Source organism: Cellulomonas sp. P4_D11 (genome assembly GCF_056401915.1).
Map to the genome: position 1 here is coordinate 112,875 of NZ_JBFUIK010000004.1, position 57,671 is coordinate 170,545.

The window sequence follows — 57,671 nt, forward strand, 5'->3', positions numbered from 1 at the left end:
CTCGGCGGCGATCCGGGCGTTCTCGGCCACCTGCCACGCGGTCTGCGCGTCGACGGCGGCCTTCTCGGGCGCGGCGACGCCGGCCACCAGCGAGCGCAGGGACGCCAGGCTCACGTTCGGGGCGGCGAGCGCGGTGCTGACGGCGCCGCTCGAGGCGGCGAGGGCCGCGCGGGGGGCGTMGCCGGCGTTCGGGACGGCGGCGAGGGTCGCGTTGGCGTGGTCGACGGTCGACTGGGCGGTCGCCCCCGCCGCCGCGCGGACGGCGGCGTAGGTGGCTGGCGCGACGATGAGGTCGGTCGTACGCTCGGCGGCGGCGTCGCGGGCCGCGGCGAGCGACGCCTGGTCCACGCGGACGTGCGCCTCGAGGGCGGCGTCGCGAGCCGTCTGGGCCTTCTGGTCGGCGGCGTACACACCGCTGCCGGCGGCCACGGCGAGCGCCATGCCCGCGGCGAGACCGACCCAGACGGACCGGCGGATCGCCGCGGAGCGGGCCGGGGTCGGCTCGGCCTGAGCCTCGACGAGCGGGGACGGCGCGGGGTTCGGGTGTGGCACCTCGCCGACGAGCGGGGTGGGTGCACTGATGACCGACGGTCGCTGGCTCGGCACAAGGTCGAGCCGCTTCTTGGTGTCCTTGTCCACGTCGCCTCCTTCGCTGGACCCCTGCGTGTCTGGCGTGAGAAATGGGGCTTCTAGTCATCTCGGCATCTGCGGCGTCCGCCTTGAGGCAAAGTGCCGCATTTCCGAATCACCCGTTTGGCGTAGTGCGTGCAGGGTGGCACGTCTCGCGGGAGAACACCAAACACGGCGTCCACCGCGATGATGGGGGGCGTGACCGACGACTCCGGGCTCGACGCCCTCGACACCGCGATCCTGCGGGTGCTCGCGCTTGACGCGCGGGCGACGTTTGCCCAGGTGGGAGAGCAGGTCTCGCTCTCGGCGCCGGCGGTGAAGCGGCGCGTGGACCGGCTGCGCGAGCGGGGCGTGATCCGCGGTTTCACCGTCCGGCTCGATCCGGCGGCGATGGGCTGGCAGACCGAGGCGTTCGTCGAGCTGTTCTGCAACGGGTCCACCAGCCCGGCCACGATGCGCGCGGCCGTCGAGCACTACCCCGAGGTGGTCGCGGCGAGCACCGTCACGGGTGACGTCGACCTGGTGGTGCAGGTGCGCGCGCGGGACATGCGGCACCTCGAGCGGGTCGTCGAGAAGCTGGCCGCGGAGCCGTTCGTGGCCCGCACGCGCTCGACCGTGGTGCTCTCCGCGCTGGTCCGGCGCCCCGACGTCCCGCCGGCGCCGGAGGGCTAGCCGGCGACGGCCTCCGCGGTCGCGCACCGGTTGGTGACGACCATGACCGGGCAGTCCGAGTGGTGCAGCACGGCCTGGCTGGTGGAGCCGAGCAGGAGCCCGGTGAATCCGCCGCGGCCCCGGGAGCCGACGACGATGAGGTCCGTCGCCACCGAGAACTCCGTCAGCAGCTCCGCGCCCGTGCCGTCGAGGGCGATCCGCCGGACGGTGGTGCCGGGGTGGTCCACGAGGGCGCGGTCGACGACGACGTTCAGCCCCTCGGCCACGTCCCGCAGCACCTGCTCGTGGTCCACGGCGGCGGGCAGCCACGCGAGCACCCCCGACATCGAGCCCACCGGCACGCCCGCGACGGCGGTCAGCTCGGCGCCCCACGCCTCGGCCTCGCCGATCGCGTACTTCAGGGCGTGCTCAGCCTGGGGGGACCCGTCGACGCCGACGACGATCCGCTTCACGGGCCGCGGCGCGGGGATCGGGGCGTCGTCGGGAAGCGTCTTGCCCGCCTCCCGCAGCGGGACGACGACCGTCGGGCAGTACGCGTGCGCGGGCAGGGCCGACGAGACCGTGCCCAGCAGCCGGTCCGCGAACCCGCCGCGCCCGCGCGTGCCGACGACGGCCAGCCGGACCGCGTGCGACATCTCGACCAGCACGCCCGCCGCGTCGCCCGTGAGCACCTTCGCCGTCACCGGCACGCCCATCGACGACACCCGGTCGGTCGCCTCGGCCAGCACGGCCTTGGCGCCCTCCTGGATCGCGGTGTCGTCCAGCGCGGCGTACCCGCCGTCGAGGGAGGCGGCGGTGAACGACGGGAGCGAGTAGCTGCAGACCAGCCGGACGCCCCACCCGTGGGCCCGCGCCTGCGCGGCGGCCCAGTCGAGCGCGTGCAGGCTCGCGGCCGATCCGTCCACCCCGACGAGGACCACATCGTCGCGCGTCATCCGGAGCCTCCGTGCTCGTCACGAGCCCGCCGTGCACTCGTCCCAGTGTCCTCCTCGGGCGCACCGTTGCACCCGTGGGTACCGGAATGTTGCCATACGTTGGCGCAACGTTGACGTTCGGCCGAACGATGGGACGTGGAGCGCCCTCAGGCCACCACGTACTGGGACCAGAGCGGCTCCGCCCGGACGGACGTGGTGCCGAACGCGACCGACCAGCGCGGCGCCCGCGGCACGAACGACAGCTCCCAGCCGATCTCGTGCAGCAACCGGTCGGCCTTGCGGTGGTTGCAGCGCACGCAGGCGGCGACGACGTTGGTCCACTCGTGCCGGCCGCCGCGCGAGCGCGGGTGCACGTGGTCCACGGTGTCGGCCCCAGCGCCGCAGTAGGCGCACCGGTGGTTGTCCCGCTGGAGCACCGTGCGGCGCGTGGGCGGCACCGGGCGGCGGACGGGGACGTGCACGTAGCGCGTCAGGCACAGGACGACGGGCAGCGGCACCGCGACGTGCTCGGAGTGCAGCAGGCGACCGTCGGTCTCGAGCACGGTCGCCTTGCCGGTCATCACGAGCACCACGGCACGCCGCAGGCTCACGATGCACAGGGGTTCCATGCTGGCGTTGAGCAGCAGGGTGCGTGCTCCGGACGCGATCAGCCCTGGCGAGCCGACCTCGGTGGCAGTCTCACCGACGGCCTCGGTGGACAGCTTCGACGCATTCATGAGCACGGCGTTCTCCCGACCTCGGGGGTCGGACCGGCTGGCTGCCGGCCCGGCGAAGCGAAGCAACAGCGTGGTGCACGGCCAGAGTACGCGACGGCCCATCCGAGACGGGGCGACGGGCCGGTGAACGGGCGAGGCCCCGACGACAGCGATGTCGTCGGGGCCTCGTCGGTCGGGGCGGCTGGTGTCAGCCGATCCGGATGAAGACGGGAGCGCTCTGCCAGATGGCGCGGAACTGGATCGTCTTGCCCGGGCGGGGCGAGTCGATCTGGTCGTTGCCGCCGGCGTAGATCGAGATGTGTCCGGGGCTCCAGATGAGGTCACCCGGCTGGGCATCCGCCCGGGAGATGACCGTGCCGGCCGCCTTGATGCCGCTGGACGTCCGCGGGAGCGAGACACCGAGCTGCGCGTAGACGTACGACACGAAGCCCGAGCAGTCGAAGCCGCTGGGGTCCGAGCCGCCGGAGACGTAGGGCGTGCCGACGTAGCGGGCGGCGATCTCGAGGACCGCGTTGCCGGCGACGGACTGCGGCACGGCGGCCGACGGGGCGGCGGTCGTGGCGACGGCGGCGCGGGCGGTGCTGCGCGAGGCAGCGGCCTTGACCTTGACCGGCGGCGGGGGCGGCGGGGGCGTCTCGGCCGTGACGACCGGGACGTCGATGGTCCACGCGGCGTCGGCCGGGGCGGTGACGACGGGGGCCGTGTTGAGCACGGCTCGGGCCGACGCGGTCAGCGCAGCGGTGTCCACCGCGGGCAGGGCCCCGGTGTCACCCTGCGGTGCGGCGCTGGCCGGCGAGCCGAGCATCGAGACGACGAGTCCCGACGATGCGGCGACGACAGCAGTTCGGCGTCCGACGGTTCCCATCTGGCCCGAGGCGGCTGCAGCAAGCTCGGTCAGTGGCGTCGAAGGACGGCGCGCCGCACGATGGCGGGCGCGAGTAGTGCTCACGGTCACGCGTTGCCTCTCCTGATGCCTACGAGGTCAGCTGTCGGGTTCGGGTGGGAGAACACCCGGCCGTGTCCCCGATCGAGATCGGTTCTCCGGCTTCACCCCAAGGACACCGAACTTCCGGTGCCCGCAATTGGGTCCCCCGCCCCTGCCGGCGGATAGTGCGAACCTCGTGACGGCGGCAGGGTTAGGCGTTCCGCTCGAGGGCTTCCCTGGAGGAGGGTTCCGGAGAAGCAGGTCGAACGTACAGGACACCCGCAGCGATTGTCACGTTCCGGTCACGGGAATCTTCGAACGTGTTGGACGCACGTCCTGCAGGGTCGGCACCGCGTCTGGCGTGACCTGCAAAGACGCCGATCACGGGCGTGGGAGCGCGCGCATACCTCACCCGCAGGGGTCCGACGGAAGATAACGAAGGATTCGGACGTAATCCCCTCAGGGGGCTCCCAGGAGCCTCACAGGCCACTCGGAGGCGTCAGCGGGTCCCGACGAAGATGTGCCGTGCGACGTCCTCAGGCAGGTCGAGCAGAGTCTCGGAGCCGGGCGTCGAGACCGTCACGACGCCGTCGGCCCGCTCGATCGCGATCTCCTTGTGGGGCAGCACGCCGGCCTCGGACAGGCGCGACAGCAGCTCGACATCCACCTGCAGCGGCTCCGCGATGCGGGCCACGATCGCCCGCTCGACGCCGTCGGCACCCGCCGTCCCGCGGTACGTGACCAGGGAGGTGACGCCGTCGAGGAAGCTCTCCCGCGTCGTCTCCTCGCCGATCTCCCCCAGGCCCGGGATCGGGTTGCCGTAGGGGTCGAAGTGCGGGTGGTCGAGCAGGGACGCCAGACGCTTCTCGACGCGCTCGCTCATGACGTGCTCCCAGCGGCAGGCCTCCTCGTGCACGTACGGCCACTCGAGGCCGATGACGTCGGTGAGGAGCCGCTCGGCCAGCCGGTGCTTGCGCATGACGCGCACCGCCTTGCCGTGGCCCAGCTCGGTCAGCTCGAGGTGGCGGTCGCCGGTGACGACGACGAGGCCGTCCCGCTCCATGCGGGCGACGGTCTGCGAGACCGTGGGGCCGGAGTGGCCGAGCCGCTCGGCGATGCGGGCGCGCAGGGGGGTGATGCCTTCCTCGGTGAGCTCGTAGACCGTCTTGAGGTACATCTCCGTCGTGTCGATCAGGTCGCTCACTGCATGGCCTCCCGCGTCGCGTCATCGTCGCGCGGCACCCACCCACCGGCAGGCCGGCCGCGCTGGTGCACAGATTAGTTGGTCGAGCCGACGGCCGTGGGCCGCGACCGCCTATCCTCGGGCACGTGCCCGACGCCCACGACATCACGATCCCCGCGCACCTCCTGCCCACGGACGGCCGGTTCGGCTCCGGGCCGTCCAAGATCCGGCGGGCGCAGGTGGACGCGCTGGCGGGCCCGGCGGCGTCGCTTCTCGGCACGTCCCACCGGCAGGCACCCGTCCGTGCGCTCGTCGGCCGCGTCCGCGCGGGGCTGGCGGCCCTGCTCGAGCTGCCCGACGGCTACGAGATCGTGCTGGGCAACGGCGGCTCGACCCTGTTCTGGGACGTCGCGACCCTGTGCCTGATCGAGGACCGGGCGGCGTTCGGCACCTTCGGCGAGTTCGGGGCCAAGTTCGCGTCGGCCGCGACCCGTGCCCCGTTCGTCGGCGAGCCCGTCCTCAGCAGCGCGGCGCCCGGCGGGGTGGCGGTGCCGGCGTTCGCCGACGGCGTCGACACGTACGCGTGGCCGCAGAACGAGACCTCGACCGGCGTCGTCGCGCCCGTGCGCCGCGTGGCCGGCTCGCGCGAGCAGGGCGCGCTCGTCGTCATCGACGGCACGTCCGCGGCGGGCGGGCTCGCCGTCGACGTCGCGCAGACCGACGTCTACTACTTCGCGCCGCAGAAGTCGTTCGCCTCCGACGGCGGGCTCTGGCTGGCCGCCGCCTCCCCCGCGGCGATCGAGCGCGCCGCCTCCCTCGAGGCGAGCGGCCGATGGATCCCCGAGTCCCTGTCGTTCACCGCGGCGGTCACCAACTCGCGCCTCGACCAGACGCTCAACACGCCGGCCATCGCGACGCTCGTGCTCCTGGCCGAGCAGCTCGACTGGATCCTCGGCAACGGCGGTATGGCCTGGGCCGCGCAGCGCACCGCGACGTCGGCCGCGCACCTGTACAGCTGGGCGGAGTCGCGCGACTGGGCCACGCCCTTCGTCACCGACCCCGCGCTGCGCTCGAGCGTCGTCGGCACCATCGACCTCGACGCCGAGATCGAGGCTGCCACGGTCGCACGTGTCCTGCGGGCCCACGGCGTGGTCGACGTCGAGCCCTACCGCAAGCTTGGCCGCAACCAGCTGCGGGTCGCCATGTACCCGGCGGTGGAGCCGGACGACGTGCTGGCCCTCACGGCGTGCGTCGACGCGGTCGTGGACCAGCTGGGCTGAGCCCGGACAGACGGACGCCCGCCCCCCGTGGTCAGCACGGGGGGCGGGCGCCTGTCGCCGGAGTATCCGCTCAGTAGGACGTGCGGCGGCGGCGGGCGATCGCCACCATCGCGACGACCAGAGCACCGACGACAACGAGTCCGGCACCCAGCATGACCAGCGGGCCGGCGTCAGTCCCGGTGGCCGAGAGAACGGCGGTCTGCGGGTTGTCCGCGAGAACCTCGCTCTCGTCGCCCGGCGGGTTGGTGTTGCAGCTCGGCGTCGACGGCGGGTACGCCACCGTCATGGTCGCCTCGGGGTTGACCTGGAAGAGCACGTTCACGTTCGGGCGGACCCAGTCGAACTGGTCGCCCTCGACCCACGTGCCGTCGGACAGCTGGGTCCAGCCCGGCCAGTCGATGCCCTTGCCATCGGGGCCCTCGACCGCACCCGGCCAGTTGACCGTGCCCTCGAGCGGCAGGTCGGCGTACACGACGTCGTCACCGCCCGGGTTGATCCAGGTGATGGTCACCTTGTCGTTCGGGCTGCCGACGGCGATGACCTTGTAGCGGAGCTTCGGGACGTCGTTGTCGCAGACCGGCGTGAGGATCTTGACGTCGAGCTCGCAGACCTGGTGCACGCCGTAGCTGTCGAGCGGCTGCAGGCAGCCGAAGACCTGCGCGGACGGGCTGACCGAAGGGCTCGGCTCGGCTGCTGCGTTCGACGGCAGGGCGCCCCCGAGGCCCACGAGGACCGCGATGAGCGCGACGAGCGCGCCGCGGATGATTCTGGCCATGATGGGATCGCCCCCGTCTAGGAATCGGACATTTCGGATTCATTGTGGACTGCGGGGAGCGGAATCCGAGCCGTCTCAACGGGTGATTTAGTCCGTTCTGTCCGATTCACCCGATGGTGCGGGTGTCAGCACCCGGCGGTGACGAAGCCGGGGCTGGTGAGGGTCGGCGTGGTCCAGACCGACACCTCGCCGTCCCGCACGGGGACCGTCACGCGGTACGTCTCGTGGGCGCCAGGCGTGAGCATCGAGGTCACCACCTGCACGTCGCGGCCGGCCACGCTGGCGGTCGTCCCGGACACGAATCCGTCGTCCCGGCCGAGGGCCTGCAGGGCCGCTCCCACGGGGGCGTACACCGTGATGTTGGTGGCCAGGTTGCCCGCCACGATGCCCCCGTTGACGGTCCCGGTGACGTAGGAGGGCAGCGCGGCGACGTCGGCCGGCGGCTGGTAGTCGAGGTCGAGGCGGACCGTCGCGGTCGGGTTCGCGCCCGTGCACTGCAGGTCCTCGACCGTCACCTTCGTCTTGAGGTAATAGTCGAGCTTGCCGGTGGTCCCGTCGTTGAGGAACACCCCGGTGGCGTCGCCGAAGCTCCCGGTGAGGAACGCGGCGCCGACGGTGGTCTCAGCCAGCGTCTCCTGCTCCTTCGGGTCCGCCGACCAGATGCGGATGCGGCCCTCGGTGCCGGCCCGGGCCAGCGCGGTGAGCAGGCCGTGCGGGTCGCCCTGACCCGCGCCGACCGCCCGGAAGATGGAGGCCGCGACGCCGGCGTAGAACCCGTCGGCGTCGGCGGGGTCGTCGTACTTGCGGTACGAGTCGCGCAGCAGCACCTGCAGCACGTCGGAGGCGTCGATCTTGGTGCCGCCGGGCTCGGTCACGGGGCCGGTCGCCTTGAGGACGTACCGGGCGCCGACGGGGTCGGCCGCGATCACGCCGTCCACCTTCTGGCCCATGTCCCGTTCCCAGCGGGCCGCGAGCAGCTGCGCGCTGCGCGGGAAGTCGGGGGTGATCACCGCGTCCTGCACCCACCGGCCCAGCCGGTCGGTGTCGACGGCGAGCTCCTCGGCCGTCAGCGGCAGGATCGGGGTGTCGATGCCCTGCAGGTCGATGGTCGAGCGCTGGTCGGTCAGCGTGACGGCGCCGTCCTCGGCGTGCAGCACCGCGAACGCGCCGACGATGCCGCCGGCGCTCCGCAGCTCCGCCGAGTTGAGCGAGACCAGGAGGTAGGTGCGGGGGCCGTCCGCGCCGAGCATCGGCGGGAGCAGCGTGGCCACCTGCGCGCCGGCGTCGAGAGCGCCCGTCACCTCGCCGAGCCCGTCCTTCAGCTCCCCGATCGGACCGGCGAGCGGACCCGCCAGCTGGTCGACGTCGATCTCCGCCACGGCCGCCTGGGCCGTGTGCGCGCTGTTCGCCGCGGCGATGACCGACGGGCCGGCGGCGGCGAAGGGCGCCAGGTCGATGCGGCCGTCGGCGGCCCGCACGTTCGGGGCCGCGAGCACCTCGTTCAGCTTGACCACCGCGGGCAGCGCGTCGCGCGTGACGTCGTCGAGCGACACCGAGACCACGCGGATCGCGGTGAGGTTCGGGCCGAGACCGGGGACGATCTCGGCGACCCGCCAGACCGGGTCGCTGGTCGCGCGGCGCGCGGTCGCCAGGTCCTCCTGCACCTGCGGGAGCTTCGCCTCGATCTGCGTGGTGTTGCCCGCGTCCAGCTGCGTCTTGAGGTCGGTGAACACGCTCTTCGCCGACATCAACGACTCCTCCGCCTGCAGGCCGCGGTAGACCAGCCAGCAGGCGGCGACGAAGAGGACCGCCAGGACGATGAGGATGCCGCCGACGATCCGCTTCGCGGTGCGGTGCGACCGGCGAACGGGCCGCGCCTCGGGCTCGAGGTCGGCGCCGTCGTCGTCGTGGCTCGCGTGAGGCGTCGCCGGTTCGTCGATGGTCGCGCTCACCCGGCGATCGTGACATGTCGGACATAGCGCCCGACATGGTTGTGGGCGCTATTCACCCTCATGCAGCGGTCTGGCGGTCCGCGGCTTCCTGGGCTCCGAGGCGGGCGGCGGTCTCGACGCGGCGGTCGGGCAGCGTCGGGAAGACGACCTCGAGGTGGGGCCGCGAGCGCACGTGGTAGCGCACGGTGACGTCCCACTTCTTCCAGGCCCAGAGGGCTGCGCCGGTCGCGACGAGCAACGCGCTGATCGACCCGATGCCGATCGCCCAGCGGGGGCCGTAGGTCTGACCGATCCAGCCGACGATGGGCGAGCCGATGGGCGTCGCGCCCAGGAACACCATCATGTACAGGGCCATCACGCGCCCACGTACCGCGGGGTCGGTGCTCATCTGGATGGTCGCGTTCGCCGCGGTCATCATGGTCAGCGACGCCAGCCCGACGGGGATGCAGGCGATCGCGAACGACACGTAGGTGGGCATGAGCGCCATGACGCCCGTGGCGATGCCGAACCCGAACGCCGCCCCGATGACGAGGCGGACGCGCGGCCGCTCACGCCGCGCGGCCAGCAGGGCGCCGGTCAGCGAGCCGATGGCCAGCACCGACCCGAGGATCCCGTACTCCCCCGCGCCGCGCCCGAACTCGGTGCGCGCCATCATCGCGCTGGTCAGCTGGAAGTTGAGGCCGAACGTGGAGACGACGCCGACGACCACCATGATCACGAGGATGTCGCTGCGCCCGCGGACGTAGGCGATGCCCTCGCGCAGCTGGCCCTTCGCGCGCGTCGTCGTCGGCATGGGGCTGAGCTCGGACCTGCGCATGCGGGTCAGCGAGAAGATCGTCGCGCCGAACGTCACCGCGTTGATGATGAACACCCAGCCGGTGCCGACGGCCGCGATGAGCAGCCCCGCCACACCCGGGCCGATCAGGCGCGCGGCGTTGAAGCTCGCGCTGTTGAGGCCGACGGCGTTCGACAGCTTGGCGGCGGGCACCAGCTCCGCGACGAACGTCTGGCGCACCGGCCCGTCGATCGCGGTCACGCAGCCGAGCGCCAGCGCGAACAGGTACACCTGCCACAGCTGCGCGTGCCCGGACAGGACGAGGACGCCGAGCCCGCCGGCGAGGATCCCCTGCCCCACCTGCGTGGCCATCAGCAGCTTGCGGCGGTCCACACGGTCCGCGAGCAACCCGGCGTACGGCGAGAGCAGGAGCACCGGCGCGAACTGCAGCGCCGTGGTGATCCCGACGGCGACGCCGGACTCGTCGGTCAGCTCGGTCAGGACCAGCCAGTCCTGCGCCACCCGCTGCATCCAGGTACCGACGTTCGCCACGAGCGCCCCAGCGAACCAGAGCCGGTAGTTCCGGAACTTCAGCGAGGAGAACGTGGGACTCATGAACTGGCGATCCTCCGCAGGAGCTCGGCGGCGTGGACGAGCTGCGTGCGCTCGTCCGGGGTGAGGATGGCCAGGCGGCCGGCCAGCCACGCGTCGCGGCGCCGGCGGGTCTCCTGGACCTCCGCGATGCCCGCGTCCGTGAGGCTGACGACGACCTGCCGTCCGTCTGTCGGGTGCTCCGACTTGGCGACGAGGCCCAGGTCCACCAGCGAGCTGACCGTGCGGGTCATGCTCGGCGGCTGGATCCGCTCGCGCTCGGCCAGCTGGCCGGGGGTCATCGGGCCCTGCTTGATGAGCCAGACGAGGACCGTGTACTGCGGGTCCGTCAGTCCGGCCGCGCCCCGCTCCGCGCGGATGCGGCGGGAGGCCTGGCCGATGGCAAGGCGGAGCTCACCGGCGAGGTCTCGGGCAGAGGGCATGTTGTTACTCTAGATCATTACCTTGCGTAATGAAAGTTTCGCTCGCGTACCCTGGCGCCATGGGAGCTCGGAAGCGGCTGGTGGTGGCGCTGCTCGTCGCCGCGGCGCTGGCGGCCGCCGTGCTCGTGCTCAACCCGTGGTCCCTGCAGGACAGCCTGATCGGGCAGGGCGCTCGAGCCCTGGGCACGGTGACCGACCACCTCCTGCCGCCCTCCCTCGACCTGCACGCCGCGGAGATGGCCGGGAACATCGCGCTCTTCGTGCCGCTCGGCTTCCTCGGCGCGCTGCTGGTCCCGCGGAGACGCTGGTGGACGGTGGTGCTGGTCCTCGTCGCCGTGTCCGTCGGCATCGAGACGGTCCAGGCGCTGGGGCTGCCGTACCGGACCGCGTCGGTCCGCGACGTCCTGAACAACTCGCTTGGCGCGAGCATCGGCGTCGCGCTCGCGGTCCTGCTCACGCGGCGAACGGCCGTCGCGTGGGACTGAGCCGGCGGTCGCGCCGGATCACGGTCGCGCTGCTCGTCGCCTATCTGGCGCTCGTCGCGCGCGTGACCCTCTGGCCGGAACCCGGACCCGACCGGACCTTCGACGTCGTCCGGGCCGTGATCGGCTGGCTCGACTCGCACGGGATCGCCGTGACCTACCTCGGGGTGGAGTTCGCCGCGAACATCGCGATGTTCGTACCCTTCGGCATTCTCGTCGGCCTGCTGGTCCCCCGTCGGCGCGCCTGGCTCGTCATCGTCCTCGGCGCAGCGACGTCGGTCGCGATCGAGCTGGCCCAGCTCGCGTTCCTGCCCACACGCGTGGCCGACGTCCGTGACGTCGTCGCCAACACCCTGGGCGCGGCCGCCGGGCTCGCGCTCCTCCTGCTCGTCACGAGATCACGCAGGCCGGCGCCGCTCACCGAGCCGGTCCCGACCCCCGTGCCCTAGCTACGGCCCGAGGAACACCTGCGAGCAGAGCATCTCGCCGTCGTCGAGCAGGCAGCCGATCCCGACCTGGTCGAGGTCGGGGTCCAGCAGGTTGGCGCGGTGCCCGGGCGAGTCGAGCCAGGCCTGCACCACGTCGTGCGGCGTCGCGGCGGCTCGTGCGAGGTTCTCGGCGGCGGTCGTCGACGGCGGGCACGCCTCGATCACCGGCGTCATGCTGGCGTGCTCCAGCTCCTTGCCGCCGGCGAGTGCCACCGCTCGGTCGTCGGCCTGGGCCGCGGCGCAGTCGGAGACCGTGAGAGCCGGCAGGTCCTCGTCGGCACGCGCGTCGTTGGTCTCGGCCACGAGCTGCGCGGCGTACTCCTCCGGGTCGGCACCGTCCGCCGACCACGGCTGACGCGACGGTCCGTCCGGCCGCAGGAGCAGGAGCACGGCGGCCACCGCGAGCACCGCTCCGACGGCAACGAGCACCCAGCCGACGGTCCCCCGACGGGCCACCGTCAGGGACGGCCCAGCGCGCGGTACGTCCAGCCCGCCGCCCGCCACACCGCAGGCTCGAGCACGTTGCGGCCGTCGAGGATCCGCTTGTGGGCGACCACCTTGGCCAGCGCGTCGGGGTCGATCTCTCGGTACTCGGCCCATTCCGTGGAGAGCAGGACCACGTCGGCGTCCTTGGCCGCCTCGAGCGCGGTGGCGGCGAAGTGCAGGTCGGGCCACTTCGCGGCGGCGTTCGCGACCGCCTGCGGGTCGGTGACCGTGACGTGCGCGCCCTGCAGCTGCATCTGGGCCGCGACGGAGAGGGCCGGCGAGTCGCGGACGTCGTCGGAGTCGGGCTTGAACGCCGCGCCGAGCACCGCGACCCGCTTGCCGACGATCGAGCCCTCGCACACCTCGCGCGCCAGGTCGACCATGCGGACGCGGCGACGCATGTTGATGGAGTCGACCTCCCGCAGGAAGGACAGCGCGTCGCTCACCCCCAGCTCGCCGGCGCGGGCCATGAACGCCCGGATGTCCTTGGGCAGGCATCCTCCACCGAAGCCGAGACCCGCATTGAGGAAGCGGCGACCGATGCGCGCGTCGTACCCGATCGCGTCCGCCAGGCGTGTGACGTCGGCGCCTGTCGCCTCGCAGAGCTCGGCCATCGCGTTGATGAACGAGATCTTCGTCGCCAGGAACGAGTTGGCCGCCACCTTCACCAGCTGGGCGGTGGCGTAGTCGGTCGTGACGAGCGGCGTGTGCTCGCTCAGAGGAGTCGCGTAGACCTCGTCGAGCACAGCCTTGGCCTTCGTCCCCTCCGCCGTCGGCTCGCCGTCGGCGTCCGTCGGCAGCCCGTAGACGAGTCGGTCCGGGTGCAGCGTGTCCTTCACCGCAAAGCCCTCGCGCAGGAACTCCGGGTTCCAGACGAGGATCGCGCCCGAGCCCTTCAACGCGTCCGCGATGGCCTCAGCCGTGCCCACCGGCACCGTCGACTTGCCGGCCACCACGTCACCGTCACGCAGGTGCGGGAGCAACGACTCGACCGCCGAGTTCACATAAGTGAGGTCGGCGCGGAACTCGCCGTGCACCTGCGGGGTGCCGACGCAGATGAAGTGCACGTCGCTACCCGCCGCGTCAGCCATGTCCGTGCTGAATGACAACCGCCCCGTCGCGCCCGCCTCCGTCAGCAGCTCAGGGAGTCCCGGCTCGTAGAACGGTGCCCGACCCGCGCGGAGCGCTTCGATCTTCTTCGCGTCGACGTCGATGCCGATGACGTCGTGGCCCAGCTGGGCCATGCTCGCGGCGTGGACGGCTCCGAGGTAGCCGCAACCGATGACAGAGAGGCGCACTTATCCGGCTCCTAGCGGTGTCTGGGAACCGCCGACTCTATCGGTCATCGAGGGGCTCCAGCCTGGGTCATTGCGGGTGATCTGGGCGATGCGGGTGACAAGCCCGTCAGCGCCGAGCGCCTGCGAGAAGTCGTCGTTCGGAGACGAGCGACGTCCGCCGCGGGGGCGCCGCGGCGTCGGCGACCTGTCGGTGCGCGCCACCGACGAACACGGCACCGAGCAGCACTCCGAACAGGAGCAGGGATCGCTCGTCGCCGTAGAAGTCGACCGCGTCCCCCATCCCGTGCAGAAAGACCCACAGCAGGGAGCCGCACAGCGCGACAGACCCCCAGCGGCTCCACGTCGCGCGGGCGAGCATCCCGACGCACTCGGCAACCACAACGAGCCAGAAGACCGCGAGCAAGGTCAGGCTGAGCAGCCCGCCGTTCGCCCAATAGACGATGAATGTGTTGTGCGGCGGAAGCCGCGAAGCAAGCTGGTCACCGATCCGGCTGGCGAAGGCTTCGGTCCATCCACCGAATCCGAGGCCGAGAACCGGAGATGCGCCGAAAAGCTCGCGCGCTACCGACCAGATGAGCGTCCGGCTCCCGATCGACTCCGTGGAGTCGGAGCGGAACGCTGACGGCAGCAGTTCGAGCATCCGCGTGACCGCCATGTAGAGCGGGAACGCCATCAACCCGAGAACCGCCACGCCGGCGAACTGGTATCGCGCTGACAGGCGCTGCAGGACGAAGGCGACGGCCGCGACGGCCACGAGGAGCACAACTCCAGTCTTCGATCCGGTGAAAGGGACCGCGATGAACGCGACGACGGCTGCGACGGCATGCAGCCTGCGGCGCCACACGACGAAGGCCCAGACGAAGGCCCAGGCGGCCGCGCCAAGAAACATCGAAGCCGTGTTGGCGTTGAGCCACAGCCCGCCCGCCTTGTCGAGCGACATCGCGTTGTCGCGATACTGACCGAAGAAGCCCTCCAAGCGTTGGCCGCCGATAAGGAGAACGGCAAGGGGTGAGCGGTAGAAGTGGTCTTCAATCGTCGGCTGGACACGGAAGATCACGACGAGCGCCGACTCGACGAGGACCCAGCCTGCGACGATCGACATCACGGTCGACAAGCCCCGCGGGCTCTCGACCTGGACCGCTCGCGCGTAAGCGCTCACGATGGCGACGCACAGGATGCTCACCATCGCGAACAGGGCTGCTTGTGGTTGCGGGGACCAGAACGCCGCTACTCCGCATGCGAGCACGAGGCATGCGAGCACGCGCTCGACCGGCGTCAACCGTCTCCTCATGTCGACCAGCGCGGCGACGCCGATCAGTACGACCCAGATCTTGAAAGCGCTCAGCGATTGCGGCAGCCCTGGCAGGTACACCTGCGGGACCGCTAGGAGCGCCGCGATCGCCAGGCGGAGGCGAATCGAGGACGTCATGACAAGGACACCCATGGGTAGGGCCACCACGGCGAGAACCAGGAAGGTCATGATGTTGCCGCCTCAGTCGCGCGCCCGGTCATCTCAAGCCCTTCGCGACGAAGAGGTCGACCATCTTGGCCGCCTGGGCGTGGACGTCGAAGTTCGCCTCCACGTGGCTGCGGGCGGCCTCGCCGAGCGACTGTGCGAGCGGATCGGACTGGAGCAGCTCTACCAGCGCTCCCGAGAGTTCCGGCACCGAGCGCTCGCTCACCAGACGCCCGGTCACCCCGTCGAGGACTCCGTCGACGATTCCGCCGTGTCGGGTCGCCACCGTCGGCCGGCCCAACGCCCCCGCCTCGAGCAAGACCTGCCCGAGCCCCTCGGCGTCGCCGGATCGCGCCTCGACGCTCGGCAGGCAGAGCACGCGCGCAGCCTCAATCTCATCGAGGACCACGGCATGGGGCTGCATCCCCGCGAACGTGACCGAGCTCGCTAGGCCCAGGTCGTTGACGAGATCCTCGAGCTCCGCGCGGAGCGGCCCGTCGCCGATGATCCGCAGCCGAGCATCCGGAACGGCAGCCACCACGTCGACCATCGCGCGGATGAGGTAGCTCGTGCCCTTCTTCTCGACCAGGCGCGCCACGTGCACGACGACGGGCGCTGCCGGAACCGGGCTCGGGCTCAGCGCGCGGGTGTCGACGCCGATCCCGATGACATGCGTTGAACGTTCGGGAGCACCAAGTGCGATCGCCTGGCTGCGGATGTGCTCCGACACACAGACCAGTTCGCTGCCGGACCGGAGGAACCGCGATCGCATCGCGGCGTACCGAAGCCACGCAGGCCTTCCCGAGCGCGCGAGTGCACCGGAACTCATCGTCACGTCGAAGCCGTGAAGGGTCGTGACGTGCGGTAGGCCCAGGCGACGCGCGGCTTCGAGGGAGTACATCCCCTCGACGCCGAAGTGCGCATGGACAAGGCCGACGTCCAAGTCGCGAAGGGTCGCTGCGAGGGGGCGCCAGTCACGAAAGAGCGTGTGCCGCACGCGGGCATCGCGGCGACCGTCGCCTAGAAGATGAACTTCCGGGTCGGACGGCGTCGACCCTGTCGAGTCCCGACCGACGAGCACGAAAGGGATACCGAGGGCGCTTGCCTGGTCGCGGATGAAAACCTCGGACGGCAACATGTGAGAGTGCCGGAATACCGCCACTGCGCGAGTCCGGCTCATCGGGCATCACTTCCAACCGATGCAAGTTCTTGCGCCCGGCGCGACTGTTTGAAGCTGTGCATGCCGTCGTGCAAAACGGCACGCGTCGACCGCGAGGTCGCGGCATTGATGCCGAACACCACCAGCACCGTCACGACACCGGCGAACCACGGAACACCAAGCCCGACGCTCAAGTAGCCCGCAGCGATCGTCGGGAGCCAGCGGCCGAGGACCCTCAGGGTCGGACGGCCCAACCCGAGCGCACGCGCGAGGCCGAACGTCAGGACGAGGCCGTACGCGGAGACGCCGAGACCGATTGCGACACCCCCGACGATCGGGACGCCGAGACCCTGTACCAGCGCTTGCGCGACGATGGCCACGAGGCTCCACACCAGCACTGGTCGGGTGTCGCCCCTGCCGGTGACTGCCCTCGCCATCGTGTAGCTGAGCACCTGGAGGACTAGCCCTGCGGAGAGCCCCGCAAGAACGTCCGAGGTCAGCGAGGCAGCGTTCCCGCCGAACCGGCCACGCGTGTAGAGCAGGTCGACGACCGGGCGAGCGGCAAGCATCAAGACCATCGAGACGGGGATCACGCTCAGGCAGACAAATTCGGTCATCCGCGTCAGGATGCGATGCGACTCGGTGTCGCGGACCTTCGGAAGCTGGGTCAGACCAAGGATCCCTAGCGGCACCGCGATGGTGGACATGACCGAGTCCGAAATTGTGCGCGCGTAGTCGATCGACGCGACGAGCCCGTCGGTGCCGTAGGACGCGAAGACCCTCTCCAACACGATCGAGGCCTGCAGTGCGACGGACAGGATGATCAGCGGGACGATCCCGCGCACACCCTCCAGCACCATCCGCCCCCCATCCAGGAAAGCCGATCCTCCTGTGAAGGTGAGGCGATTGCGCAGCAGAAAGAGACCGCGCGCGGCGTAGAGCACCCACGCACCGAGGAAGCCCCAGGCGAGCCAGCTCACGGAGCCCAGCCACACGGCCAGCACCGTGCCGACGAGCAGACCTGCGCTCTGCACCATCGGCCGGATCGCGTTCTGCGCGTAGGAGCCCCCTGCCGACAATGCATACGACGTGATCGTCGAGATCCCGTAGAGCGGGATCACCCAGGCCAAGATGGCGAGCAGTCCGCTCGCTCCGGCCCGGATGCCCGGCGCCGCACCGGGGACGATGATTCCAACGAGTTCGGACCGCGTCAGGAAGACGGTGACCGAGACCAGGCCGAGCACGCTCGTTACCCACAGCAGGTATGCCACGAGCAGCGAGTTTGCGCGCCGGGCGTCAGACGCCGACAGCTTCGCGTAGTTCGGGGCGAACGCGGCAGAGATCAGATCGCCTGAGACCAAGTTCGCGGGCACGACGGACGCGGTCTGTGCGACGCGGAATCCGGTGGCGGTCGCGCCCGTGCCGAACGCCGCCGCGAACACGACCTCCCGCAGCAGCGCCACGATCTTGCCGATGACCCCGCCCGCTGCGAGGACCAGGAATCCCCGCCTCATGCGGCCACCCGGACCTGGCGCCCGGCGCTGATCTTCTGGGCGATGTGCAGGTAGCTCGTGGTAGTGCTCTCCCAGCTCATCCCTGCGACCGAGTGACGGATCTTGACCTGGTCCTGCGCCTGGAGAGCGTCCGTGATCGCCTTGGCGATGTCCTCCGGATCGTGGGACGTGACCTCGCCGTTCGTCCCACTGACGATGAGCTGGTGCGCGGGGCACTGCGGTGTCAGGACGACGGGGACGCCGGCCGCCAACGCCTCCAGTGCGACGAGCGGCATCGTCTCGTAGTGGCTGGGCAGGCAGAAGACGTCCGCGACACCGAGCAGCGGCCGAATGTCGTCCACACGCCCTAGAAAGATGATGCGCGATGCCGCGCCGACGCGTTCAGCGATCTGCAGGAACGGCGCGCGGTCCTCCGCGGCTCCGCCCGCCACGACGAGGACGGAATCGGCAGGGAGGTGCTCGAGAGCCGCGATGAGCTCTCGAAGACCCTTCCGCCCGAACTCGTGGCCCACGAAGAGGAGGACGTTGCCTGCACCGGAGAGCCGGTGTGCGAGCTTGGCGTCTATCGGCTCGGGAGCGGCCGCGTAGCGGACGAGATCGACGCCGTTCGCAGCGACCGACACGCGGGCAGAGTCACCGGCGAGCGCGACCACGTCCGGCAGGGAGGCCGCAGAGACTGCCACCAGGTGCTTGCCCCAGCGGCTCTGCGCCAGGACCCGCTCCTTGATGAGGCGCATCACGCGGACGGGGTGCATGTACGCACGAACCAGGCGCACCGGCGACAGGTGCCGCTCGGCCAGCTCCGCGCTGAAGACGTTGTGCATGACGAGGGCCTGGCCAACCAAAGACTCGCAATTGTGGTTGAAGACCACGTAGCCGCGCAGCCGGTACGGCAGTGTGACCAGCGAGGCGACGATCGTGAACCAAGCGATCTGGATCGTGTGGCGCAAGTGCCACACCAGTCGGTGTCCCGGCTGCCAGGCGAGGAGTGCCCCACCCCCGGGAACGCTCTTGACCGTGACGCCCGGCGCGGGCTCGAAGTTGGTCGAGTCAGTGATAAGGACGACCTCGATACCGCGAGCCGCGGTGTGCGCAGTGACTTGGCGGACGACCTCGCCACCACCCGTTCCGACGATGTCTCGCGCCACGTGGACAATTCGCAGACGCGTCATGAGCCAACCTCGACACGCTCGTGCAGCGCGGCACGCGCTGTCCGGCGGATCTCCCCGCCGCGGAGCGCCCAGCTGTTGCCCTGCGCGGTCTGCAGCCGACGCAACTGCACCGCGTCGGTCGGCTCGGCGCTGTTGGCCAGCACGGCCGCCACGAACTCGTCGTGGCCGCCCCGCACGAGCACGTCGTCGCCGACCGGGTTGACGGCGGGGATCGGGGTCGAGACGACGCACATGCCGGCGGCCAGGTACTCGAAGGTCTTCAACGGGCTGACGCCTCGCGTGTAGGCGTTGTCGAGGTACGGGACCAAGCCGACGCTCGCGGTCGCGCAGAGGTTTGCCAGCTCCTGGACCTGCAGCATCCCGTGGTAGGTCGCACCGGCGCCGACAACGGCGTCAAGCTCAGCACGGGCGTTCCCGCCGCCCTCCGAGACAGGCCCGGCGAGGTGCAGGTCCAGGCCCGCGTCGACGAGCTGACGGAGCAGCGGGAAGTCGACCTTGGTCGTGCTGAGGTTGCCTGCGAAGACGGCTCGTCCAGCGCGGGGGGTCGCGCGTACACCGGGGCGCGTCCAGTCGAAGACGCCCACGTCGGCGACGTTGGGCCACGAGAGCGGCTCGTCGAACCCCTGGGCGCGCAGGTGGTCGACGACGACGGAGCCCGTGCCAGCCGCAACCGCACCGGCCGCGGCCAGGCGCCGCTCACCCGAGAGGACGACCGCGGGCGGGATCCCGGGAACCTCGTGCAGAAGATCGACGCAGTGGTAGACCACGCCGTCCGCGAACGCTTCAAGTCCGTACGTCTCGGGCGAGTACGTCCAGAGAAGCTTCGGACCGTCGTGGTCGAGCCAGCTGGCGACGAGCCTCCGCAGGGAGCGCTGGTTGAACCGGCGGGCGACGGTCGCGGAATGCAGCGGCACGACGAGCGGCGTCAGCACCTGCATCCCGTCGGGACGCGGACGCGCGACCGCAGCCCCGGACGTCCGGCGGGTCAGCTTCGCTCCGAGCCGACGCAAGATCCGCACGCCGTCACGCCGTGACAGTTCGACGCGGCGTAGACCCATCGACTCGACGAACGTCACCGAGTACTCCTCGGCGAGCGCGCGAGTGGCGTAGTGCTGGTTGGTCGCGATCGCCTGGTCCCAGTCGGCGGTGCCCAGCACGAGGACGGCAGGCGCCACGCGGTCGGTCGTCATGCGGCAACCTCTCGCAACGTCGTCGCGCGGCCGAGGTCGATGACCTCGCCGTCGAGCCAGCGCCCCAGCTCGGAGTCGAACCGCTCCGTCGAGAACCGGCGCGAGTGCTCGGCGACGAGCGCTCGGTCCAGGCTCGCGGCCTCCGACACGGCGCGTGCGAGCTCGTTCCGTGAGAACGACTCGACGACCGCTCCGCCGAGCGGCGCAGCCACGCTCTCGGGTGCGCCGCCGAGCGCGTTGACAACGACGGGCGTTCCGCAGGCCATGGCCTCGACGGGGATGATCCCGAAGTCCTCGACCGCCGGGAAGACGAAGGCGACGGCGCGCTGCAGCAGCGCGTAGAGCAGCTCGTCGGACGGCCGGTGGACGAACAGGACGGGCACCGTTGACGCGGAAGCGCGCGCACGAAGGCGGTCCTCTTCGGGACCGGAGCCGGCAATGACGACAGGCAGGCCGGCGGCCTCGCCGGCGTCGATGACCAGGTCGAGCCGCTTGTACGAGACGAAGCGCGAGGCGCCCATCAGGTACGAGGCCGGCAGTGTCTCGAGCACCGCGAGGTCGTCGGGCCTGAGCTGATCGCGCCAGTCCGCCACGCCCTGGATGCGTTCGACGTCGACGGGTGGGTAGATGACGTCGGCATCGCGACCCCATGAGGTCCGGATGCGATCGCGCACGTAGCGGCTGTTGGCGGCGATCGAACTGGGCTCGCTCGCCCGACGGCGGTCGATCCCGCGCAGCAGGGGTGACACTGCCTTCACCGCGACGCCCGAGCCGCGCACGTCGAGCTCAGGAGCCCAGAGGTAACGCGCGGGAGTGTGGACGTAGACGAACTTTTGGGCGTCGACTGCCCGCCGTAGCGGCCGGGCGTGGTGCGCGAAGGCGTGCGAGCTCACGACGATGCGGTCAACGTCGCCGACGTCCAGCGTCCGCCATGCGGCGAGGGATGCAGGGATCGACAGGGCCTTGCGGCCTCGAAGCGGCGTCTTGGCTACCCAGGACTCGGCCACGGTGCGACCGGGGTACCGGGCCGGGTCGTCGTCCCAGAGGCAGACCACCTGAGCGTCGGGGAGGACACCGACCATCCGGTCCAGGACCTTCTCTGAACCGCCGGTCGGCGAGATCCACTCGTGCACGATCAGGTCACGCATCGGGCTGCTTTCCTGCTGAGGGAGCGTGAAGTCACGCGGATCGGGCCTCACGGATCAGTACGCCCCGTCGCCGCGGACGATGACCTTGCCGGTGCGGGCGAGGATCATGAGGTCGCCGACGAGAGTCCAGTTCTCGACGTAGCTGACGTCGAGGCGGATGCCGTCTTCGGGGGCGAGTCCAGACCGCCCGGAGACCTGCCACAGTCCGGTGAGGCCGGGCTTGACCAGGAGCCGGCGGTGCGCGGCCCGGTCGTACTGCGCGACCTCCGCGTCGATCTGGGGGCGCGGGCCGACGAGGCTCATGTCGCCGAGCAGGACGTTGAACAGCTGGGGCAGCTCGTCGAGAGACGTGCGTCGCAGCACACGCCCGACGGACGTGACGCGCGGGTCGTTCTTCGGCTTGTAGAACATGCCGACGCCGTCGATGCCCTGGTCGGCGAGGACCTCGGCCAGCCGCATGTCGGCACCGATGACCATGGTCCGGAACTTGAAGATCCGGAACCGCTTACCGTCCTTGCCGATGCGCTCCTGGCGGTACAGGACCGGCCCGGGGCTGTTGACGCGCACGAGGATCGCGACGACGGCGAGCACCGGGAGGATGAACAACGTGATGACGGCGGCGAGAGCCCAGTCGAACAGCGACTTGGCGATGTACTTGCCGCCGGTGAAGCGGGCCTCGTCGACATACATCAGCGGGAGTCCGCTCACAGGCTGCATCAGGACGCGCGGACCGGCGACGTCGACCAGCGCCAACGTGAGCGCGAGGTCGATGCCCTTGCCCTCGAGGTCCCACCCGAGCCGGCGGACGGTGTCGGACGTGATCGCGTCCGAGCCGGTGACGGCGACGGCGGACGCACCGACCTCGGCTGCCAGGTCGGCGGCGTCGTCCATCGAGCCGAGGACGGGCACCCCGCCGATCAGCTCGCCGGGCACGATCTCGCCGGCAGGTACGCACACGCCGAGCACCGAGTAACCGGCACGAGGCTTCTTGTTCAGCTCGCCGATGAGGCGCGCGGCCTTGTCCCGGTGGCCGATGACGACGATCCCCGACTTGTACGCCCCGTGCTCACGCTGCGCGTGCAACCAGCGACGCCAGTAGGCGCGACCGGCGAGCAGGAGCCCGAGACCGAGCGGGGCGGCGAAGCCCAGGTAGCCGCGCCCGATCTCCATCCGCAGCAGGTAGGCCACCACGGCGACGGCGGCGAACAGTCGCCACGTCACGTCGAAGACGCGGGCGAACTCCGTCGCGCCGCTGCCCAGCACCCGACGGTCGCGTGTCCGACCGAGGGCCAGCGCGCTCAGCCATGCGGCGGCGAGTGCGGCGGAGACCGAGAGGTACGAGGGCGAGAACGAACCGGACACTGTCGCCAGGCCGGTGTGGTCGAAACGCACGAGGTAGGCGACAGCCACCGAGAGCCAGACGGCCACCGCATCCGTGACCCACAGGCGGACCGAGACCTCATGCCAGCGGGGACTTGTGACGATGCTCGGGGAGACGGCTGAGCGCGTGAGCTGCTGCGGCACAAATGCCACTGCGCGAGCACGCGTGTCTGATTCCGTCACGTATTTCCCCCGATGTCCGTTTTGCCGACGTCAGGCGCCGTGAAAGCGTGCGCCGAATGGTACATCGGCGCGTCGGGGCCAGATCTGAGTGAAAGGGCCTTAAAGGGGTCGGGCGCTCGTTAGAGGCCCATTTTTTCACCCGGAGATCCGCACGATCATGCGCATGAGACACTGTCTGACCGGGTATGGCGGAGCAGGGAGAAGGACGTCGTGGAGCTTCAGGACTATTGGGTCATTCTGCGGAAGCGATGGCTGTCGATCGCCGTATTTGCCGTATTTGGTGCCGGCCTCGCCGTCGCGTGGTCGCTGGTGACCAAGCCGCTGTACGACGCCACGACACAGCTGTACGTCTCGGTCAAGGCGGGCGATTCGTCGAGCGACCTCCTCCAGGGCGCCAACTTCACCCGCCAGCAGGTGACGTCCTACACGCAGCTCGTCACCAGCCCGCTCGTCCTGCAGCCCGTCATCGAGGACCTCGGGCTCAGCCCTCGTACCGACGCCCTGTCGTCGCGCGTCAGCGCGAGCTCCCCGCTGAACACCTCGCTCATCAACGTCACGGTCACGGACGAGAACCCCGCGATGGCCGCCGCCACGGCCGACGCGATCGCCAAGCAGTTCAAGGCGGTGATCGCCGACCTGGAGACGCCGAGTGACGGCGGCGCGTCCGCCGTGAAGATCTCGATCGTCCGCGACGCCGTCTCGCCCGAGGCCCCTTCGTCCCCGAACCTCAAGCTGAACGTCGCCCTCGGGCTGCTCGTCGGCCTGGCGCTCGGCGTGGCCGTGGCCGTCCTCCGCGCCGTGCTGGACACCCGGGTCCGGTCCGAGGCCGACGTCGCACGGGTCACCGACACCTCCGTCATCGGCACGATCCCCGACGACGCCGAGGCGCCCGAGCACCCGCTGATCGTCCAGAGCAGCCCGCACAGCCAGCGCTCCGAGGCATTCCGTCGCCTCCGCACCAACCTGCAGTTCCTCGACATCGCCGACCGTCCGCAGTCGATCGTCGTCACGTCGTCCCTGCCCGGCGAGGGCAAGTCGACCACCTCGATCAACGTCGCGATCACGCTCGCCGACGCCGGCACGCGCGTCGCTCTGATCGACGCCGACCTCCGCCGCCCGTCGATCGCCAAGTACATGGGGCTCGAGGGCAAGGTTGGTCTCACGACCGTGCTCATCGGTCGCGCGAGCGTCGAGGACGTCATCCAGCCCTGGGGGAACGGCTATCTGCACGTGCTCCCGTCCGGCCAGGTCCCGCCCAACCCGAGCGAGCTGCTCGGGTCGCTGGCCATGGCGCGCCTGCTCGAGCAGCTCACGGAGATGTACGACGTGGTCATCGTGGACACGGCCCCGTTGCTTCCCGTGACCGACGCCGCGATCCTGTCCAAGCTCACCGGCGGGGCGCTCCTGGTGGTCGGCGCGGACAAGCTGCACCGCAACCAGCTGGCCGAGTCAGTGGGTGCTCTGGAGACCGTCGGCGCCCGCGTCCTGGGCATCGTCGTCAACCGCCAGAAGCGCAAGCAGAGCGACCAGTACGCCTACTACGACTACTCCCTCACGCCTGCGACCTCGGCAGATGCCGGTCGAGGCAACCGTCGGCGTCGCGCAGCGCAGCCCCGGACGCCGAACGCTCTCGAGGGCACGCAGGGCGGACCGACGACCGCGCTGTGGCCGGGTGCCTCCCTCAGCGAGACCCAGCTGCGCGAGTTCCAGCAGCAACAGCAACAGCAAAGGCCGCGCGTCTGACGGACGCGCGCCGAACGGCCCCGGACCCTGCTCAGGGTCCGGGGCCGTTCTGTGTTCCAGGTGGTGTGTGCGGGGTCGCCGACGATTGCTGCGGCGCTGATGGCGGACACGGACCGTGCCTGCCGCGCCATCAGTGGCGTCCCGGTGCGGCCACCGCGAGCGGTTCCACCGGCCCGGGCCATCGCCCGAGCGGCTGGTCCGCGACGCGGCTTTGAGCGACGCCGGAGTACCCGCGGGCGGACGTCGCTCATGAGCGGCTCAGCGCCTTCGGGGAGGCGTGCTCGGCAATGGGGCACACGCACCACTGGGCGGCCCCGGGGAGCGCTCAAGGCGGCGGCGTGGCATCCGTGCACCTGCGGCCGTCCGAGCGTCCCAGGTACACGCCCGCGAGGAGGGCGCCGACATGCCGGCCCGGGCCATCGCCCGCCCAGCTCGAGCGCCGGTGTGCGCCGCGCGCCGCGAGGCAACGGCCACTCCCCGTCCGGACAGCGAAGAGCCCCGCCGCCCGGGAGGGCGCGGGGCTCTTCGACGATCTGGTGTGCTGCGGGTCAGGCGACCTGCGCGGCTCCGCGGCGGCGGGCCAGGACGACGCCACCGGCGCCGACGAGGACGAGCGCACCGGCACCCAGGGCGATCGGGAGCACGTTGCTTCCGGTCGAGCTGAGCTGCGCGGCGCCGGCCGCGGCCGTGCCGACCGTCACGGTCTGCGTGCTGAGGACCGCACCCGACGGGTCGGTGGCGACGATCGTGAAGGTGCCGGCGCTGGCGATCTTGACCTGGAAGGCCACGTTGCCGGAAGCGTCGGTCGTCTTGGTCAGGGTCTTCGTGCCGGCGATCTGGATGTCGCCGTCCGAGCTCGACGGGCTCGTGATCGTCAGGGTGACACCGGCGCTGGCCGGGCCCTTCAGCGAGACCGTGAAGCCCTCACCCTGCGCGGGCGTCGAGTCGGACACCGTGCCGGTGTTCGAGTAGTCGGTCGCGCCGTACGCGAGAGCGGCGGTCGGAACGAGAGCGAGTGCAACGGCAGCAGCAGCGACCAGAGCGGTTCGACGGATATTCATGGGTGTCCCCCGGGCGTTGTGACTGGAGTTGCAGAAGATGCTGGGCGCAACCATACGGCCTAGAAATTGCAGGCGGAAGCAATGATCACGTCACCCGATTGGCGTGCAGTCGGGGTCGAGCGCACGTGTACCGGACCGGGCTGTCCCTTTCCTGTGATGATCTCCAGGTCGAGCTTCCCGGTCTCGCCCGGTTTCAGCGTGAATGTCCGGGCGCCTAACGTGAGTCCGTCGTGGACCTGCGAGAACAAGCCCTGAGTCTCAGAATTCACCCGCACGCCAGAGATACCACCCTCGAATGGCGCGTAGATCATCACATTCGTCCGAATTTCTCCGAGCGGGACGATGTTGTCGAGACCCACCAGATAGGCCGGAAGGGTGGCTGCGTCGGACGGGGCGGTCGACGTGAGGGCGACCGACAGTTGCACGACCTGCGACCCGTCCGGTCGGCACTGGGTCGCTGCCGCGTCGACGTGGAGGTCGAGGTAGTACCCGAGCTTCGCCTGCGTCCCGTCGTTGAGGTAGACGCCGATCACCGGCGACTCACCGTCGACCCCGCGCAGCTCACCGCTGAGCACGGTGCCGGCCAGACGCTCCTGCTCCGTGTCGTCGGCGGACCACACCAGGAGTCGTCCTTGACGCGCTGCCTCTGCGAGGGCATCCATGACGTCACCCGGCTCCCCAGCGCCCGACACCACGGCGTCGAACACGGTGTGGGCCGCGTCGGCGAAGTAGACGTCCTGGTCGAGGGGGTCGGGCTTGTCCAGGTACACCGTGTTGAGGAGTGTCGCCACGGCGTCGTCGCCCGAGAGCGTCGAGCCGTCGGCGAGCGTTACCGGACCGGTCGCGTCGAGCATGAGCGCGAGAGCGCCGGGGTCCACGGACAGGACGCCGTCGATGTGACCGCCCACCTCTGCCTCCCAGATGCCCTTCGCCAGCGCCGCCGACCGGGGGAAGTCCGGCGTGAAGTTCACATCCCGCATGTCGGTGCCGAGCTGAGTGCCGTACACGGCAATCTCCGCGTCCGAGAGGGGCAGAGCAGGCTCGGCGAGCCCGGACAGGTCGCCGGCGGCGCGCGAGTCAACGACGACGACCGCGCCATGGTCCGCCCGCAGGTGGAGGACGGTGCCCGGCATCCCACCGGTCGCGCGCTGCTCAGCGTTGTTCTGCACCAGGACGAGGTAGTCGCGGGGTCCGTCGGCTCCGAGCATGGAGGGCACCAGCTGCGCGGCCCGTGACGCCGTCGCCGTGGTCGCGGCCACGTCGTCGAGCTGCTCGCGCAGTGTCTCGACGGGTTCACGGACCATGGCGAGGAGGTGCGAGGTGTCGACCGCCGCGAGCCGCTGCGCGACCGCCTGCACGGCCTGGTCCGCCGCCACGACCTCCGGCGCCGCCTGCGCCAACGGCGCAAGGTCGATCCGGCCGTCCACGGGAGCGAGAGCTCCCGGGTCCACGACCGAGGCGGCGTCCATCAGGGACGGCAGCGCGTCCTGCGCGAGGTCGTCCACTGCACGGGACATCGCCTGAACGGCGCGGACGTGCGGGCCGACCCACGGAACGACGCGGGCGACCGACCACGCCGGCCCGGTCGTCGCGTGCGACGCGGTGGACGCATGGCTCTGCAGCCTCGTCAAAGTGATCGCTGCCGACGCGGTGTCACCCGACGCCACGTCCGCCCCGAGAGTCTTGACGTCGTCCTTGGCAGACTCCAGCGCCGCTGCTGCACGGGCGCCGTCGACGGCCAACCAGGCGCCCAGCCCGAGCGCGGTCACGACGGCGACGCCGCACCCGACGAGGACGGCGCGAAGGACGGACGGGCGGCCCCGGGAAGGCCCGCGGCGGTGCCTGGGCGGAGGGTCGCCCGCGACGGAGTGCGTCACGACATCCACCCTCCGCCAGCGTCCGGCCATCCCGGACGGACGACTGCGGATCGGAATGGTACCGGCCGGACTTGAGCGTCACGGCGGGCGAGCTGCACGGGACAACCCGCTTGACGCGGATTTGTCGACGCTGTGGACCAGACTCGGAGCATGGGATTCGAGGAGACGCTGCGCAGGCACCTGCCGAAAACCATGCGGCACTGGCTCGGCTCACTCCGACGGGTCGTCCGACGGACGTGGCGCCGGCTGCTGCGTCCGCTGGACGGGTACCGGTTCGCGGTCGCCGTCCGCGAGCTGCGGCGCATCGCGCCGGCTCTACCCGACCGGCGGCTGGCCGAGCGGCTGATCCGCTCGTGGCACAACCCGGCCGCCGCCGAGCCCGATTACCTGCTCGCGGTGGTCGAGCACGCTCGCGCCGCGCGGCTGCCGGTGCTCGAGTGCGGCAGCGGGCTCACGACTGTCGTCCTGGCCGTCTACAGCCCGCAACCGGTGCTGTCGCTGGAGAGCGATGCGGGCTGGCATCGGCGGATCGTCGCCGACCTGCGGCGGTCGAGGCTGGACTCCTCAGGCGTCCGGCTCGCGCCGCTCGCGGATTACGACGGGTTCACCTGGTACGGCTCGCTGCCCGACGACCTCCCCGCACAGTTCGGCCTGGTCGTGTGCGATGGGCCTCCGGTGCGCGGGCGGCCCGGTGGGCGGGTCGGGCTGCTCCCCGTCCTGGGCGACCGTCTCTCCCCGAGCGCGACCGTCCTCGTCGACTCCGACATGCGTGGGGCTGAGGCGACGGCCTTGGCAGTCTGGCGCGATCAGTTCGGCGTGGAGGAGATCGAGATCCGCGGCACAGCATCGGTGCTCCGCGCACCGCCCGGCGCTACGGAGACCTCGTCACTAGGGTGAGTACGACCGTGCCACGCGGACGAGGGGGCGGTGTGCCGGGGGGTCAGCCGCAGGTCGAGCGCACCACGGAGGTGCCGGACGCACCGGTGCGCCGCGCACCGTTTCGCCCAGACATCGAGGGGCTGCGTGCGATCGCCGTCGCCCTCGTCGTCCTGTACCACGCCCGGCTCCCCGGGCTGACGGGCGGCTACGTCGGCGTCGACGTGTTCTTCGTCATCTCGGGCTTCCTCATCACCAACCACCTCGCCACCGAGCTCACCCGCACCGGACGGATCTCGTTCGGGACGTTCTACGCCAGACGTATGCGCCGGATCCTGCCGGCGTCCTTCGTGGTCTTGGCGATCACAACCGTCGCAGCCGCGCTGTGGATGCCCCCGTTGCGGATTAGCGAGGTGGTCGACGACGTCATCGCCACTGCGCTCTACGTGCCGAACATGTGGTTCGCACACGTCGGCACCGACTACCTGGCCGGCACGGCTCCGTCGCCTGTCCAGCACTACTGGTCGCTCGGCGTCGAGGAGCAGTTCTACCTGGTGTGGCCGGCGCTGCTCGTGGTCGCGACGCTCCTCGTGCGTCGGTCGCGCCGCTCGCTCGTCGTCGTGGTCGGCGTCATCATCGCCGCGTCCTTCGCACTCGACCTGCTGGTCATGACGATCTCGCCCACCTGGGCGTTCTTCTCCCTGCCCACGCGAGCCTGGGAGCTCGGTGTCGGTGGCCTGGTGGCGCTCACTCTGCCGGCACTCACTGGCCGACGACTGACGGCCTCACCCCTAGTCGTCGCCGCCGGGTTGGTCCTCGTCATCGGTTCGGCGGTGGTGTTCGACGACCGGACCCCGTTCCCGGGTGCGGCCGCGGCTGTGCCCGTGCTCGGGACGGCTCTGGCGATCGTCGGCGCCGCAGGGGGCACGGGCGGTGCTCCGGGTCGCCTGCTGCGGTCGCGACCGTTCCAGAGCCTCGGCCGATGGTCGTATTCGACGTACCTCTGGCACTGGCCTCTGCTCGTCATCGTCGAGTCGCGCCTGGTCACGCCGTTGCCGTTGTGGGCGTCGCTCTGCCTCGGTGTCGCGGCGGTCCCCCTCGCGGCGATCACCTACCGGACGGTCGAAGACCCGCTACGTCACCTGCCGTTCCTTGTCCAGCGACCCGCCGGCATCACGCTTCTCGCCGGGGCGGCCGCGTCGATGCTCGTGATCGTCCTCGCTCTTGGGCTCGGACGATGGAGCCAGACCCAGGCTCTCTCGGCCGACCAGACGGCCGAGGCGAGCGCACTCGACGGCTCGCCGGTCTTCACGTCCTTCGTGCCCAGCAACCTGAGGCCGTCGCTGCGGAGCGCCGCCACGGACCTCCCCGCCGCCTACGCCGACGGTTGCCAGGTGAGTCAGGCCGCGACCGCGCTGAGCGCATGCGTCTACGGTGACCCGGACGCGGAGCAAAGCATCGCCTTGTTCGGCGACTCCCACGCAACCCAGTGGCTGCCCGCGCTCGATCGGTTCGGCACGGAGCAGCACTACCGCATCGAGCTGTACGGCAAGTCCGCGTGTCCGTCGGCTGACGTCGTCCTGGCCACGGCCGAGGACGAGGCGTGCCGTTTGTGGCGGGACCGCGCCATCGCAACCATCGCGGCGGATCCCCCGGCGATCGTCGTGCTGAGCAACTCGGGCCGGCAGACCTGGCCCGAGCCAGCAACGGCGGAGGCCAAGTGGCGCGAGGGCCTCTCGGCGACGCTCGATCGGCTCCCCTCGACGAGCGAGATCGCCGTCATCGGGACGACGCCGTCGTTCGACGATGCTCCCGCGACCTGCCTCTCTGCACACCTGTCGGACGCGAACACCTGCGCCCGACCGCGCACGGACGTCCTCTCGCCCGCCCGCCTGCGCGACGAGGCGGCCGTCGCGACCGAGCACGGTGCTCGCTACTTTCCTGCGGCCGACCATCTCTGCAGCGCGAGCTCCTGCGGCGCGATCGTCGGCGACATGCTGCTGTACCGCGACGACCACCACCTGACGGCTGTCGCGGCGGCTGCTCTGTCAGGGCAGCTGACCCGGTTCCTGCTCGACGACTGAGCCCCGCCGGCGACGCAGCAACCGGGCACTTCCCCAAGCCTCGAGCAGGTCGTGACGGAACCGCCCCCAGACAGCCGCAAAGATCGCGATGGCCGCTGCGAAGGCGGTGACGCCGAGACCGAGCGACGCCCAGGTGCCGTGGACGCCCGTCGCGATCAGCGCGAGCCAGCTCAGCAGCCCGCACATCCCATAGGCGAGGATCAGACGCCCGCCACCGACGAACACGTCGCGCATGGGCGCTGACGTGTGGCGAGACGCCCACCAGCAGCCCGCGGGCCAGATGAGGGCGACGGCTACTGCGTATCCCGCGGCGACACCCGCCACGCCGGACGCCGATCCGAGCACCACAGCGGCGATCATCGCCGGACGCGAGACGAGCGCGAACCTGAACTGCGCCTTCGTCGCCCCCGTGGAGAGGAACACCCAGCCGGTCGCGAAGGCAGCCGCCTCGAACACGCCACCGAGCGCGAGGATCCGCAGGATGGGCGCGGCCTCGACCCAGTCGTCGCCCAGCACGATGACGATGATCGAGCGACCGAGCACGGCAGCGAGGACGAAGGCGGGCAGGACAAGATGGAGCAGGATCGACTGACCCCGGAGCAGGAATCGGCGGTAGCGCTCGCGATCCGTGTCGAGCCGCGACAGCACAGGGAGTGCCACCTTGCTCGCGGGATACGAGATCTGCGTCAACGGGAGCGCCATCAGCTGGAAGGCACGGTTGTAGAGGCCTGTCGCGGTCGAACCGAACCGGTACCCGACCGTGACGGTATCGGCGTTCCTGCTGGCGTAGACGAGCACGTTGGTCGCCAGCAAGTGAGCGCCGTAGCTGATCAGACTGCGCATCGGCGTCTGCCGGCGCGGTCGACCGGGAATCCACCGGGCGGCGATCACGCATCCGGCGCACATGACCAAGCCACGGGACAGCTCCTGCCCGGCGAGAGCCCAGAACCCCCACCCGGTCGCCGCCATGGTGATGCCGACGCTCACACCGACGACGGCGGCGAGCAGCTCGACCGACACGGACGCGACGAACCGCAGGTCCCGGGCCAGGCTGGCGCGGAACTGGGCCGTGATCCCGCTCAGCACCAGCGTCAGCGCGAGGACGCGGGTCAAGTCGATGAGGGCCGGTTCGCCGTAGAAGTCGGCGATCACTCCGCTCGCCGCCGCCAGCCCTGCGGCAAGCACGACGCCCAGCAGCGTGTTGATCCAGAACAGGTTGTCCCGCTGCGCCTTGGACAGGGTCGGTGCCTGCACGGCCGCGCTCGACAGCCCCAGGTCGCGGACGAGCTCGCCCAGGCCGACGAGCGCGGCGACCATCGCGACCAGGCCGTAGTCGGCGGGGGTCAGCAACCGGGCCACGACGACGACGCCGACGTACTGCACCGCGGTCCGGGCGACCTGGCCCACGAGCGTCACCGCCGCGCCTCTCGCGGCCGACACCCCGAGGCCCGCGGGTCGCGCCGGAGCGCTCACGGGCGGCCCACCAGCAGAGCGTCGCAGTTGCGGACAGCGTCGCGGGCTTCGACCGACGCGGCGCGCAGCTCGGGTCCGCGATCGAGCACGCCGAGCACGAAGTCGGACAGCCGGTCGGCGTCCCATCCCGTGACGTCCGCGCTCACCGCGTGGATGCCCGCCGCGGCCAGGCTTCGCCGCACCTTGGTGTCGGCGTGCTCCATCGCCCCGACGGGGAGGGCACCCTGCGTGCAGGCCATGACGAGGGCGTGCAGCCGGTCGCTGACCACTGCGGCGGAGCGGGCGAAGAGCCCCCGCACCTTCGCCTCGTGCGCGGCGTGCTGGACATCAGGTGGCCACGGCTCCCACGTGCCGCCGAGTCGGGCCGCGAGCGCCTCGTTGACGTCGCCGTCGCGGCGGACCTGCGCGAACGTGACCGGCTCGAGTCCGAGCTCCTCGCACGCCTGCCGGATCCCCTTCACCCACTCGTCGCCGGGCGCGGGCCGGTCTCCGCGCACCGAGACCGAGAGGGTAGTCCGCTCGACGTCAGGGGTCGTGGTGCCGGTCGGGCCGTCGTCGTCGAACGCCCAGTCGGGACGCACCTGCCCTCTCCGGTAGACCGACGCCGACCACTCGTCGCGCCAGACATTGACCGACGACAGACGCACGCACAGGTCGATCGGCAGACGCCCGGGGAACGTCGCGTCGCGGGCCCCGATCCCCACCCGCGCCACGCGGCTCCCGCGGACACGGGCGAGCGCGGCCATCGGCACGAGCGCCGCGTGACCGATCGCCGAGGCGCGGTCCGACGAGATCTCGCCAGGGTTGAAGACGACCGTCGCGCGCGCCCGCGCGGCGGCGACGCACCCGGCCCGCCACCATGCGCGCCCTGACGTGTACCGGACGCTGTCGTGCGCCAGCTCCAGACCGTCGACGTAGCCCCTGCTCTGGTGGCCCAGGTACACATGGCACTGCGACTGCGCCTGCAGCACTCGCAGGAGCCGCCGTCGCAGCACGACGTCGCCGATGTTGTCGTCCTGACCCGCGAGCCAGACGAAGGTCTGGGGCCTCACCTCGTCGCACTCCGTCCCGCGCCGCGCGCGAGGCGTCCGAAGGCTGCGCGCACGTGCGACGGGTCGGCCAGCAGCACCATGTGCACGACGCTGACCGTACGCTCGCGCATCGAGCCGGCCCCCTCGAAGCGCATGCGGTGGATGCGGAACCGGAAGCGGCGCCGCGTCAGCGCACCCATCCGCCCGCGGTGCTTGCGGTAGAAGGTCGACATGCCCTCGGCCCGGCGCAGCGACCAGTCGGTGAGCTGGCCGCTGTCGTGCCGGCGCACCCCGACGAGGGGCCGGTGCAGGACGCGGAACGAGTACCCGGCGGAAAGGAACCGCACCGCGAAGTCCGCGTCGTTCTGCACGGGGAGCTCCTCGTCGAATCCCTGCATCTGCTCGAACACGGACCGCCGGAGCACCAGGTTGCTCCCGGTCAGATCGGTCCAGGTCTCGAATGTGAGACGGACGTCAAGGTCCGGTCGCACGGGGTGGGGGACGTCCGGTGCCCCCTCACGGAACTCGCGGATGTCGCAGAGCACCGCGTCGCAGCCCGGCTCCAGGGCGAACAGCGCGCAGACCTCCTCGACATAGGACGGCGCGAGCACGTCGTCGTCATCAAGGAAGAGAAGATGCGAGCCGCGGGCCGTCGCGGCACCACGGTTGCGCGAGCTCGATGCACCCGTGCTCGCTGCCGGCCCGAGGAGGCGCAAAGGCACGAGGGTGCGCGCGGCCACCTCGGCGACGACCGCCTCCGTGTCGGCGTCGTGGACGTCGGTGACCACCACGATCTCGTCGACGGCCCGTGTCTGCGCGAGCAGCGAACCGAGCGCCTCGGCGAGGAACGACGCCCGACCGTGGGTCGGGATCACGCACGACACCGTCGGGGTCACCGGACCACCCGGGCGGGCACGCCGACGGCGGAGGCGCCGTCGGGGACGTCGATGAGTACGACGGCATTCGCTCCGACCCGTACGTCGTCGCCCAGTCGGACGGGTCCGAGGACGCGCGAACCCGCCCCGAGGTACACGCGGTCACCCAGCACCGGGTCGCCCTCAGGCCCGGTCCGACGCCGCGCCGAACCCAAGGTCACTCCCTGCTGGACCCGGCAGTCTCGCCCGACCCGGACGCCCTGACCGATCGCGACGCCGGTCGGGTGCCACAGCACGAGGCCGGGCCCGATCTGCGCCGACCACGCGACATCGGCTCCGGTGAGCACGTGGTTCAGCTGCTTGACGAGCGATCCGAGAGGCGCGAAGGCAGCACCGGCAGCGGCGGAGAGCCGGAAGAGGAAGGTCGCGGCGTACCGGACGGTCAGCACGGTCGCGAGCACGGAGGCACGACCGGGGCGACGGGAGTCGTCGCTCGTCCGGTTCGCGTCGAGGTCCATCAGCAGCCCGTTCACCGCGCGACCTCGGCGGTGCGAGGCAGTGCCTGCGCGCGCCGCAATGCTTCGGCGAGCGCCGCCGCTCCAGCCCTCCACGTGTACCTCTCGGCCGCGACCGCTCCGGCATCCGACAGTCGTGCCCGCCGCTTCGGGTCGTCGACGATGGCACGTACCGCGGCAGCGATCGCGTGCGGGTCCCCCGGTTCCACGAGCACCCCGTGGCCGAGATCCGCGACCAGCTCAGCCTGCCCCGGGACGTTCGTCGCGACGACCGGCACCGCCGCGCTCGCCGCCTCGATCACCTTGAATGGCGCCGTCCCCGCGGCGCTCGCGCCGACGTCGGCCCGCACGGCGAACGCGACCAGCGCGCCGCCGAGCACGTGCGCCATCGCGTCCCGGCCGAGCCGCCCGTGCCAGACGACGCGCTCGTCGCACCGAGCAGCGACGAGCGCTCCCTCCGTCCCGTCCCCGACGATCTCGAGCCGGAGCGCACCGGGCCATGCCGGATCGCGCGCGGCGTCCAGCAGATCGACGACGCCCTGCCACGCCGCCAGATTCCCGACGAACACCGCATAGGGCGGCACCTCGGGCGCTCTGCGAGCGCTCCGGAACAGCTCCAGGTCGGCGCCGTTCGCCAGCCGAGTGATGTCCTCCATGGACCGTCCGGTCTCGCGGTGGAGCCAGCGGGCGATGCCGTCGCTCGGCGCGACCAGCGCGTCCGCGACCTGGAGTGGCCGGAGGGCGCACCAACGCAGCACCCGCGAGCGACCGACCCAGGGGTGGACCGCCTCGACCTCGGCCAGCACCCCCTGGACGAGCAGCACGCACCGGCCACCCCGCAGCCGGTTGACGACAACGGCAGGTAGCAGGAGCGGATGCCATCGGGCGACGAGGACACCGCGGCGAGGCTGCCTGATCGACCTGGCGAGAAGCCCGACGAGCCTCGCCGTTCGCGAGCGGGTCCCCGAGCGTGCCGCAACCACCCGGGCCGGCACGATCCCGCATGCGGTCATCCGCTCCAGAGTTCCGGCCAGGTGCACACCCGCCGCGCTCGCCGGGTCGGCCCCCTCGAGCCAGACGAGGGTGACCGGCGCTCTAGTCCCCATCACGGATCTCGCTCGGCGGGACGACTGCGACGCGGTCCACAGACCGGCGGCCCAAGTGGAGCGAGAGGAATATCGCGATGAGCAGGAACGGGACCAGGTGGCGCAGGGCGGATCCGTAGTCCGGTTCGAAGAGCGCCTGCGTCACGAGGATCGCGACCAGCAGCGCGGCACTCCGGCGCAGGGACTGGTCGGCGACGAAGGCACCTGATCGAAGGCCGGAGTGCAGCAGGTTGCCGATGAGCACCCAGATCGAGAGCAGTCCGACGGCGACGAACACGTGGTAGACGGAGCCGAGCAGAAGGAGCGGCAGCGGGACGACGAGGACGCCGAGGGTCACCACCAGGTTGAGGCTCTCCAGGAGGAACCCTCCGCCGTGGACGAACACCGGGATCTGGGTGAGGGCGTCCCCGCGGTCTCCCCGGTTGTCATTAATCCCCGCGCGCAGCACGCTCACGGGTGCGCCGTTGACCAGGGCGTACGCGAATCCGAGGACGACCACCATGGCGACCGCGCTCAGCGCCAGGGCAAGCAGCGACCGCAGGTGCTTCAGCAGCACGACGAAGACGATGACGACCGCCGCGACGACCAGCCAGTAGGTGCGAAAGAAGCTGCCGTAGATCACCGCCAGCGCTACCAGGGCCGCGGTGCCGCCGCGGGGACGGCGCCAGAGCACGGCCACGGCGACGACGCCGACGACGAACACGTCCTTGGAGTACACGCCCAGGTAGACGGCACCCAGCACGATCGACACCGCGAAGAGGTACGGCGTGCTCCGGCTGGGCGTGAGCGCCGCGAGCCTGACCCGCATCGCGACGGCGACGGCGACGAAGCTGCCGAACCCGAGAACGGCCGCGAGCGCGGGACGGTCGGCCAGACCGAGCGTCCGGTAGACGGTGGCGACGGGGGTGAACGAGCGGTCCTCGTAGGCGAGGGATCCCTGCGCCATCGCCTGGATCTTGTCCGAGTCGTACGAGAACTTGTCCGGCAGGATCGAGTCGCGCAGCAGCACGATCACCGTGCCGAGGGCCACCGACAAGAGCATCGCGAGGTCGGTGGCGACCCAACGCCCGCGGCGGACCCGGTCGACATCTGCCAGGACGCCGTCAGCCGGCACGGACGTCAGGCTCATGCGACCCGGCGCAAAGACGGGACGAGATCGTCGTACACGGCCCGGGCACGGGCCGCGAGCGAGGTCCGGTTCATCGTCGAGACCACGGCCGAGCCCTCGGCCACGGATCTCCGGCGCGCGGCCGCGTCGTCGAGGAGCATCGCGACGCGGGTCGCGAGGGCACGGTCGGGGACGACCGCCAGCCCGGACCCCTCGAACGCAGGGATGTCGCGAAGGACCATCGGCACGTGCCGCGCGGCCGCGTCGAGGACGCTCAGGGGGAAGCCTTCGTATCGCGCGGTATGCAGGTAGACGGACGTGTGATCGAGCTCCTCCTGGAGCGCCGTCGGCGCGAGCCACCCTGTGACCCGGATGCCCACGTCCTCGAGCTGCTCGCGGGATCCCCGGTCACCGTCTCCGATCCAGACGAAGTTCGCGTCCACACCGGCAGAGCGGCACTCCCGGGCCACAGCCACGAACCGGTCGGGCCCCTTCTGCGGGCTTATACGTCCGGCGGTCGCCACCTGCCGCGTGGTGGCGTCGTGGTCGTCGTCGGTCAGCTCCACCACCGGGGCGTTCGGGAGCAGCGTCGCGCGGGTCCCGGGTCGGAGCGCCCGGGCGAGCCGGAGCTCTGACTCACTCACCGCCGCGACGACGGACGTTCGCCGCGCGAGCATCGACTCGGCCGCCCGATAGAAGCCGCGCCGCCAGGACGGCAGGGCGTCGTCGGCGAACTTGTAGCAGTGCGGCTGGTAGACGACGGGCACCTCGGGGGCAATTAACCGGGTGTACACGCCGGCCCAGGACGAGTGCGCGTGCACGACGTCCGGTCGGAGGGCGTGGATCTGCTCGCGAGTGGCCCGCAACCTGGACCGGAACCCCTCGGGCAGCCGGGACGTCGAGGACCAGGGCGGCGCGGCACCGGGTGTCGAGCCACCCGCGTGCAGGAGGTGGTGCTCGATCTCCGGAGTGACGGCGACGAGGGTGTCGACCGCCCGGCCGACCCCGCCCTCGTAGCACTCGACCACGTGGAGAACCCGCATCAGTAGGCACCCCGTCCGGCCACGACGGCGCGGGCGGTGCGCGCCATGATCACCAGGTCGCCGAACAGGGTCCAGTTCTCGACGTAGTAGACGTCCTTGCGCATCGACTCGTCCGCGCTCAGCTCGGAGCGCCCCGACACCTGCCAGAGGCCCGTGAGCCCCGGCTTGACCAGCAGCCTTCGATGAGCTGCTCTGTCGTACAGCGCGACCTCGCTGTCCACCTGCGGGCGCGGCCCGACCAGGCTCATCTGGCCCTTGAGCACGTTGAAGAGCTGCGGAAGCTCGTCCAAGGAGTACCGCCGCAGGACGTGCCCGACCCGGGTGACGCGGGGGTCGTCGCGGCGCTTGTAGAAGAGGCCCGCCCGTCCCTCGGCCATCACCTCGTCGAACAGGAGCGAAGCCTCCGGCACCATCGTGCGGAACTTCAACATCCCGAAGTCCTTGCCGTCGCGTCCGATGCGCTGCTGCTTGAAGATGATGGGCCCGGGACTGCTGAACCGGACCGCGATCGCCACCGCGACGAGCAACGGGCTGAGCGCGATCGTGAGAACCAGTGCGCCGAGCCAGTCGGCCACCAGCTTCACGACGTACTTGGGGCCGGTGAAGCGCGGGGCGTCCACCTGCATGAGCGGCAGACCCGCGACCGGCGTCACGTGGACCCGAGGGCCGGCGATATCGGTGAGCGCTCCACCGAGGAGCAGGTCAGCGCCGGTCGCCTCGAGGTCCCAGCCGAGCTGCCGCACCACCGCGGCGGTCAGCTCGTCCGACCCCGTGACGGCCACGGCCTGCGCGCCGACCGAACCTGCGCTCTGCGCGGCGTGCGTCAGATCTCCGATGACGGGGACGCCGAGCACCGTGTCGCCCTGGCCCGCCTCGCCGCCGGGGATACAGACTCCCACCACGCCGAGCCCCGCCGCCGCGTCGCCGTCCAGCTCGCGAATGAGCACCTCCGCCTGGCGTCGGTGCCCGATGACCAGGACGGGGGTCAGGCACCGGCCGCTCGCTCGCTGCAGCCTCAACCAGCGGCGCGCACAGAGGCGTTCTGCGAGCAGGAGCGCGAGGCCGAGCGGGAACGCGATGGCAAGAAATGCTCGTCCCACCTCCATCTTGGCCAGGTAGGCGACGATGGCCACGACGGCGAAGAGGCGCCACGTCGCGCCGAAGACGGCGGAGAACTCCCCCGATCCCACACCCAGCAGTCGGCGATCCCACGCGTGCGACCCCGCGAGCGCGAGGTACCACGCCGCCACGATCACCAGAGATACCACGACGTAGCTCGGTGAGAAGTCGCCCCACACAGCCGGGGCGCCGTCGGTGGTGTCGAACCGGGCTACATATGCCACTGCGACGGCGATCCCGATGGCCGCACCGTCCGCCCACCGAAGCCTGCGCACGTACCGATCGACCCACGACCTGCTCTCGGCGGGCCGACGCAGCTGCGCCGGCCTGGTCGTGCTGACGATCCCCACCATGGCGGCCCCCGAGCGCTTAGCGTTCCCCCGACTGCAAGCGGCTTCGGGCCCAGGCTAACCAGGACCGGGCGATTCCGACATCCCGCGCGTCATGGCAGCAACCACGCGAGTCACCCCCGCCATGAGAGCATGACTCGACCAGACGGGGGATGGTCGGGTTCGGCCACCGAGGGCGGGAGCTGACCGCGTGGAACTGCACGAATACCTTGCGATCCTGCGGAAGCGCTGGGGCGTCGTCGCGCTGGTCACCGGCATCGGCATCGTCGGTGCAGTGCTCGTCACACTCGCAGCGACCCCGATGTACACCGCGACGGCCAAGACGTTCGTGTCGGTGCAGTCCGGGGACTCCGTCGGCGACCTGGTGCAGGGATCGACCTACTCGCAGGGTCAGGTCCGTTCGTACGCACAGCTGGCGACGATGCCGGCGGTCCTCGACCCCGTCATCGAGGACCTCGGGCTGGACGTCAGCGCGGGACGCCTCGCGCACAGCGTCTCCGCGACCGTCCCGCAGAACACGGTCATCATCGAGATCGCAGCGACGGACGCCGACCCCGAGCGAGCGAGTGCCGTGGCCAACGGCGTCGCCGAGCACCTCTCGTCCGCCGTCGCGGACCTCGCGCCGCCGCGGGCCGACGGCACCGACCCCGTCCGCATCTCGACGGTCGCTCGGGCAGGCGTCCCGCAGGTCCCGAGCGCGCCCAACCGTCCGATCAACCTCGCGGTCGGAGTGATCGTCGGCCTGGCGCTCGGCATCGTCGCCGCGATCGGGCTCGACCTGTTGGACACCAAGGTGCGTACCGAGGACGACGTCCGCGCGGTGACCAGGTCGGCCGTGATCGGCTCCATCCCGCTCGACGCCGACGCGGAGCAGCATCCGCTGATCGTCCAGTCCAGCCCGCACAGCGCCCGTTCCGAGGCGTTCCGTCGGCTCCGGACGAACCTGCAGTTCCTCGATGTCGGCAACCGACCTCGTGCGATCGTCCTGGTCTCGGCGCTCCCGGCCGAGGGAAAGTCGACGACCGCGATCAACCTGGCCATCACGCTCGCCGACGCCGGATCGCGGGTCGTTCTGATCGACGCCGATCTACGGCGCCCGAGCGTCGCCCGCTATCTCGGCCTCGAGGGCTCGGTCGGACTCACCACGCTCCTCATCGGCCAGGCGCGTCTCGACGACGTCGTCCAGCCCTGGGGCAACGGGAACCTCGACGTGCTGCCCTCCGGGCAGATCCCGCCGAACCCGAGCGAGCTCCTCGGGTCGCAGGTGATGTCGACGCTGCTCAAGGAGCTGACCGAGGCGTACGACTGGGTGCTCATCGACACCGCTCCGCTTCTCCCTGTCACGGACGGCGCCGTCCTCGCCAAGCTGGCGGGTGGCGCGCTCCTCGTCGTCGGTGCGGGCGCAGTGCACAAGCAGGAGCTGCAGAGCGCCATCGGCTCGCTCGAGTCTGTCGGCGCCAGCACCCTCGGCGTGGTCGTGAACCGCCTCGGTCGCCGGCCCGGAGAGCAGTACCCCTACTACCAGTACGGCGGCCCGCCGACGCCGGACCAGGCCGACGGCACAGGGCCAGGCCGAGCTGGCCACGCGGTCACGACCCCGCGTCGTCACGCCCGGGAAGCCGCTGCCCAGGCGGGCGGCTCCTGGCCCGGGGCTCGGATGTCCGACGAGGTCTGACCTCACCCGTACACGGTCGTGCGGCGCCCTCCCGGTAGGAGGACGCCGCACGCGCCCGTCTGGCGCCGAGCTGTGTCAGGCGGCGTCAGTGCTGGAGTTCCGACGCCGAACGAGGACGACCGTTCCGGCACCGACCGCGAGCAGCGCGCCCGCGCCCAGGGCGATCGGGAGCACGTCGGTGCCCGTGGAGCTGAGGCCGGCGGCGCCGGTGGCCGCAGGTGCGACCGCCGTAACCGTCTGCGTCGCGAGCGTGTTGCCCGCCTGGTCCGTGACCGCGACCGTGTAGGTCCCGGCGGCGTTGAGCGTGATCGTGCCCGTCGCCACCCCGTTGGCACCGACGGTCTTGGTGACCGACTTGGTGCCCGCGACGGTGATCGCGGAGTCCGGAGTCGCCGGGTTCGCGGAGGTGACGATGATGATGATGATGGTGCCCGGAGGCAGCCCGGTGCAGGTGATGGTGAAGGACTGCCCCACCGGGGTCGTCGTCACGCTCAGCGTGCAGGTGAACGTCGGCTGCGGATACGGACTTGAGGCCGCCGAGGCCGCGGTGACCGCAACCGGAGCTAGCGCAAGAGCGGCGGCCAGAGCCCCCGTGGTGAGCGTGCGCGTGACGAACTTCATTGGCAATCCCCCAGATCGTCCGTGCCAAAAGAGCCGGTTCGTCCATGCCAGATCACTCACGATAGCGACGAATCGCCACACCGCCCACCCCTGGCGACGGGGCCCGGCCCGAGCGCGGTTGGCGTCGTGCGGAGCACCGGCGGACCGACGAGGTCTGGACCTGTGACCAGTTCGAACGTCAATTTCGTGGAGTCGCCCGGCTTCAGGATCACGGTGCGCCCCGCCACCGCGAGGCCGTCGTGGGCCTGCGACGACAGCCCCGGAACGCCGTCGCTCGCGGTGTGCGACGCGATCCATCCGCCGCTCGGTGCGTAGACCAGCACGTTCGTCCAGATCTCACCGGGCGGCAGGATTCCGAGCGGAGCTCCGACCAGGTACCCGGGCAGCTCCGCCGCGTCGGCGGGCGCGGTCGAGTGCAAGGTGACGTCGAGCGTGAGCTCCTGCGAGCCGTCCGGCCGACAGGACGCCTGCTGGAGGGTGATCGTCGGCTCCAGGTAGTAGCCGATCTTCGCGCCACCGGAGTCCTCGAGAAAGACGCCGACCACGGGAGACGCACCCTGCCGGCCGGCGAGCTCGCCGCTGAGCACCGTGCCGGACAGCAGCGCCTGCTGTTCCGGGTCGGCCGACCACGCGAGCATCCGGCCCTCTCGCGCTGCCTGGGCGAAGGCGTCCACGAGCTTGGCGGGGTTGGCGTCGCCCGTCATCACGGCGTCGAACACGGCGTGCGTGGCCGACCCGAAGAACTCGTCCTGCACCCCGTTGTCGTCCGAGTCCAAGTAGACCTGGTTCATCAGCCGCTGCTCGGCGTTGTCGGCGGTGAGCTCCGACCCGTCGGCAAGGTCGACCGGCCCGAGCACGCCCAGCACGAGCGCAAGTGTCCCGGGATCGACCGACAGCACGCCGTCGAGCTGCGTCGGACCGACCGAGCGGCTCCAGAGGGCCGTCGCCAGCTGCGCGCTGCGTGGGAAGTCCGGCGTGAACGTCACGTCGAGCATCGTCTGGCCGAGGTTGTCGCCGAACAGCGAGCGCTCCTCAGCCGTCAGTGGGATCACCGGCTCGGACAGCCCACCGAGGTGGTTGCCCGCGCGCTGGTCGATGATGCTGATCCGCCCGTCGTCGGTCCGCACCAGCAGGACCGAACCGGGGATGCCTCCCGTCGCACGCTGCTCCGCGTTGTTCTGTACCAGCACGAGGAACTGCCGTGGACCGTCCACGCCGAGCATCGCGGGCAGCAGCTGCACCGCGCGCGACGCCGTCGCCGTGGTCATCGCCACCCCCGCCACCTGGTCACGGAGCTGTTCGACAGGCTCGGCGACGACGCGCAGCAGGTCCGAGGTGTCCACGCGCCGAAGGCGTGCGGAGGCGGCTGCGACCGACGCGTCGGCGTTGACCACCTGAGGCGCGACGTCCCGCAGCAGCTCGGGGTCGATCCGCCCGTCGACCGGCGCGAGCGTGGAGGGGTCGAGCACCTGCGTCGCCTCGACGAGTGAGGGCAGAGCGTGGGTCGCGAGGTCGTCGACCACGGCCGTCACGGTCTGCAGGGCGCGCGTGTTGGGGCCTACCCACGGCAGCACGCCGACGAGCGACCACTGTGGACCGCTCGTCGCCTCGCGCGCCGCGCTCGCGTGCTCCTGCAGGTCGGCCACGACGGCGTCGACATCCTGCCCGTCGCCGGAGGACACCCGGGTTCGTAACGTGTCGACGGCGGTCGCCGACGCCTGGAGCTCGTCGCGGGCAGTGAACGAACCCAGGGCCACCCAGATGCCGACAGCCGCCACGACCGCGACCAGCCCGGCGACCCCGAGCACCGTGAACCGGATCGCGCGACTGCGCCTCGCTCGCCGTAGCGCGGCTTCGCGATGGTCTAGCTCGCTCGAGCGGGCGGGTGGTCGGTCCGGGAGCGCGACGGCGGACCAGTCGTTCCCCCAGCCCGGATGCGTCATCACGTCCCCCACGTCGCGCGACCCTGTCCGGCGATGTTATCCGGACGATCCAGGCACCGCCGGTGCGTGCTGGCTCTCCGCAGGTACCCCGTCGCGCGCCCAGAGGGGGTGAGATGTGTGCGCCGATGGGGTTACTGGATGCGCGTTTCTGCGGCTCCGGGCCCCAAGATGGTGCCCGTGAACCCCTCCGACCTGGCCGAGCCGCTGCGCGTCCTCGTCGTCTGCACCGGCAACATCTGTCGGTCGCCGGCGGCCGAGCGGCTGCTCGCTGCCGGTCTGGGGGCGGCGTACCGCGGTCGTGACGGCGGCGGTCTGGCGCCGGCGATCGAGGTCTCGTCGGCCGGTACCGGGGCGATGGCCGGCTGGCCGATGCCCGACGAGATGGCCGCGCTGGTCGCGGCGCAGGGTGTCGACCCAGGCGGGTTCGAGGCGCGACAGCTGACGCCCGGCATGGTGCAGCAGGCCGACCTGGTGCTGGCGCTGACCCGGCGTCACCGCTCGGCGATCGTCGAGCTGGTGCCGGCAGCCGTGCGGCGCACGTTCACGCTGCGCGAGCTGGCGCGGCTGGTCGGCGACATCGACCCCGCCACGCTGCCCGGCGCCAACGCGACGACGGCGGACCGACTGCGCGCGCTGGTCCCCCTCGCGGCGACCCGGCGCGGGCTCACGGCCCACAAGCCCGTCGACGACGACGTCGTCGACCCGTACCGCGGCGGCGCGGCGCTCTACCAGAAGTCGTTCGACCAGCTGCTGCCCGCCGTCGAGGCGATCGTCGCGGCCGTCCGGCGTTAGCACGACGCAGACAGACGACAGAGGCCGGGTCCCGCACGGGGGCCCGGCCTCTGTCGCGTCGGCTAGATGCCGAACGCGGACTTGATGGGGCCGATGAGGAAGTACAGGACGAACATCGCCGACGCGATCCACATGAAGGTGTGGATCTCCCGGATCTTGCCCACCGCCAGCTTGATGACGACGAACGTGATGATGCCCGCGCCGATGCCCGCGGTGATCGAGTACGTGAACGGCATCAGGATGATCGTGAGGAACGCCGGGATGGCGAGCTCCCAGTTCTTCCAGTCGATGCCGGTGATCTGCGTGACCATGAGGAAGCCGACGACGACGAGCGCGGGGGTGGCCGCCTCGAACGGGACCATGGAGACCAGCGGCGACAGGAACGTGGCCAGCAGGAACGCGATGCCGGTCACCACGGAGGCCAGGCCGGTGCGCGCGCCGTCGCCGACGCCCGCGGCGGACTCGATGTAGCTGGTGTTGGACGAGACGCTGCCCGCGCCACCGGCCGCGGCGGCGATCGAGTCGACCACCAGGATCTGCGTGGTCTTCGGCGGGTTGCCCTCCTTGTCCAGCAGCCCGGCCTCGCTCCCGACGGCGACCATGGTGCCCATCGAGTCGAAGAAGTCCGCGAGCAGCAGCGAGAAGACGAGCAGGATGACGGCGACCAGGCCGATCGCCTCGATCGACCCGAACAGCGAGAACTGCCCCACGAGCGAGAAGTCCGGCGTCGCGACGATGCCGCCCGAGGGCCAGTGCGGGACATCGAGCGCCCAGCCGGCCGGGTTGACCACGGCGCCGGTCTCGTCGGTCTTGCTGCCGATGTCGCCGACGAGCTCGACGATGAACGCCAGCACCGTCGCCGTGACGATCGCGATGAGGATGGCGCCGCGCACCTTGCGGACCATGAGCACGATGGCCGTCATCAGGCCGACGACGAAGACGAGCAGGGGCCAGCTGCCCAGTGAGCCGGCGATGCCGAGCTCGACGGGGGTCGCCATGCTCGCCGGGATGCGCACGAACCCGGCGTCGACCAGGCCGATGAAGGCGATGAACAGGCCGATGCCGACGCTGATGGCGGTCTTGAGTTCGCGCGGGACCGCCCGGAACACCGCGACCCGGAAGCCGGTGAGCACCAGGACCAGGATGATCAGGCCCTCGAGCACCACGAGGCCCATCGCGTTCTGCCAGGACATGTCCGGCAGGGCGGCGATGGAGTAGGCGACGACGGCGTTGAGGCCCAGGCCTGCCGCCAGCGCGAGCGGGAAGTTGGCGACGACGCCCATGAGGATGGTCATCACGCCGGCGACCAGCGCGGTCGTCGCGGCCACGGCTGCGAGGTTCGGGACGTCACCGCCGCCGAGGAACGGACCGTTGCCGGCGTCGGAGCGGACGGTGCCGATGATCAGCGGGTTGAGCACGATGATGTAGCTCATCGTGAAGAAGGTCACCAGACCGCCGCGGATCTCGGTGCCGATGGTCGAACCGCGCTCCGAGACCTTGAAGTAGCGGTCGACGACGTTGGTGGGGGGCGCAGGACGGGGCTTCTGCGCGGTGGAGGTCGATGCCATGCGCGCAGTGTGGCAGAACTGTGTCACCAGGAAATTACGGCCGCGACGGCTCGTCACCAACGTCACACGATCGGGGTGCCGGCCCGTCGGGAGCCGCGGCTAGGCTCGCCGCGTGCCGTCGCTGATCGACAAGCTCTTCCACCCGACCAAGACCCCGCCACCGCCGGTGGACGTGGACCTCGGCCGCGTGATGCTCGTCGGCACCGGCGTCTGGGTCGTGGCGTTCGTCGTCGCCGCCGTGCTCGCGCTCACCGGCGAGGCGTCGTGGATGCCCGCGTGGGTGTGCGCGACCGGGGCGGCCTTCGGGCTGCTGGGCATCGCCTGGGCCCGACGGAACACGGCGCGCCGGGCCGCGGCCGCGGGCTGAGCGCTCAGCCCAGGAAGATCTGCGCACACAGCAACCCGCGGGGGCCGGTCGCGCAGCCGACGCCGATCTGCGTGTACGCGTCGCCGAGGATGTTGGCGCGGTGCCCGTCGGACCCCATCCAGCCCGCCACCACGGCCAGCGCCGTCGGGTAGCCGAGCGCGAGGTTCTCCCCGACCGTCCGGGCTGCGCACGCGGCCAGGATCGGCTCCAGCGGGTCGTGCTCGAAGCGGTCCTCCGCGGCGAGCGTCGCCGTGCGGGTCGCCGCCTGCTCGGTCGCGCACGGCGAGACCGCGAGGGGCGGCAGGCCCGCGGTCGCGCGTTCCGCGTTGGTGCGGGTGACGATCTCGTCGACCATCGTGGGCGGCGACGGCGGCGCCGCCTCGACGGGCGGGGCGTCGGGGGGCGACGACGGAGCCGGGGCGGGGGCGGCGGCCGTCGGGCTCACCGGCGCGGCCGTGGCGGACGGTGCGCGGGTGCCGGACCGGCCCGCGGGGTCGTCGGCCCGCAGCGCCCGCTCGGCGTCCGACGACGTCGCCGTGATGTCGACGCTCGGGCTCAGCGCGATCGGGACCGCCACGAGGGCGAGCGTGCACGCCGCCACCAGCGCCAGCCTGCGCGGCCAGCGACGCCGGGGCTCACGACGAACCCGCAGGTCCCGGCGCTGCCGGCGACCCCCGGGCGTCGGCGCCACGGGCGGGAAGGGATGCACCCGGGGGACGCTATCGGGTTCCTGACGGAACGGACACTCACTCGCCCCGGGCGACATCCAGGGCGATCTCGTCGGCCCGGTCGGGGGCCGTCAGCAGCGCCTCGACCGCGTAGCGGAGCTCCCACCGGCCCGCGGCCTGCGCCAGCCCTGCCGCCAGTCCGGCAAGGTGCACCGCGTGGACCACCCCGTCGTCGTCGACCCACCACTCGACGGGCGCGCCGTCGACCAGCAGGTCGTCGTGCTGGACCCACGTGGTCGGCGCGTCCGGAAGGAGGGCGCGCACGCCGGCCGGGACGTCGTCGACCTCGCCGTCGTCGTCGACGTCGCCCTCCGCCAGGTCGGCCGCGAACGGGAGGTCCAGCAGCCGGGCCGTGACGTCGGTGCCCGGGACCAGAGCCGCCACGTCGGTCCGCTGGTGCCACATCGGGTGCTCGGCCACCGCTGCGTCCTCGGCGTGCACGACCGCGACGCGGCCGGGTCCGACGAGGGCGGGCAGGCGCTCGGGCGGTTCGTCGGGGGCCATCGCCCGCCACACCGCGGCGGCGAGCGCGGGCTCGACCGCGACGCCGATCGGTCCCCACGAGTCGAGCAGCTGGGTCCAGCCGGGGCCGTCGAGCTCGTCCAGGGTGGCGACGCCGCCGAGCGCGCGCTGCACCGGGACGTCGAGGTCGGCGACGACGTCCGGCGCCGCGGGCAGCAGCGCGGCCAGGGTGTCGCCGACCGCGAACGGCCGGCCGAGCCCGAGCCCCGACTGCTCGCGGAGCCACCAGGACGTGTAGGACGGGGCACCGGCGGCCGACTCGCCCCGGACCGGGTCGACGAGCGCCCGGTGGAGGGCCGGCTCGCCCGCGATGCGCGCGAGGACCCGCGGCCACGCGTCCGGGTCGACGGCATCGAGGTCCGCGACCGCCACGGCCTCCCCCACGTACGCGCCCGCGCCCAGGCGCTCCGAGAGGTGCGCCAGGTAGTCGTCCCAGCCGTCGAGCGACTGGGCCGCGAGCGTCGCGGAGTCGGTCGCGCCGTCCCGCAGCGAGGCCGGATCGGCGAGGACGTCGGCGACGTGCACGAGGACCAGGTCCGCGCGGACACCGATGGCGGTCAGGGCGTCGCGACCCCACCGGTCCACGGTCTCGATGGACACCGTCGACAGCACGCGGTCGTCCAGGAGGGACGCGGCCACCGAGCCCGGCAGGACCAGGCTGTCGGCGGGCGTGCGTTCGCCGTCGGCGGCCGGCAGGGGCAGGAGCCCTAGCCAAGGCAGGGCCTCGCGCGGCAGACGGTCGCCGTCGACCGCGTGCACCAGGGCGAGGACCGCGTCGACGACCTCGTCGGTCTCGGCGTCGTCGTCGGCGAGCTCCAGGACCGCCTGGCGCACCGTGTCCTGCAGGAGGAGGCCGACGGCGTCGGGAGCCTGCGCGCCGAGGCGCTCGAGGACGGGGTGCGCCCCGGCCGGGTCCACCACGCGCAGCCCCCAGCGGCCGAGGGTCTCGAGGGTTCGCTCTCCCAGCCGCTCAGCGAGCTCGGGCGCCAGCACGACCGTCCCGCGCGCGCCGCGGACCACCCGGCCGTCGGCCAGCGGGACCGGGACCGCTCCGAGGGCCTCGCGGGACTGCGGGTCGTCGGCCAGCAGCTCGAGCGCGTCGTACAGCTCCGCCCACCCGCCGTCGCTCACGGCGGGCAAGTCCTCGACGACGTCCGCCAGCGACCGGATCTCGACGCCGAGCGCCCGCGCCTGGGACTCGCGGCCGTCGGGGAGCACCACGAGCGCCGTGACCCTCCGCCCCAAGGCCGCCAGCGCCGTGGCGTCGTGCACCGACGACCGGGCGAGGGCCACGGCCTGGGTCGGGACGACGAGGGGGTCGGCGTCGTCGGGGGCCGCCCGGTGCAGCAGCGGCGTGCGGGTCAGGCGTTCGACGATCCGGGTGCGGAGGGCGGCGTCGAGCGCGCCCGCCGCCAGGCCCGTGGGGACCAGGGCGAGGGCATCGCGGCCGGCCGCCGCGCGGCCGTGGGCCAGGCGCGCGTAGACGTCGGCCGCGTGGTCGAGGACGGCGTCGGTCAGCGGTCCCTGCGCGACGTGCCGGCGGGAGGGGTCGAGGGGGAAGGTCGCGACGAGCAGCGCGGGGACGCTGCACGGCTCGTCGGTGGGCGTCGGGGCGTGCACCACCTGCTCGGTCCGGGGCAGCTGCGCGCCGCCGCGCGGCAGGGCCCACGTGACCCGCCACGCGCGGGCGGCTCGCTCCTCGACGGGGCGGTCGGCCATGAGCGCCAGCGGCAGCTCGCCCTCGCCGGTCGCGACCGTCCAGCGGTCCGCGACGTCCACGAGGCGCCGGACCGGACCCGTCTCGTCGTCGACCAGGATCTCGACCAGGCCCGGCAGCGCGAGCAGGAGGGGGTCGCCGACGTCGTGCAGGAGCGAGCGGACCTCGTCGGCGGCGACCTCGTCGCGCAGCTCGAGGACCACCGCGGTGTCGTAGCCGGTGGGCGGGCTGCCCTCGGCCGGCAGGGGCAGGCGCAGGGCCGGCAGGGAGCCGTCGCGGCGGCGGACCTCGTCGGCGAGGCCCGGGTTGTCGAGCGCCGCCTCGGTCAGGAGCTCGGCCGCGTCGGCGGCGCTGAACCGGACGCCGCCGCTGGTGGACAGGACGGAGACCTCGTCGGCGACGGACCGCACCGCGGCGAACCCGACGCCGAACCGGCCGACCGCGCGTCGCGACGCCGCCCCGTCCCGCTTGGCCGACGCCCGCATCGACGCCAGCGACGCGACGCCCTCGGCATCGAGCGGGGCGCCGGTGTTCGCGGCCACGAGCACCGTGCGGCCGGCGTCCGTGCGGGCCAGTCGGAGCAGCAGCCGCCCCGGGACGCCCGCCAGCGTGGCCGCGTCGGCGGCGTTCTGCGCGAGCTCGACGATCACGCGGTCGCGGTAGTAGCCGCGGGCGTGGTCCTCCTCCGTGTTCGCGTCCTCGCGCAGGCGCGCGGGAGACGATCGCCACGCCCCCAGGACGGCCGCGCGCAGGGCGGCCGTGCCGAAGGCGTCGGCGGTCACGGCTCCGGGTCGGGCTCCGCGGGCGGCTCGTCCGCGGAGTCGGGGGCGGGGGTTGCGTCGGGGGTGTCGTCGGTCTCGACGGCCGCGTCGGCGACGAGCTCCGTCGTGTCGGCGGGCGTCGCGGTGTCGTCGGCCGCCGCGGTCTCGTCGACCGTGACGTCGTGGGCGACCGTGACGTCGTCGGCGTCCGTGACTTCGTCGGCGTCCGTGTCCTCGTCGGTCACTGCGACCTCGTCGACGGGTGCCTCGGCGTCCTCGGGCAGCGCGACCTCGTCGGTCGTCGCGGGCTCGTCGGCGAAGCTCGTCGCGTCGTCGGCAACGGGCGTCGCCTCGTCGGCAACGGGCATCGCGTCGTCGGCAACGGTCGTCGCATCGTCGGCAACGGGCGTCGCGTCGTCGACAACGGTGGTCGCGTCGTCGGCAACGGCTGTCGCGTCATCGGCAACGGGCGTCGCGTCGTCGGCGACCGCGGTCTCGGCCACGACCGCCTCGACCGCAGCGGTGTGCGCGGGCTCTGCAGCCTCCTGGGCGGGGGCCGACGGGGTGAGGTTGACCAGCTCGAGGCTGAGCTCGTCGATGAGGGGGTCGACGTCGGGCCAATCGGTCGGAGGCGCCTCCGCGTCGGTCTCCGAGTGAGCGCCGCAGCCGTGGTCGACGCTCACGACGGTGCCGTCGTCGGGCGACCACTGGTTCGCGCAGACGCCGAAGACGGTGCCGAGCGACCCCTGCAGGGGGACCAGGAAGCCGCAGCTGCCGCACGCGGCGGCCGATGCGAGCGAACCGGCGCTCGTCGGGCCGTGCGGGCCGCGGTACCAGCGCTCGGCGGCCTCGTCGCGACCCTCGGGCGAGAGCACCCGGACGCGGGCGAGGGCGAGCTCGTCGATCGCGACGTCGTCGAGCTCGGGGTCCCCGGTCGGGGTCCAGCCCGGCTCGAGGCGCGGGTCGTCGGCCTTGAACGGCAGCACGTCGCCGGGGCCGATGTCGCCCGGGCGGATGCGCTCGGACCACGGCAGCCAGGCTCGGCCGAGGACCGCGTCCGGGCCGGGCAGCAGCTCGGCCTCGCAGACGGTCGCGGTCCGGCCGCGCGGGACGCGGGCGACGGTGACCGTCCACTCCCAGCCGCGGTAGCCGCGGGCGGCCGATGCGAACCGGTGGGAGACCAGGCGCTCGCCCTCGACGACGAGGCCGAGGTACTCACCGACGTCGGCCGGGTCCTCGGCGAGGTCGATCGCGACCTCACGAGCGAGGTCGACGGCCGATCCGAGGACCGCGTCCTTGGTTGCTGCAGGCATGCTCAGGCCTCGATGTCGTCCGCGACGGCGCGCAGGAGCGAGGCGTACTGCTCCCCGCGCGCCTTCTCGGGGTAGCGGCCACGACGAAGGTCGTTGCCGACGCGGTCGAGGACCTTGATGAGGTCCTCGATGATGACGGCCATGTCGTCGGCGGGCTTGCGCGCCGCCTTCGCAACAGAGGGCACGGGGTCCAGCAGCTTGACCGAGAGGGCCTGGGGGCCGCGGCGGCCGTCGGCGACGCCGAAGTCGACCTTGGCGCCGGGCTTGGGCGCCGTGACGCCCTCGGGGAGCGCCGACGCGTGCAGGAAGACCTCGCCGCCGTCGTCGCTGGCGATGAACCCGAAGCCGCGCTCGGTGTCGAACCACTTGACCTTGCCGGTAGGCACGGTGAACCCCGTTCATGAGAAGAAGACGTACTGGCCACAAGGTTACCGGCCACGGACGACGAAAACCCCACGCGGCCCCTGGAAGCCCCCGCGTGCGCGTGACGTTGGGCTTGTCGATGACGTCCGCACCCGACATGACCGCCGCCCGCGCCAGGCTCGAGGAGCTGCGCGCGACCACCTTGTCGCGCCTCGCCGCTCTGCAGAGCGAGCACCGGGCCGTCGTCGACGCGTCGCGGGACAGCAACGCCGACGACGAGCACGACCCCGAGGGCGCGACGATCGCCTTCGAGCGTGCCCAGGTGGACGCGTTGGCGCGGGATGCGTCGGCACGGCTGCTCTCGATCGACCATGCCCTCGCCCGGGTCGACGACGGCACCTACGGGGTGTGCGAGGTCTGCGGCGAGGCGATCCCTGGCGGTCGGCTCGAGGCCCGGCCGACCGCGACGACGTGCGTGGGGTGCGCCGGTCGGTAATCGCTGCCTGTGGATGTGGCCAGTTATTCACCTGTGGGCGGCTCGATGCATTGTGCGGTGTGGATTGTTTCTGCCTCTGACCTGCGGATATATGCGCTTGTTTGTTTGTCTCAAGATGTGAGCAATTGCCACCGCGAATGTCAGTGGTCACTGGGAGAGTTCTTCGTGGCGGGATTGTTGGGCCCGGTCTTTCGGGTCCGTCCTGGTGCGGAGGAGGTGGGCGCGGGTGTCGATCGAGGAGGTCGCTTCGGGCGCCGATGCCGCGAGCACTGCCGCCGCCGGTCACACGTCGCCTGATGCGGCGTCGGGTGAGTCGACCGGGCCGTCCCGCTCGCCTGCGCCGGCCCTTGCCTTGCCGGTCGGGTCGAGCGCTTCCGACGCCCTGGCGGTCCTGAAGGCGGCCGTCGATGCGTTGGCGGTCGCGTCCGATCCCTCGTTCGCCGGCGGTCGGTTGGACGGCCCGGCCGCCGTCGAGGTGGTCCGGGAGGCGCTGACTTTGGCGGGGCGGTTGTCCGCGATCGCCGCGCGGGTGGTTCCGGTGGTCGAGGCCGACGGCTGGTGGGCGCTGGACGGTGCCCGGTCGATCACCACGTGGGTCGCCACTCAGGGGCGCCTCCCGCACGCCCACGCGGCCCGGCTGGTGGCGCTGGGCCGGGCGTTCCGCGACCACCTGCCCGACACCGCCGCGGCCGCGACGGCTGGGGCGGTGCCGGTCGAGGCCGCGCACGCGCTCGCGGCCGTCGCGAACACGGACGCCCGTCGCGCCGCCCTGGCCGCCCCGGCGGAGGAGTGCGGGGAAGGATTCCTGCTCGAGCACGCACAGTCGCTGCCGGTGTCCCAGTTCCGGCTGCTCACCCGCCGCTGGGCCGCTCAGGCCGACCCGGCCGCCGACGACGACGGCTACACCGAGGCGTCCGACCGGGAGTTCCTGACGGTGTCGCAGACCACCGACGGATGCCACCTGGCCGGGTTCCTGACCACCGAGCACGGTCACGCGCTACAGGCTGCCCTGACCGCGCTGGCAGGCCGGTCCGCGGACCAGGCCAGGCAGCCCGCCGGCCGTCGTCGCGCGCGAGCCCTGGTCAACCTGACTCGGCTGGCCCTGGACCGCGACCTGACGGGAGCCACGGGCGACCACCGCCCCCACATCACCGCTGTCGTGGACCTCGACACCCTGCGCCGCGCCCTGGATCGCGCCCAGGGAGCACCCGGGCAGCCGGACGGAGCTGCTGCCGGGGCGAGCCTGGACGGTCCGAGCGCACCTCGGCAGCCGGACGGAGCAGCTACCGGGGCGAGCCTGGACGGGCAGCCTGCGCATCAGCGCCGCCGACGCCGGCGTGCCGCGGAGACCGCAGCTGAGCCCGTGTCGCGCGGCCCGTTGCTCGACACGGGAGCGATCGCCGGTGCGGAGCTGGTCGGCACCGGACCGATCCCCGACACCGTCCTGGCGCGCCTCGCGTGTGACTCCTCGATCACGCGCGTCGTCTTCGGACCGCAGTCCCAGGTGCTGAACGTCGGACGTGCCGAGCGCACCTACACCGGGGTCAAGCGTCGCGCGATCGTCGCCCGCGACCGGCACTGCCAGTACCCCGACTGCGACGCACCGCCCGCGCTGGCCGAGGTCCACCACACGAAGCACTGGGTCCGCGACAACGGCGCGACGGACGTGCACACCGGGTGCCTGCTGTGCTGGCACCACCACGCCGTGGTGCACGACCGGGCCATCGAGATCGCGCGCCGAGCCGACGGCAGCTGGCAGTTCACCGACCGCCACGGACACCCGCTCCGCACCTGACGTCGGCGCTGGTGAACGACCGATCCCGCGAGCAGGCACGCTGACGCCCCACGACGACGCCTCTCGACAGGGCTTCAGGGCGCCGAGTCCCTACGAAGACGGCTCTCGAGCGCGGGGCGCCCGATGGGCGTCAGTCGCGACTCTCGACCACCACGTGCCCAGCCGCGTCGGCGAGCCCGGAGCCGGTCCGGAGCTCGGTCATCGCGTCCTCGTCGCCGTCGAGGCGGGCTGCGACGGCGTCGTAGAACTCCGGGGCACGGTGCGGGGCGATGTCGAGCAGGTCCGACATGAGCCGCCACCAGCGCAGCTGCGCGTCGCCGTTGAACCCGTGCGCCCGGAGCCGCACGAGCGCCGCGACACCCTCGATGACGTCGTCACCAGGCCCGGATGGATCGGTGAGGCGGCGCGCGCAGTCGGCGACGTCCGCAACGACGTCGGGCCATCCGGAGAGGTGCTGGAGCACGAGCGGGTGCAGGTCCGGATCGCCCAGCGCGCCGGCCGCGACCATCGTGAGCCGGTGCACGGCTCCGCCGGCGCGGCTCAGGCCGGCGCGAACGTACGGCAACGCGCGCAGATCCTGCCGGAAGGCCAGCCCCGCCAGCGCCTCGTGCCGGGTGTCGACGTCGATGTCGTCGAGCCGGGCGACGAGCGCCTCTCGCACCTCAGCCGTGTCCACCTCGCGCCACGCCTGGCCGAGCGCGAAGCAGGCCCAGTCCCGAACGTCTGTATCGGGGTCGGCCGTGAGGTCGATCGCCGCAGACAGCAGCCCGGGGCCTGGGACGTCGTCCGCCAGCCACGGCAGCTGGACCGCCACCGCCCAGCGGACGTCCGCGCTCTCGTGCCCCGCGAGCGCGAGGACCGCCGCCGCATCCTTCGGCCCCGCGGCGTCGACCGCCTCGCAGAGGTCCGCCACGTTGCTCGCGGTCACGCTCCTGAGGGCCATCCCGAAAGTGTGGACGACGACGCCGGCCGCCGGCGCCGTCTTTCGCGCTGCAGGCGGGTGACTACGCGCCCTCGGCCAGCCGGTCCAGCGCCAGCGCCGCGAGCACGGCGGGGCCGACCGCGAGCGACTCCTCGGCGAACCGCGCCTGCGCCGAGTGGTTGTACGCCGCGGTCGCGGGGTCCTCGCCGACGGGCGTCGCGCCGAGCCCGAGGTACGTGCCGGGCACCTCCTGCAGCACGTAGGAGAAGTCCTCGGCGCCGGAGATCGGCTGCGGCGCCGTCGCGTAGGCGGCCTCGCCGAACAGCCCCCGGACCAGGCCGGCTGCCCGGTCGACCTCGGCCGGGGTGTTCGACGTGACGGGGTAGCCGCGCTGGTAGTCGACGGTCGCGGTGAAGCCGTGCGCGGCGGCGATCCCCTCGGCGACCCGGGTCAGCCTCTCCGGGATCACGGCGTGCGTGGTCTCCGAGAAGGTGCGGACCGTGGCCTCGAGGACGGCGGTCGACGGGATGACGTTGTTCGTCGTGCCGGCCGCGATCTTGCCGACGGTGACGACGACCGGGTCGAAGGCGTCGAACTGCCGCGTGACCATCGCCTGCAGGGCCAGCACGATCTCGGCGGCCACCGGGACCGGATCCGCGGCGAGGTGCGGCATCGAGCCGTGCCCGCCCCGACCGTGGACGGTGACGACGACGGAGTCGGCCGCGGCGAGCATGGTGCCGGCACGCGAGATCACGAGCCCCGCAGGCAGCATCGAGGACATGACGTGCAGGCCGTAGGCCGCCACGACCCGGTCGCCGGCGGCGTCCAGCACACCCTCCTCGATCATGAGCCGGGCGCCGTGGTCGCCCTCCTCGCCCGGCTGGAACATGAGGACGACGTCGCCGTCGATCTCGTCGCGCCGGGACGCCAGGAGCCGGGCGGCGCCGACGAGCCCGGCGACATGCAGGTCGTGCCCGCACGCGTGCATGACCCCGGCGTTCTCGGACGCGAAGTCCTCGCCGGAGTCCTCCGTGACCGGGAGGGCGTCCATGTCCCCGCGCAGCAGCACAGCGGGACCCGGTCGACCGCCTCGTAGGACCGCGACGACCGAGCTGAGACCCGAGCCGGTGCTCACCTCGAGGCCGAGCGGCGCGATCGCGTCAAGGACGAGCCGCTGCGTCTCAGGCAGGTCGAGGCCGATCTCCGGGGTGCGGTGCAACGCCCGGCGGAGGGCGACGAGGTCCGGCAGCTGCGCGGAGGCGTCGGCACGCAGGCCGGCGAGGACGTCGGGTGACAGGGACACGTGCGGGAACCTCCAGGGACGAGCGGGACCTCGGCGATCCGAGACTGCCAGACGACCGAGCTGCCCGCGTGCAGCCGTTACCCACCAGTAGCCGAACCCCCGTGAGCCGCGCCCGCCACGTAAGGTTGTGCGGATGCCCACATTCACCGGTTATCTGCGGGAACGCAGCGACGACGAGCTCGTCGCGCTGCTCCGGAGCCGACCGGATCTGGCGTCGCCGTCGCCCGCGACGCTGTCGTCGCTGGCGGTCCGCGCCACCAGCCGGTCGAGCCTCGAGCGCGCCCTCGCGGGCGTCGACGCGAGCGTGCTGCAGGTCCTCGAGGCCGTCGTCGCACTCTGTGAGCCTGGCCCGGTCACGGCGGCCGACCTGCCGTCCGCGATCGGCGCGACCGACGACGCCGGCGTCGCGCTGATCGAGCGCGCCCTGCGCCTGGCCGTCGTCGGCACCCTGGTCTACCCCGACGGGCCCGACGACGACGCCCCCCTGCTGCCCTCCCCCGGTCTCGCGGAGGTCCTCGGCCCGTACCCGGCGGGGCTCGCCCCGCTCGACGCGGGCGTGCGACGGGGCACGCCGATCGAGCCGGTGGACCTGGACGACCTGCCGACGCTGCTGGACACGGCCCCCACCGGTGCGCGGCCCGTGCTCGACGCCCTGCTCTGGGGACCACCGGTCGGGCTCGCGCCGTCCAACAGCACCGCGGCGGCCGCCGCCGTCGACTGGCTGCTTCGACGCCACCTGCTCCTGCCCGGCGACTCGCGGCACGTCGTCCTGCCCCGAGCGGTGGCTCTCGCACTGCGCGGGGGGCGCACACACCCGTCGCCGGCCTTCCCACCGGCGGTCCCCGACGACGTCCCTCAGCGCACCCACGCGCTGATCACGGCGGAGTCGGCGGCCGCCGGCGAACGCATCGTGCTCCTCGTCGCCCGCCTCGTGCGCCTCTGGGAGCACACACCTCCCGGGGTGCTGCGTGGCGGCGGGCTCGGCGTGCGCGAGCTGCGGCGCGTCGCGATGGCGCTCGAGACCGACGAGTCCGAGGCCGCGTTCGTCATCGAGCTGGCAGGTGCGGCCGCGTTCGTGGCCGACGACGGCGAGGACAGCCCGTCGTTCGCACCGACCGTCGCGGTCGACGAGTGGGCCGTGCGCGACGTGCCCGACCGGTGGGCGGCGCTGGCGCGCACGTGGCGGTCCATGCTGCGCACGCCCTGGCTCGTGGGCGGCCGCGACGACCGCGGCGGCGTGCGAGCCGCTCTCGACCCCGAGCTGCAGCGCACCTGGGCGCCGCGGTTGCGGCGGTCGGTGCTCGACGTGCTCGCCGAGACGCCGCCCGGCACCGCCCTGGACGCCGCGCACGTGGTCGCCATCCTGCGGTGGCGGACCCCACGGTCGGTCCCGCCGGCCGCCGCCGTGCACGCGATCCTGGTCGAGGCCGGTCGGCTCGGCATCCTGGGTGCGGGGGCGTTGTCCGACGCCGGCCGCGCGCTGCTGCTGGAGACCGCGCCCATGGTCGGCGCCGAGCCCGCCGACCCCGCCGACGCGCTCGCGGCCGCCCTCCCGCCCGCCGTCGACGAGATCCTGCTGCAGGGCGACCTCACGGGCGTCGTCCCGGGCCGCCCGAGCCCTGAGCTCGAGGACCTGCTGGACCGGACCGCGCACGTCGAGTCCCGCGGCGGCGCCCTCACGGTGCGGTTCA

General features: G+C 72.0%; 50 protein-coding genes and 1 riboswitch (2 of these 51 cut by a window edge). Of the genes, 13 read left to right on the forward strand and 37 right to left on the reverse strand.

All coding sequences use genetic code 11. The features are described 5' to 3' along the window. Window positions 1-639: the 5' portion of a CAP domain-containing protein gene (locus AC1DT4_RS04085; protein ID WP_477088488.1), read on the reverse strand. Its footprint begins 498 nt before the window's first position; only the first 639 of its 1,137 coding nucleotides appear in the window; the start codon lies at window positions 637-639; its stop codon lies beyond the left edge, outside the window. A 180-nt stretch (window positions 640-819) separates the two neighbouring features. Here AC1DT4_RS04085 and AC1DT4_RS04090 point away from each other — a divergent pair, with 180 nt between their 5' ends. Further along, window positions 820-1,302, forward strand: a complete 483-nt coding sequence (locus AC1DT4_RS04090; protein WP_477088489.1) for an Lrp/AsnC family transcriptional regulator — start codon at window positions 820-822, stop codon at window positions 1,300-1,302. On the opposite strand, the gene AC1DT4_RS04095 is transcribed toward AC1DT4_RS04090, so the two are convergent. The 4 genes from AC1DT4_RS04095 to AC1DT4_RS04110 all read right to left on the reverse strand — a co-directional run bounded on the left by AC1DT4_RS04095 (window position 1,299) and on the right by AC1DT4_RS04110 (window position 5,082). Continuing rightward, the gene (locus tag AC1DT4_RS04095) at window positions 1,299-2,237 is read right to left on the reverse strand and encodes a universal stress protein (protein WP_477088490.1); all 939 of its coding nucleotides are present in this window, start codon (window positions 2,235-2,237) and stop codon (window positions 1,299-1,301) included. The two genes, AC1DT4_RS04090 and AC1DT4_RS04095, sit on opposite strands and share 4 nt — an antisense overlap. Before the next feature lie 146 nt (window positions 2,238-2,383). Further along, window positions 2,384-2,845 carry an HNH endonuclease gene (locus tag AC1DT4_RS04100; RefSeq protein WP_477088546.1) on the reverse strand — a complete coding sequence of 154 codons (462 nt, stop codon included), beginning with the start codon at window positions 2,843-2,845 and terminating at the stop codon, window positions 2,384-2,386. Window positions 2,846-3,140: 295 nt separating this feature from the next. Beyond that, entirely contained in the window at window positions 3,141-3,908 is a 768-nt protein-coding gene (locus AC1DT4_RS04105) for a C40 family peptidase (RefSeq protein ID WP_477088491.1), read from the reverse strand. Between the two features lie 2 nt (window positions 3,909-3,910). Next, a riboswitch (cyclic di-AMP (ydaO/yuaA leader) is annotated at window positions 3,911-4,078 on the reverse strand. Window positions 4,079-4,377: 299 nt separating this feature from the next. Then, window positions 4,378-5,082 carry an iron-dependent transcriptional repressor DtxR gene (locus AC1DT4_RS04110; RefSeq protein ID WP_477088492.1) on the reverse strand — a complete coding sequence of 235 codons (705 nt, stop codon included), beginning with the start codon at window positions 5,080-5,082 and terminating at the stop codon, window positions 4,378-4,380. A gap of 125 nt (window positions 5,083-5,207) precedes the next feature. Between AC1DT4_RS04110 and serC the strand changes: the two genes are divergently transcribed. Next, window positions 5,208-6,341, forward strand: a complete 1,134-nt coding sequence (gene serC, locus AC1DT4_RS04115) for a phosphoserine transaminase (RefSeq protein WP_477088493.1) — start codon at window positions 5,208-5,210, stop codon at window positions 6,339-6,341. Between the two features lie 70 nt (window positions 6,342-6,411). On the opposite strand, the gene AC1DT4_RS04120 is transcribed toward serC, so the two are convergent. The 4 genes from AC1DT4_RS04120 to AC1DT4_RS04135 form a co-directional block, all read right to left on the reverse strand. After that, window positions 6,412-7,116, reverse strand: a complete 705-nt coding sequence (locus AC1DT4_RS04120; protein ID WP_477088494.1) for a peptidase — start codon at window positions 7,114-7,116, stop codon at window positions 6,412-6,414. Between the two features lie 125 nt (window positions 7,117-7,241). Continuing rightward, the gene (locus AC1DT4_RS04125; protein WP_477088495.1) at window positions 7,242-9,068 is read right to left on the reverse strand and encodes a DUF4012 domain-containing protein; all 1,827 of its coding nucleotides are present in this window, start codon (window positions 9,066-9,068) and stop codon (window positions 7,242-7,244) included. 58 nt (window positions 9,069-9,126) lie between these two features. Next, window positions 9,127-10,458: an MFS transporter gene (locus AC1DT4_RS04130; RefSeq protein ID WP_477088496.1), complete on the reverse strand. Its 1,332-nt coding sequence runs from the start codon at window positions 10,456-10,458 to the stop codon at window positions 9,127-9,129. Beyond that, window positions 10,455-10,877 carry a MarR family winged helix-turn-helix transcriptional regulator gene (locus tag AC1DT4_RS04135; protein WP_477088497.1) on the reverse strand — a complete coding sequence of 141 codons (423 nt, stop codon included), beginning with the start codon at window positions 10,875-10,877 and terminating at the stop codon, window positions 10,455-10,457. The genes AC1DT4_RS04130 and AC1DT4_RS04135 overlap by 4 nt, the downstream gene beginning before the upstream one ends. Before the next feature lie 59 nt (window positions 10,878-10,936). On the opposite strand from AC1DT4_RS04135, the gene AC1DT4_RS04140 reads away from it, so the two are divergent. After that, window positions 10,937-11,362 carry a VanZ family protein gene (locus AC1DT4_RS04140; RefSeq protein WP_477088498.1) on the forward strand — a complete coding sequence of 142 codons (426 nt, stop codon included), beginning with the start codon at window positions 10,937-10,939 and terminating at the stop codon, window positions 11,360-11,362. Beyond that, window positions 11,353-11,808, forward strand: a complete 456-nt coding sequence (locus AC1DT4_RS04145) for a VanZ family protein (RefSeq protein WP_477088499.1) — start codon at window positions 11,353-11,355, stop codon at window positions 11,806-11,808. The genes AC1DT4_RS04140 and AC1DT4_RS04145 overlap by 10 nt, the downstream gene beginning before the upstream one ends. On the opposite strand, the gene AC1DT4_RS04150 is transcribed toward AC1DT4_RS04145, so the two are convergent. The 9 genes from AC1DT4_RS04150 to AC1DT4_RS04190 form a co-directional block, all read right to left on the reverse strand. Further along, window positions 11,809-12,276: a CAP domain-containing protein gene (locus AC1DT4_RS04150; protein ID WP_477088500.1), complete on the reverse strand. Its 468-nt coding sequence runs from the start codon at window positions 12,274-12,276 to the stop codon at window positions 11,809-11,811. 29 nt (window positions 12,277-12,305) lie between these two features. After that, window positions 12,306-13,631 (reverse strand): UDP-glucose dehydrogenase family protein, encoded by a 1,326-nt coding sequence (locus AC1DT4_RS04155; protein ID WP_477088501.1) that lies wholly within the window; start codon window positions 13,629-13,631, stop codon window positions 12,306-12,308. A 106-nt stretch (window positions 13,632-13,737) separates the two neighbouring features. Then, entirely contained in the window at window positions 13,738-15,111 is a 1,374-nt protein-coding gene (locus AC1DT4_RS04160) for an O-antigen ligase family protein (protein ID WP_477088502.1), read from the reverse strand. 28 nt (window positions 15,112-15,139) lie between these two features. Continuing rightward, entirely contained in the window at window positions 15,140-16,267 is a 1,128-nt protein-coding gene (locus AC1DT4_RS04165) for a glycosyltransferase (protein ID WP_477088503.1), read from the reverse strand. Further along, window positions 16,264-17,760, reverse strand: coding sequence for a lipid II flippase MurJ (locus tag AC1DT4_RS04170; RefSeq protein WP_477088504.1), 1,497 nt, complete (start codon window positions 17,758-17,760; stop codon window positions 16,264-16,266). Before AC1DT4_RS04170 ends, AC1DT4_RS04165 begins: the two co-directional genes overlap by 4 nt. Next, a complete protein-coding gene (locus AC1DT4_RS04175) occupies window positions 17,757-18,932 on the reverse strand; it encodes a glycosyltransferase family 4 protein (RefSeq protein WP_477088505.1) in 1,176 nt (391 codons plus the stop codon). The genes AC1DT4_RS04170 and AC1DT4_RS04175 overlap by 4 nt, the downstream gene beginning before the upstream one ends. Then, the gene (locus tag AC1DT4_RS04180) at window positions 18,929-20,122 is read right to left on the reverse strand and encodes a glycosyltransferase (protein ID WP_477088506.1); all 1,194 of its coding nucleotides are present in this window, start codon (window positions 20,120-20,122) and stop codon (window positions 18,929-18,931) included. Before AC1DT4_RS04180 ends, AC1DT4_RS04175 begins: the two co-directional genes overlap by 4 nt. Further along, complete coding sequence (locus AC1DT4_RS04185) at window positions 20,119-21,270, reverse strand: glycosyltransferase (RefSeq protein ID WP_477088507.1); 1,152 nt, start codon at window positions 21,268-21,270, stop codon at window positions 20,119-20,121. The genes AC1DT4_RS04180 and AC1DT4_RS04185 overlap by 4 nt, the downstream gene beginning before the upstream one ends. A 54-nt stretch (window positions 21,271-21,324) precedes the next feature. Continuing rightward, window positions 21,325-22,698 (reverse strand): sugar transferase, encoded by a 1,374-nt coding sequence (locus AC1DT4_RS04190; protein ID WP_477088508.1) that lies wholly within the window; start codon window positions 22,696-22,698, stop codon window positions 21,325-21,327. 345 nt (window positions 22,699-23,043) lie between these two features. Here AC1DT4_RS04190 and AC1DT4_RS04195 point away from each other — a divergent pair, with 345 nt between their 5' ends. Continuing rightward, complete coding sequence (locus tag AC1DT4_RS04195; RefSeq protein ID WP_477088509.1) at window positions 23,044-24,576, forward strand: tyrosine-protein kinase domain-containing protein; 1,533 nt, start codon at window positions 23,044-23,046, stop codon at window positions 24,574-24,576. Window positions 24,577-25,124: 548 nt separating this feature from the next. Here the strand turns inward: AC1DT4_RS04195 and AC1DT4_RS04200 are convergent. Together AC1DT4_RS04200 and AC1DT4_RS04205 are read right to left on the reverse strand one after the other, a co-directional pair. After that, window positions 25,125-25,637 (reverse strand): peptidase, encoded by a 513-nt coding sequence (locus AC1DT4_RS04200; RefSeq protein ID WP_477088510.1) that lies wholly within the window; start codon window positions 25,635-25,637, stop codon window positions 25,125-25,127. 59 nt (window positions 25,638-25,696) lie between these two features. Beyond that, window positions 25,697-27,514: a DUF4012 domain-containing protein gene (locus tag AC1DT4_RS04205; RefSeq protein ID WP_477088511.1), complete on the reverse strand. Its 1,818-nt coding sequence runs from the start codon at window positions 27,512-27,514 to the stop codon at window positions 25,697-25,699. Between the two features lie 150 nt (window positions 27,515-27,664). Between AC1DT4_RS04205 and AC1DT4_RS04210 the strand changes: the two genes are divergently transcribed. Together AC1DT4_RS04210 and AC1DT4_RS04215 are read left to right on the forward strand one after the other, a co-directional pair. Next, on the forward strand, window positions 27,665-28,411 hold the full coding sequence (locus AC1DT4_RS04210) for a hypothetical protein (protein ID WP_477088512.1): 747 nt from the start codon (window positions 27,665-27,667) through the stop codon (window positions 28,409-28,411). Window positions 28,412-28,443: 32 nt separating this feature from the next. Beyond that, window positions 28,444-30,474, forward strand: a complete 2,031-nt coding sequence (locus tag AC1DT4_RS04215) for an acyltransferase family protein (protein ID WP_477088513.1) — start codon at window positions 28,444-28,446, stop codon at window positions 30,472-30,474. Here the strand turns inward: AC1DT4_RS04215 and AC1DT4_RS04220 are convergent. The 8 genes from AC1DT4_RS04220 to AC1DT4_RS04255 form a co-directional block, all read right to left on the reverse strand. Next, window positions 30,439-31,947: a lipopolysaccharide biosynthesis protein gene (locus AC1DT4_RS04220; protein ID WP_477088514.1), complete on the reverse strand. Its 1,509-nt coding sequence runs from the start codon at window positions 31,945-31,947 to the stop codon at window positions 30,439-30,441. The genes AC1DT4_RS04215 and AC1DT4_RS04220 overlap by 36 nt on opposite strands. Next, window positions 31,944-32,999: a hypothetical protein gene (locus AC1DT4_RS04225; protein ID WP_477088515.1), complete on the reverse strand. Its 1,056-nt coding sequence runs from the start codon at window positions 32,997-32,999 to the stop codon at window positions 31,944-31,946. Before AC1DT4_RS04225 ends, AC1DT4_RS04220 begins: the two co-directional genes overlap by 4 nt. Next, a complete protein-coding gene (locus tag AC1DT4_RS04230; protein WP_477088516.1) occupies window positions 32,996-33,874 on the reverse strand; it encodes a glycosyltransferase family 2 protein in 879 nt (292 codons plus the stop codon). Before AC1DT4_RS04230 ends, AC1DT4_RS04225 begins: the two co-directional genes overlap by 4 nt. Beyond that, a complete protein-coding gene (locus AC1DT4_RS04235; protein WP_477088517.1) occupies window positions 33,871-34,386 on the reverse strand; it encodes a serine O-acetyltransferase in 516 nt (171 codons plus the stop codon). Before AC1DT4_RS04235 ends, AC1DT4_RS04230 begins: the two co-directional genes overlap by 4 nt. Further along, a complete protein-coding gene (locus AC1DT4_RS04240) occupies window positions 34,383-35,192 on the reverse strand; it encodes a glycosyltransferase (protein ID WP_477088518.1) in 810 nt (269 codons plus the stop codon). Before AC1DT4_RS04240 ends, AC1DT4_RS04235 begins: the two co-directional genes overlap by 4 nt. A 271-nt stretch (window positions 35,193-35,463) precedes the next feature. Then, window positions 35,464-36,603 carry a hypothetical protein gene (locus tag AC1DT4_RS04245; RefSeq protein WP_477088519.1) on the reverse strand — a complete coding sequence of 380 codons (1,140 nt, stop codon included), beginning with the start codon at window positions 36,601-36,603 and terminating at the stop codon, window positions 35,464-35,466. Continuing rightward, on the reverse strand, window positions 36,600-37,625 hold the full coding sequence (locus AC1DT4_RS04250) for a glycosyltransferase family 4 protein (RefSeq protein ID WP_477088520.1): 1,026 nt from the start codon (window positions 37,623-37,625) through the stop codon (window positions 36,600-36,602). The genes AC1DT4_RS04245 and AC1DT4_RS04250 overlap by 4 nt, the downstream gene beginning before the upstream one ends. Beyond that, the gene (locus tag AC1DT4_RS04255) at window positions 37,625-39,019 is read right to left on the reverse strand and encodes a sugar transferase (protein ID WP_477088521.1); all 1,395 of its coding nucleotides are present in this window, start codon (window positions 39,017-39,019) and stop codon (window positions 37,625-37,627) included. The genes AC1DT4_RS04250 and AC1DT4_RS04255 overlap by 1 nt, the downstream gene beginning before the upstream one ends. Window positions 39,020-39,284: 265 nt before the next feature. On the opposite strand from AC1DT4_RS04255, the gene AC1DT4_RS04260 reads away from it, so the two are divergent. Next, window positions 39,285-40,769 (forward strand): tyrosine-protein kinase domain-containing protein, encoded by a 1,485-nt coding sequence (locus AC1DT4_RS04260; protein WP_477088522.1) that lies wholly within the window; start codon window positions 39,285-39,287, stop codon window positions 40,767-40,769. A gap of 75 nt (window positions 40,770-40,844) precedes the next feature. Here AC1DT4_RS04260 and AC1DT4_RS04265 read toward each other — a convergent pair whose 3' ends face one another. Continuing rightward, complete coding sequence (locus AC1DT4_RS04265) at window positions 40,845-41,390, reverse strand: peptidase (RefSeq protein ID WP_477088523.1); 546 nt, start codon at window positions 41,388-41,390, stop codon at window positions 40,845-40,847. 56 nt (window positions 41,391-41,446) lie between these two features. After that, on the reverse strand, window positions 41,447-43,198 hold the full coding sequence (locus AC1DT4_RS04270; protein ID WP_477088524.1) for a DUF4012 domain-containing protein: 1,752 nt from the start codon (window positions 43,196-43,198) through the stop codon (window positions 41,447-41,449). 303 nt (window positions 43,199-43,501) lie between these two features. On the opposite strand from AC1DT4_RS04270, the gene AC1DT4_RS04275 reads away from it, so the two are divergent. Beyond that, window positions 43,502-44,125 (forward strand): arsenate reductase/protein-tyrosine-phosphatase family protein, encoded by a 624-nt coding sequence (locus AC1DT4_RS04275; protein ID WP_477088547.1) that lies wholly within the window; start codon window positions 43,502-43,504, stop codon window positions 44,123-44,125. A gap of 62 nt (window positions 44,126-44,187) precedes the next feature. On the opposite strand, the gene AC1DT4_RS04280 is transcribed toward AC1DT4_RS04275, so the two are convergent. Next, a complete protein-coding gene (locus AC1DT4_RS04280; RefSeq protein ID WP_477088525.1) occupies window positions 44,188-45,693 on the reverse strand; it encodes an NCS2 family permease in 1,506 nt (501 codons plus the stop codon). 112 nt (window positions 45,694-45,805) lie between these two features. Between AC1DT4_RS04280 and AC1DT4_RS04285 the strand changes: the two genes are divergently transcribed. Then, window positions 45,806-46,060 (forward strand): DUF2530 domain-containing protein, encoded by a 255-nt coding sequence (locus AC1DT4_RS04285; RefSeq protein ID WP_477088526.1) that lies wholly within the window; start codon window positions 45,806-45,808, stop codon window positions 46,058-46,060. A 4-nt stretch (window positions 46,061-46,064) separates the two neighbouring features. On the opposite strand, the gene AC1DT4_RS04290 is transcribed toward AC1DT4_RS04285, so the two are convergent. Genes AC1DT4_RS04290 through AC1DT4_RS04305 form a run of 4 tightly spaced genes read right to left on the reverse strand, consistent with a single transcriptional unit; the run spans window position 46,065 to window position 51,487 of the window. Next, window positions 46,065-46,769, reverse strand: coding sequence for a CAP domain-containing protein (locus AC1DT4_RS04290; RefSeq protein WP_477088527.1), 705 nt, complete (start codon window positions 46,767-46,769; stop codon window positions 46,065-46,067). Between the two features lie 37 nt (window positions 46,770-46,806). Next, entirely contained in the window at window positions 46,807-49,809 is a 3,003-nt protein-coding gene (locus AC1DT4_RS04295; protein ID WP_477088528.1) for a sacsin N-terminal ATP-binding-like domain-containing protein, read from the reverse strand. Next, entirely contained in the window at window positions 49,806-51,101 is a 1,296-nt protein-coding gene (locus AC1DT4_RS04300) for a DUF3027 domain-containing protein (RefSeq protein ID WP_477088529.1), read from the reverse strand. The genes AC1DT4_RS04295 and AC1DT4_RS04300 overlap by 4 nt, the downstream gene beginning before the upstream one ends. A gap of 2 nt (window positions 51,102-51,103) precedes the next feature. Further along, window positions 51,104-51,487, reverse strand: coding sequence for a cold-shock protein (locus tag AC1DT4_RS04305; protein ID WP_056085661.1), 384 nt, complete (start codon window positions 51,485-51,487; stop codon window positions 51,104-51,106). Window positions 51,488-51,603: 116 nt separating this feature from the next. Here AC1DT4_RS04305 and AC1DT4_RS04310 point away from each other — a divergent pair, with 116 nt between their 5' ends. Together AC1DT4_RS04310 and AC1DT4_RS04315 are read left to right on the forward strand one after the other, a co-directional pair. Then, window positions 51,604-51,960: a TraR/DksA family transcriptional regulator gene (locus tag AC1DT4_RS04310; protein WP_477088530.1), complete on the forward strand. Its 357-nt coding sequence runs from the start codon at window positions 51,604-51,606 to the stop codon at window positions 51,958-51,960. 412 nt (window positions 51,961-52,372) lie between these two features. Further along, window positions 52,373-53,755: an HNH endonuclease signature motif containing protein gene (locus AC1DT4_RS04315; RefSeq protein ID WP_477088531.1), complete on the forward strand. Its 1,383-nt coding sequence runs from the start codon at window positions 52,373-52,375 to the stop codon at window positions 53,753-53,755. A gap of 130 nt (window positions 53,756-53,885) precedes the next feature. On the opposite strand, the gene AC1DT4_RS04320 is transcribed toward AC1DT4_RS04315, so the two are convergent. After that, entirely contained in the window at window positions 53,886-54,698 is an 813-nt protein-coding gene (locus AC1DT4_RS04320; RefSeq protein WP_477088532.1) for a HEAT repeat domain-containing protein, read from the reverse strand. Window positions 54,699-54,759: 61 nt separating this feature from the next. Further along, window positions 54,760-55,980: a M20 metallopeptidase family protein gene (locus AC1DT4_RS04325; protein ID WP_477088533.1), complete on the reverse strand. Its 1,221-nt coding sequence runs from the start codon at window positions 55,978-55,980 to the stop codon at window positions 54,760-54,762. A gap of 133 nt (window positions 55,981-56,113) precedes the next feature. On the opposite strand from AC1DT4_RS04325, the gene AC1DT4_RS04330 reads away from it, so the two are divergent. Further along, window positions 56,114-57,671, forward strand: partial view of a helicase-associated domain-containing protein gene (locus tag AC1DT4_RS04330; protein ID WP_477088534.1) — the 5' portion only. The gene runs 863 nt beyond the window's last position; the window shows 1,558 of its 2,421 coding nt (coding positions 1-1,558); its start codon is at window positions 56,114-56,116; the stop codon falls past the right edge of the window.

Excerpts from the sequence above, each read along its gene's own strand:
- AC1DT4_RS04130 (WP_477088496.1), bottom strand. The coding sequence starts at position 10,458 with ATGAGTCCCACGTTCTCCTCGCTGAAGTTCCGGAACTACCGGCTCTGG.
- AC1DT4_RS04095 (WP_477088490.1), bottom strand. The coding sequence starts at position 2,237 with ATGACGCGCGACGATGTGGTCCTCGTCGGGGTGGACGGATCGGCCGCG.
- AC1DT4_RS04175 (WP_477088505.1), bottom strand. The coding sequence starts at position 18,932 with ATGACGCGTCTGCGAATTGTCCACGTGGCGCGAGACATCGTCGGAACG.
- AC1DT4_RS04180 (WP_477088506.1), bottom strand. The coding sequence starts at position 20,122 with ATGACGACCGACCGCGTGGCGCCTGCCGTCCTCGTGCTGGGCACCGCC.
- AC1DT4_RS04310 (WP_477088530.1), top strand. The coding sequence starts at position 51,604 with ATGACGTCCGCACCCGACATGACCGCCGCCCGCGCCAGGCTCGAGGAG.
- AC1DT4_RS04165 (WP_477088503.1), bottom strand. The coding sequence starts at position 16,267 with ATGAGCCGGACTCGCGCAGTGGCGGTATTCCGGCACTCTCACATGTTG.
- AC1DT4_RS04320 (WP_477088532.1), bottom strand. The coding sequence starts at position 54,698 with ATGGCCCTCAGGAGCGTGACCGCGAGCAACGTGGCGGACCTCTGCGAG.
- AC1DT4_RS04100 (WP_477088546.1), bottom strand. The coding sequence starts at position 2,845 with ATGGAACCCCTGTGCATCGTGAGCCTGCGGCGTGCCGTGGTGCTCGTG.
- AC1DT4_RS04245 (WP_477088519.1), bottom strand. The coding sequence starts at position 36,603 with ATGAGCCTGACGTCCGTGCCGGCTGACGGCGTCCTGGCAGATGTCGAC.
- AC1DT4_RS04275 (WP_477088547.1), top strand. The coding sequence starts at position 43,502 with ATGGTGCCCGTGAACCCCTCCGACCTGGCCGAGCCGCTGCGCGTCCTC.
- AC1DT4_RS04090 (WP_477088489.1), top strand. The coding sequence starts at position 820 with ATGGGGGGCGTGACCGACGACTCCGGGCTCGACGCCCTCGACACCGCG.
- AC1DT4_RS04210 (WP_477088512.1), top strand. The coding sequence starts at position 27,665 with ATGGGATTCGAGGAGACGCTGCGCAGGCACCTGCCGAAAACCATGCGG.
- AC1DT4_RS04280 (WP_477088525.1), bottom strand. The coding sequence starts at position 45,693 with ATGGCATCGACCTCCACCGCGCAGAAGCCCCGTCCTGCGCCCCCCACC.
- AC1DT4_RS04265 (WP_477088523.1), bottom strand. The coding sequence starts at position 41,390 with ATGAAGTTCGTCACGCGCACGCTCACCACGGGGGCTCTGGCCGCCGCT.
- AC1DT4_RS04135 (WP_477088497.1), bottom strand. The coding sequence starts at position 10,877 with ATGCCCTCTGCCCGAGACCTCGCCGGTGAGCTCCGCCTTGCCATCGGC.
- AC1DT4_RS04120 (WP_477088494.1), bottom strand. The coding sequence starts at position 7,116 with ATGGCCAGAATCATCCGCGGCGCGCTCGTCGCGCTCATCGCGGTCCTC.
- AC1DT4_RS04200 (WP_477088510.1), bottom strand. The coding sequence starts at position 25,637 with ATGAATATCCGTCGAACCGCTCTGGTCGCTGCTGCTGCCGTTGCACTC.
- AC1DT4_RS04160 (WP_477088502.1), bottom strand. The coding sequence starts at position 15,111 with ATGACCTTCCTGGTTCTCGCCGTGGTGGCCCTACCCATGGGTGTCCTT.
- AC1DT4_RS04140 (WP_477088498.1), top strand. The coding sequence starts at position 10,937 with ATGGGAGCTCGGAAGCGGCTGGTGGTGGCGCTGCTCGTCGCCGCGGCG.
- AC1DT4_RS04170 (WP_477088504.1), bottom strand. The coding sequence starts at position 17,760 with ATGAGGCGGGGATTCCTGGTCCTCGCAGCGGGCGGGGTCATCGGCAAG.
- AC1DT4_RS04185 (WP_477088507.1), bottom strand. The coding sequence starts at position 21,270 with ATGCGTGACCTGATCGTGCACGAGTGGATCTCGCCGACCGGCGGTTCA.
- AC1DT4_RS04250 (WP_477088520.1), bottom strand. The coding sequence starts at position 37,625 with ATGCGGGTTCTCCACGTGGTCGAGTGCTACGAGGGCGGGGTCGGCCGG.
- AC1DT4_RS04300 (WP_477088529.1), bottom strand. The coding sequence starts at position 51,101 with ATGCCTGCAGCAACCAAGGACGCGGTCCTCGGATCGGCCGTCGACCTC.